Here is a 42,202-nt window from a genome sequence, read left to right as displayed (position 1 = left end):
GACGTTCACACCCGACCATGCGGGCCGAACGCCGGTGATCACTTCAATTCGACGTCGGCGCCGACTTCTTCGAGCTTGGCCTTGGCGGCTTCGGCGTCGTCCTTGCTGACCTTCTCGAGCAGCGGCTTGGGGGCGCCGTCGACGAGGTCCTTGGCGTCCTTGAGGCCAACGCCGAGCAGGTCCTTGACGACCTTGACGACCTGGATCTTCTGGGCGCCAGCGCCGTTGAGGATCACGTCGAACTCGTCTTGCTCTTCAGCGGCACCACCGGCGTCGCCGCCAGCGGGGGCGCCGGCAGCAGCGACGGCCACGGGGGCCGCAGCGGTGACTTCGAACTTCTCTTCGAAGGCGTCGAGGAGCTCCTTGAGCTCGATCACGGTGAGTGCGGAAATCGCGTCGAGGATTTCTTCCTTGGACATGGTGTTCTCTCTTTCGATGTGGTTCGCGCTGGTCATCCAGCAGCATCAGTTCTGTGGCGTCGATCCCCGATCGGGGACCGGGAATCAGGCAGCTTCTTCGCGCTGCTGGATGAGGGCGCTGAGGCCGTATGCGAAGTTGCGGGGCAGCGCTTGGAGCAGACCGGCGGTCTTGACCAGCGGTGCCTGCAACGCGCCAGCGAACTTCGCCAGCAACACTTCGCGGGGTGGCAGATCGGCGAGGACCTTGAGATCGTCGGCCGACATGACGGTGGTTCCCATCATGCCGCCCTTGACCACGAGGGCCGGGGTGACCTTCGCCTGCTCGGTGAGCGCCTTGGCCGCGGCCGCGATGTCGCCGCTCACGAACGTGAGGGCGGTCGGGCCGGTCAGGTGCTCGTGGAGGCCGTCCATGTCGGCGGCGGTTGCCGCCAACTTGACCAGCGTGTTCTTGTACACCTTGTGCTCGGCGCCGGCGGCCCGCAACGGCTTGCGCAGATCAGCGAGCTGACCGACGGTGAGACCACGGTATTCCGACACGAACACGGCGGACGCTTCCTTCAGCTTTGCGGTGACTTCGTCGACCACGGCCACCTTGTCGGGGCGTGGTGTCTTGGTTTCTTCTGACATTGTGCATTCCTCCTTTCGCTCTACTCGGGGTGCTCGCATCAGATGCGAACACCAGCGAGGAGCGCAGGCCCGCACGATGGCGAGACTGGATCGTCGAAGGCATGCACCTCGGTTGGCGAGGCAGGCGCCTCATTACCCGCGCCGACCGGTGAGGGTCGGAGCGGACCAACGGTCTCAGGCGAGAACCGAATCGGTTGTTGGACGTGCCCAGGCTAGGACCGCTCCGACGGGATCGCACCATTCGATCACACCATTCGATCACACCATTCGATCACACCATTCGATCACACCACCTGATCGCGTCGTGTGATCACGTCACCTGGCGAAATCCCGTCGGCGTGTGCGTCATTCGGCTCCCGAGAACGCCGCGTTGACGTCCATCGTGATGTGCGTCGCCTCATGGGCATAGACGCAGAGCGAGCCGTCGTCGGAGAGTGTGACGACTGCTGAGTTGCCGACTGCGAAGTCCCGCGCACCGAAGTTCAACGATGAGGCGAGGGGCCGGGCCTCGTCACAGGAGAACAGGGTGACGAACCCGTTTCCCTCGGGCCGCACCGCCGTGACATTCACGGCGGCAGCCTTGGCATCGCTCGGCACATCACTGCGACCTGCGACCTGCACCTTGCGCACGTCACCCGCCTCGAACTTCCCGTCGCCGGCGGACTCCCCGTCCACGGTCTGGAGTCCCGCCCGCGTGTCAAGCAGGCGTGCCGGCAGGAACGCATCGAAGTCCTCGTCCTCGCTGAACGACGTCGTGACATCGAGAACGATGTCGGTGTCTTCGTCGCTGATCACACAGAGCGTGCCCTCGTCGCTCAACCCGACGATGCCTGAGTTTCCGGTCGTCTGGCCAGCGTTGTAGTTGAGCGAGGAGGTCACGGGTGCAGCACCGTCACAGGGATACAGCGTGATGAACCCGACGTCGTCTGGAGACACGACCGTCGCGTTGACGGCGACGGCAACGGTGTCGGTGGGGACCCCACCACGACCGGTGACTTGTACCTCGAGTTCCTCACCCGCTTCGAGTCGCCCTTCGGCTTCGTCGACCCCATCTGCGGTCTCCCCGGACTCGCGGGAATCGACGAGACGCGAGGGTTCGAGCGGTCTGACTGCTTCGGTGTCGCCGACGTAGGAGGTCACGTCCAACACGAGTCCGACGCTGGTCGAGTTGTAGACGCAGATCTCGCCCCCCGTTCCGACCTGAACGATCGCGGTGTTCCCGACAGCGCCGCCTGGCGCGAAGTTCAACGAGGAGGTCTGCGGCCGATTCGAACCCTTGGCAAACAGCGTGATGAAGCCGACGGATGCAGCTTGGATCGCCGTCGCATTGACGATGACCGCGCTGGCGTTCGCCGGCACACCAGCCCGGCCGGTCACCTTGAAGCAGGTGGTCGATCCTGCCGGGAGCGGACCATTGCCCTTGCCGTCGCCATCGACGGTCTCTTCATCCGGACGGGTGTCGAAGACCCGCGCCGGGTCGACGGGTTCGACCTTGTCGGTGGCCTCCGAGCCGAACACTCGAAGCCAGGCGTATGCCTTCACCGAGCGACTCTTGCTGCAGTTGATTCCGGAATCGGCCTCGCAGACCCGACCACCGACACGCACCTGGAGAAAGGTTTCGCCGGGGAGCGCGTCCGGAGTCGGGAGATCGATCGTGATGTCGCAGTTCGCCGTTTTCGGGCCGCGTTCGCGCCACACGAAGTCGGTCCGCTGGTCACCACCGAAGACGTAGAGCGTGTCGTATTGGCCTGAACACCTCAGTTGCGTCACCACACCGGAGAAGCTCGTTGCGGTGCCGCTCTCGTAGGTGAACTCGTCGCCGACGTTCTCGGGCGGGTCCTTGTACAGGTCCTCGTAGCTTCCGCAGTCCTGTGGATCGGTCGCGTCGCCGTCGATGTAGGTGCAGCCGCTGATGGTCGGGCGATCCACGGAGAAGTAGCAGTTGGTGGTGGCGGTGAAGAGGTCGCATGCCGGATACAGGAACGAGGTGCGAATCGTGATGGTTCCAGGGCCACCGAACGAGCCCAGGACGATGGCCTGCACGTCGGTGGTGTCGGAGTTGGGAAGACACTGCGGATCGGTGTCGTCGTCATCATCTCCCAAGCAGTCCGGAAACGAGCCGGTGTTGGGCGCGGCGACGGCTGCAGGTGCTTCGGTCGGTGGCGCCACCGTGACGGCGGCGGCGAGCAGTCCGATGATCACGATCAGCATCGAACAGCGAAACAGGTTGTGACGTCGAGTGGGCCGATGAAGCTGTTGCATCCCTCGAGTGTCCCAAACGCCCGGTAACAGTTGACCAACAGATCGCCCCACCGTATGTGACGCTCCGGCCGGAGGAGTCCGGCGGGAGGAGTCGGACCGGACGAGGCGGACCGGACGAGACCGCCGGGATCGGTACCGCCCGTCTACGTCACCAACCCCGGCAGGTCTGTCACCGTGTCGACGGGGACATCGGCATCGCGATCGCGATCACCGGCCCACGTCGACCGATTGCAGTCTGCCAGACACCGACGACGTTGTCACCTCGACCGACAACATCCGCCCGTCCGAGCCGATGCGACAGAGTGGGTCAGACCCACTCTGTCGCTCAGGATGCTCGCACGCAGGTTCCGATGGGGCCGTCGTCGGGCGGGAGGCCGTCGGGGCAGATCGAGTCGTCCCACACGTCGATCTCGGTGAAGTCGACCTCGGGACCGACCTGCGTCAGGTCGACGCCGCTGAACGAGGCGCCGTCGAGCACCGCCCCGGTCAGGTCGGTCACGACGAGCAACTCGTCCGCCGAGAAGTCGACGTCGATCGACACGTCCGTGAGGTCCACGCCCGCCAGCGAGATCTCGAAGGGCACCCCCGCGACGGGGATGAAGCGGAGTCGAGCCTGCTCGAGATCGAGTCCCGCGGGATTCTGAAGGGTCGTGAGGCCCAACCACGCTCGACGCAGGTCGGCACCGGCCAGATTCGCGTCGGTCACGTCGTCGATGGTGGCCCCGGCCAGCGACGCGCCCTCGAAGTTCGCACCGAGCGCCGAGCCGAGCTCCGCGTTGCCGAGCTGCGAGAGCCGGAGGTCGGCATTCGAGAAGTCTGCGCCAGACGACGACGCCTCCCACATCCGAGCCCCGACGAGCGTCGACCCGGAAAAGTCGGCCTCGCCGAGGTCGGCGAACGACAGGTCGATGCCCGACAGGTCGCGAACGGTGAAGTCGGGGTAGCCGTCGACGGTCGACAGGTCGCCGAAGCGACACGAACCATTCGCCGAGATGTCGCACGCGAACGGCTCGCCCTCGGGGACCTCGACCGATCGCCACACGTTGAGCGTCTCGCGGCGATCGGTCGCGAAGGTGACGTCGGCGAACGGCGCGTCGTTGGTTGCTCCCGCCACGAGGAGCGTCCCGTCGATCCATGTGGCGGCCTGCAGATCTCGCGCCACGAGCGGCCGATCCGAACGCACGAGCTCGAGCGGAGCGTTCTCGCCGGGAAGCAGTAGCCGGGTCCACTCAAGCAGCTGGCTCTCGGATTCTGTCTCGAAGAGACCCGGCTGGCCGTCGACGTCGAGGAGCGGTTCGCCCGCTCCGGGGACGTCGACCGGCACCCCGTCCACTTCGATCAGTTCCCACTCGCCGTCGACGAGTTGCGCGAGTCGGCGCGAACCGAGGACGCTCAGGTCGGCGTCGTCGTCGAGCTCCTCCGTGCTGAAGAGCGTCATCTCCAGCACGACGATCTCGTCGCCGACCAGCGCGGCCCGCGCCGTCGGATACAGGTCGGTGTTCGAGAGGTCGAACCCGCTGACGATCGCGCAGTCGGCCAAGGGACTCGGCGGTCGGGCCAGCGGATGACGGTCGGGTGTCGCCAGTTCGAGATCGGCGATCCTCGTCCCGATGTACAACCGGACGTGGTCGACCCACGCGGTGCCGAGGATCCATCCGGGCGTGTTGTCGTTCGGCGACGAGCACGGGTGTTCCGACGCCGCGAGCAGCAAATTCTCGCCGTCGAACACGAGGTCCTCGGCGCTCAGGAAACTGCCCGGTGCTCGCACCTCCCGGTCGAGCGACCAGTTCTCGCCATCGGGCGACGACCAGAGACGAACGTGCCAATCCGGGCCCTTGACCGTGCCGGCTGCCAGGAAGCCGTCGGCCGTCGACACCACGTCGACGAGATCGATCGTCACGTCGCCGGGCGGCGCCATCGCCGGCGGATCGGAGCGACGCCAGGTGGCACCGTCGTCGTCGGACACGAAGACGACCGGACGGCGACGCCGGCAGATCGATGTTTCGAAGAACCCGTCACCCACATCGATCGACGCACTGCACCGGGAGCTGGCGCTCGCGTGGATGACGAGACGACCGCTGGCGCCGCGCGTGATTCCGACCGGCCCGATCGCTCCGCTGCTCGGCGGCGGGACGACGGCGATTTCGGTCCACGTGATTCCGGCGTCGTCGGATCGTCCGACGTACATGCCGTTCCAGCGCTGGGCGAGCAGCCAGACCGAACCGTCGATCACCTCGAGGGACTGCACTCGCGGCAGCGCCGAACTGGTCACGAGCCCGATGGGTTCACTCCAACGGACCCCGGCCGGAAGCATCGCTGGCGGCACCGTGGTGCTCGTGATGCTCGATGGAGCACTGCTCGACGTGGCGCTCGGTGTTGTCGTTGCCGCCCCGTCGTCGTTCGACGCGTCGTCGGTTCCCGCCGAGACCGATGTCGGCGACGGATCCGACGCCGGACCGGACGACGGATCGCCACCGCTGCACGCGGCCAGGGCCGCGACGAGCAGCGCGCGGCGAAGCCAACCGGATCCGCCGCTGCGAGCGACAGAGTGGGTCTGACCCACTCTGTCGCTCAGGCCCACGCCGCATTCACGTCGATCACCAGATCGGTCGCCGCCCTCGTGAACACGCACACGGTGCCATCGTCTCCGAGCTTCACGACCCCGGAGTTACCGACCGCACCACCACCGGCGTAGTTCAGCGACGACGTCGTGGGCTGGTCCTCATCGCACGGGAACAACGTCACGAACCCCGGACCATCGGGGCGGATCGCCGTCACGTTCAACGCCACCGCAGACGCATCTGCCGCGACGCCGTCGCGCCCTGCGATCTGGATCGGCGTCACCGACATCGCATCGAGACGACCGACCCCCTGCGACCGACCATCGACGGTCACCTCACCTGAACGGGTCTCGAAGAACCTCGCCGGCACGAACGGATCGAAACGCTCGTCGTCCGCGAGCCACGCGTTGACGTCGATCACCACATCCGTCTCGGCCCGAGTGAAGACACACAGCGTGCCCTCTGCCGAAAGGCTCACGACCGCCGAGTTCCCGACGGCGCCCCCTCCCGCATAGTTCAAACTGGACGTCGTCGGACGATCCTCGTCACACGGATACAACGTCACGAAGCCGACGCCCGCCGGTCGGATCGCCGTCACGTTCAACGCCACCGCATCGGCATCGGCATCCACACCGCCACGACCAGCGATCTGCACCTCGGTCACCGAACCCGCTGCGAGACGACCCAACTCCTGCTCCTCACCGTCGACGGTCACCTCACCCGGACGGGTCTCCACCAGACGAGCGGGCGTCAGCGACGAGAACGACGGCGCTTGCGCGAGCCAGGCGTTCACATCGACCACCAAATCGGTGTCCGCGAAGGTGAACACACACAACTCGCCGTCATCGTTCAGCTTGACGATCCCGGAGTTGCCGGCAACACCACCGGCACGGTGGTTCAGGCTCGACGTCACCGGTTGCTCTTCATCGCACGGAAACAGCGTCACGAAGCCCACCGCACCCGGACGGATCGCCGTCACGTTCACCGCGACCGCAGCAGCGTCAGGACTGACACCACCACGACCACCCATCTGCATCCGCGTCACCGAACCTGCCGCGAGGCGACCAACGCCCTCGAACCGGCCATCGACCGTCACCTCGTCCGCACGGGTCTCGAACACTCGCGCCGGCACCAACGGATGCAGCGCCCCAGCGGCACCCGGTGACACGACGACCACGACTGCGCCGACCGCGTGGTTCTCGGTCAACGGCCGATCGAACGTCAGCGGGGAGGTGTCGACGACGACACGCAGTTCCGCTGACGTGGTCCCGGCGCCGACCAGCACGGTGTCACCGACGTCGAAGCCCGCCGGATCCGCCAACTCGATCGCGCGGACGCCCGTCGGTGTCACATTCGCCTGCCCGACGGCGTCCGACGGTGGGGTTCTCCCGAAGATCGAGCCGATCAGTCGGAAGATCGTGCTCGCCGACCGAAAGACCACGTCGATCGGTGGCCCTTCACCGAAACACTGTTCCTGCAGCGGCGACTCTTTCACCGAGCCGTTCTCGAGGACCTCGAAGAGGCCACCGTCACCCCCGAACACCGAGACCGCACCCTCGGCTGTGTCGGATTCGACGACACGACACCGGCCCACGTTCGGATCGCTGTCGAGCGACGCCTCGAGCACGAACGCCTTCGTCGCGTCTGCGATGACCAACGCCGGGACGGTGACCTGGAACGGCCGGGCCGTGCCGGTCAACAGCGAACGGCCCATCTCGACGTACCCGCCGTCCCAGTGCAGGTTGAAGTCACGCGCGTCCGCCCAGCGGCTCTTGTCCTTGTTGAATCGCACGACTCGCGCACCTTCGGTGTCGGGCATGATCTGCAGCGCCGGTTCGTTCGGCTTGAACTGGCTCTCGATGATGTCGACGCCGCCGAGGCCCGAACCGGGCGGGTCGAACGTCGCGGTCTCGCCGTGCTGGCCCTGCAGCAGGGGGTCGGCGTTGATCTCGTCGAGGAGATCGGCGTGCTCGCGAGCGGTGAGCGGGGAGCCGTCTGCCTTCGTGAATGCGATCGCGTCGATGTCACCCGTCACGGGACGAAAGAAGCCCTGGTCGTCCATCAATCGCACGACGTACGTCTCCGGCTCGCCGGGAACCTGCTGCAGGTCGAAGCCGAGGTACTTCGTCTCCGCCACACGCACGTCGGACGGAATCTGGTTGCCCTCGTAGTTGTAGGTGACCTCGAGTCCCTCCCGATCTGCCTTCTTGTACTGCGACTCGAACTTGCGCCACTCCTTCATCCGCAAGTACGTGCGGTCCAACGCCTTCTGGTACTCCGCAGAGTCGGGGGTGAAGCCCTTCGACTCCACGAACTGCCGAACCATGCCACCGATGTCCCCGGCCTCCCCGGCATCGAATCTGATCAACGGTTCGGGCTTCTTGAACACGAGCGCTCCGAGCGGCTGTCGGCCCTCGATCAGCGCTGAGTCGTACCCGAGGCGGATGTCGAGGTCGTTGACCGACTTGATCTTGAGCGCCTCCGGCTTGACCATCGCCTTCAGTTCGTCGATCCACTTCGCGGATGACACGTGCCGCGACCTCACGGTGATGAGGTACTTCTTGGCGTTGGCGATGCGCTGGAAGGCGGCGAGCTCGTCGGGCGTGATCCCATACAGTCGGAAGGCATCGTCGGGCGTGAGGATCAAACCGCTCTTCAGCAGCGTCAGGTTTCGGTAGAGACTCCTGACGAGTCGCGTGTCGCGCGCGGCTTGGAGGATCGGGATCGCAGCCTGCTGGATCGCCGCTTGCGCCCGCTGGGCGGCGGCGACTGCCTGCGGCGCCTTCGCCAGCTTGGCGAGTGCGATCGGGATGAGGATCGAACCGATGAGTTCTCCGGTGTAGCGGCTGTAGGTCTGCGTCGCTCCGACGTAGTCACCGACTTCCCACTTGTTCGCCATTTCCGTGAAGGCGTTGGTCAGCATCTCGTCGAGTTGTGGCTTGACCTCGTCGTAGGTCTGCTTCGCCAACTCGGCGCTGCGCAGCATGAATTGATACGTGGCGAAGAGGACGCTCTCCTTGAAGGCCTCGTGCTCCTCCGGCGTGAACGAGCCCCAGACCTTCTCGATGAACTCGTAGATCCCGCGCATCGTGCTGTAGATCGCGTACGGCGTGTCGATGATGCCGGTGACGACGCCGACCGCTGCGTGTCCGAGCCCCTGGGTGGTACCGACGAACACCCCGGATGCGAAGTCGAGCGCATCGAATTCGGGGATCTCGATCGAGTCGTCGATGGAGACGACGTGGTGGAGTTCGTCGTCGTCGGTGAACATCCGCTCGGTCTCGAAGTAGATGTAGGGAGTCGGCTGACCGGGCTCCGGCGTCGCGTCAGGATCGGGATAGCGGCCCCACGGCGTGAAGTCGATCGTCGCCCGCGTTCCCCCCGACGGCTGCGTTCCGAACGTTCGCGGGTCGCTCCATTGCGTCGTGATCCGCACGCGGAAGTCGACGCTCTCGTCGGGCTGCAGCACACGCAGCCCGGGAGCCGTCGCCGCCTGCGGAGGCGGGCCATCGCCCGTCGGGTTCCAGACGACGCTCATCGCTCCGGCGTTGCCCGACACCGTCGGCGGCGGCGGCCCGACCTCGATCGCGAAGTCGGCCTTGTTGGTGATCGTTCCGTCGATCTGGATCGCCTGACCCGCTGGGAGCAGCTGCCCGGTGATCGGGCGGACGACGCGCGACGAGAACTCGAGCAGGAGTCCACCGAGACGAATGTCCGACGTTGCGAGCGAGTTGAACTGCTCACCGTCCTGCGTGGCGGTCACGAGTTGCTGCAGCTCCGCGTGCGCGCGACCCGTCGCTTGGAGCTCGTACTCGTAGGTCTTCGCGTTGGCGGCGCCCGGCTCGATCGTTCCGAGTTCGAAGACCTGCCCCGTCCCGAATGCCGCCTCGACCGCCGCCGGATCGACGAACTCGAGGTTCACGTCCGGGAGGATCTCATCGGGATGGAGTGGGCTCCAATCGAGCCACCCCTGCAAGGTGACGTTGTCGACGTCGGTCGTCGAGATGTTCTCCACCCTGACGGTCACGTTGACCGGCTCGGGCAGGTCCTCCGTCGTGAGGTTCTTCTCGTTCGGGTCCGCCGTGATGGTGACCTTCAGCACCTCGATCTTGCTGTCACCGGACACGTCCACGGGAGTGATCGGATTGCCGAGCACGTCGAGCCCGGTGATCGTGCCGTCGACGGTGAACGCTCCCGCATCGACCGCTTCGACGCGCCAGGTGTACTCACGGAACTGCATGGGTGCGAACTCGTCGATTCGTCCGTCTGCGGGAATCGGCGCCTCGACGACGTCGACTTGGTCCACGCTCCCGAACAGTTCGTCGCCGCCGGGGATGTCGAGCTCGAGTCCGTCGTCGCCGTCGCCGACTTCGACTCGGAGCGTCACGAGGAACTCCTCGCCGAACGCGAACGTGTCGGAGATGTCCTCGGGATCGACGTGCTCGAACGTGATCTCCGCGGTCACCTCTGGCGCTGGCGACCCGCCGCCGAAACCGATGACGAACGTCGGGGCCAGCACGCGGGCGAACGAGTCCGCTGGCGCACCGATGCCGGAATCGCGTTCCGATCCGCCCCAACAGGCGATCTCTCCGGTGCGGGTGCGGGCACACATCCCCGTCGCTGCGGTGTCGATCTCGGCGGCGAGCTTCCCGGTGTCCGGGCCGAACGCACCGAGGGTTGCGGACCGAGCGGTGAATGCATCCGAGCCGTCGCCGATCGCGAAGCTGCCTTGGCAGTACACCGTCCCGTCCACGAAGACCGCGCACGCAGAATTGGCACCGACGGCGACGTCGACAGCGCCAGCGAATGCGTCGATCTCGGTCGGCGCGAACACCGTCGACGTCGCCGCAGACGTGTCGAAACGCCCACCCGAGTTCTGACCCCAGCACGAGACCTCGCCGCCGGCGCGCCGCGCACAATGATCGTCGACCGCGATGGCATCGTCGATCCCCGGAACTCGAACCGGGTTGAGGCTATGGCGGACATCGCGGCACGTTCCCTGCGCGCACGGCCACGAGTCCTGTCCGGCCGAGACGTCGCCGAGACTGCCCTGGTAGTTGCCGCCCCAGCACCAGACCTCACCGGCACTGGTGACGGCACAACCGTGCCACGCGTAGTTCATCGACCAGTCGATGTCGACGACGTCGCTGAGCCCGCTCACCGTCGTCGCAGTCGGTGCACTCGTCGGCGGTACCGCGAATCCCGACGACGGCCAACTCGGCGAGCCGTTGCCCAGGAATCCGAACGTGTTCCAGCCGTAGCACTGCACCGTGCCGTTCACGAGGCGAGCGCAGCGACCTTCGACCTGCTCAGCGGCACCGAATCCGTACGACGTCGGGACGTTGGTGCCCCATGGAGGATCGGAGAACCGACTGCCGGACCCGTCTTCGATCACGCCGTCGGACCCCCAGCACCGTACGTTGCCGCCGGTGGTGATCGCACACGATCCGGACGCGGAGAGCGCACTGCTCACGGTGGCCTGAACCGGCACGGTGGCCGGGGGCGACTCCCAAGCCAGGCCACCGCCGGTTCCGTTCGCGAGAAAACCGTCCCAGCTCTCTCCCCAACACCACATCTCACCGAGGTCGGTGACCGCGCAGTTGCCGTAGTCGCCGCCGAAGGAGACAGCGGACTTCTGGCTGACCGCTTCGACGGTGGGGGCGTCGTCGAGCAGGGACACCGCAGTCGTCACGACGACGCCGCAGACCATGCCCCAGGCGAGCAGCAGTGAGATCCCGAAGAGTGAGCGACGCCGCATCCCGGCGAAGCTACGAAACCCCGGGTAACAGGCCGACAACAACGACAGAGTGGGTCTGACCCACTCTGTCGCTCACGGTCGCTTCGGGGTCAGGCGGCGTCGGGGGCGGTGGGCTTGAGACGCTGGATGTCGATGCGCACGCCGGGACCCATGGTGGCCGAGGTCGTGATCTTCTGGATGTAGCGACCCTTTGCGGAGGCCGGCTTCGCTCGGTTCAGTTCTTCGATGACGGCGAAGAAGTTGTCGGCGAGCTTCTCGACATCGAAGCTGGCCTTGCCGATCGGGACCTGCACGTTGCCGTAGCGATCGGTGCGGTACTCGACCTTGCCGCCCTTGAACTCTTCGACGGCTCGGCCGACGTCCGGCGTGACCGTGCCGGTCTTGGGGTTCGGCATGAGGCCACGGGGGCCGAGCTGTCGGCCGAGGCGACCGACGAGCGGCATCATGTCGGGTGATGCGATGACGAGATCGAAGTCCATCATGCCGCCTTCGATCTGCTCGAGCAGGTCGTCGGAACCGACGATGTCGGCGCCCGCGGCGCGAGCCGAATCGGCGGCTTCACCCGCGGCGAACACGGCGACACGGATGTCCTTTCCGGTGCCGGCGGGGAGTGCGACGGTGCCGCGCACCATCTGGTCGGCCTTACGGGGGTCGACGCCGAGGCGCACGACGAGGTCGATCGACTCGTCGAACTTCGCCGTGGCGGTGTTCTTGGCGTGCTTGACGGCTTCGACGGGGGTGTAGAAGTGATCCCGATCGAACGTCTTCAGTGCATCAGCGTGCTTCTTGCCGGACATTGGTTGTCTCCCTCAGTGTGAGTCCGCCGGCCGAGGTGAGTCCGGTCGAGACTGTGTGTATGTAGATGGTGCGTACGTACTTCGACGTTCAGCGATCCACCCCACGCCTCGAGTCGAGGGGGCGGTGAACCCGTGGTGCGTCAGCGGAGCTGACGCTTCGGCCGGAGGCCGAAGAAAGGATCGGAGCGGCGCAGCCGCTCGAGGCGACGAAGTCGCCCCGTCGGCTGATTCGCCCGGCGAATCAGCCGCGGCGATCCCCATGGAACGAGCGGTGCCACGGATCTGCAGCATGGCACCTTCGATGTCGTTGGCGTTGAGGTCGGGCATCTTGAGTTCCGCGATCTCGCGAACCTGTGCCTCGGTGATCGAGCCAGCGGTTTCGGATCCGGGGTTGTGGGCCGCCTTGTCGAGACCGGCCGCTGCGCGGATCAGCGTCGATGCGGGTGGGGTCTTCAAGATGAAGTCGAACGAGCGGTCGTCGTAGATCGTGATCTCGGTCGGGATGATCGTGCCGGCCTTGTCTTCGGTCTTGGCGTTGTACGCCTTGACGAAGTCCATGATGGCGATGCCGTGCGGGCCGAGCGCAGTACCGACGGGGGGCGCCGGGCTGGCCTTGCCTGCCTCGATCTGGATCTTGACGATCGCTGCGACTTTCTTCTTGGCCATGGTGGTTCTCTCTTCGTGTTCTCGTCAGGGATTGGTGGATGCAGTTGCCAGCAGGGTTCGAGTCGGGTGACTCAGAGCTTGGCGACCTGGCTGAAGTCCATCTCCACCAGGGTCTCGCGGCCGAAGATGTTGACGAGCACCTTCAGCTTCATGTGGTCTGCATTGATCTCGGCGATCTCGCCGGTGAAGTCCGCGAACGGACCTTCCTTGACGCGAACGCTCTCGCCTTCTTCGTAGTCGAGCTTGGCCTTGCGGCGCGGTGCGGCGTCGACGCCCTCGGTCTTGGGCGACAGGAACGTCTTGACCTCGCGGCGTGACAGCGGGGTCGGCTTCTGGCCCTTCGCGGCCTGACCGACGAACCCTGTGATGCCCGGCGTGTTGCGGACGCAGTACCAGGACTCGTCGTCCATCTCGCAGCGAACGAGCAGGTAGCCCGGAAAGACCTTCTTCATGACGGTCTGCTTCTTGCCGTTCTTGTACTCGTCGACCTCTTCCATGGGGATCACGATCTCGTAGATCTTGTCTTCCATGTTCATGGACTGGATGCGAGCGTTCAGGTTGGCCGTGACCTTCTTCTCGTAGCCGCTCTGGGTATGTACGACGAACCATTTGCCGGGACGCTTGTTCGGATCGTCGTAGGGCGCCGGCTCGGCGGTATCGCCAGCCTCATCGTCGGAGGCCTCAACGTCGGAGGCCTCGACGTCGGAGGAGCCATCGGAGGCGCCGTCGGGCGTGTCGGTCCCCGGTTCGTCGCCGGCGTCGTCGGAGACCACGCCAGCCCCGGTCGGGAGGAGATCGGCCGCTGCGCTACTCGTGCGGGCCACGTCGTCGGCGGAGACCGCGAGGTCGTCGGCGTCGGTGCTGAAATCGGCGTCACCGGTCGGCAGCAACTGATCCACGGCCGAGGCGGTCGTGACCTCGTCGGCAGCATCGACGGTCAGGTCCTGCTCGTCGGGAACGGCGGCGAACTCATCGGCAGCAGCATCCATCACCGCGGTCGTCTCGTCGACGGCGCTCGAGGCGGCGGCAAGTTGGGCGTCGAGGTCGGCGAGGTCGGCGGTACCGGTCGTACCGGTGTCGTCGCGTTCGGTGTCGTCGTGTTCGGTGTCGTTGCTGTCACTCATGTCGAATCAGGAATCCTGTGCGTAGAACCATTCGGACAGGATGCCGAACAGATAGTCGAGGCCGCCGACGAGTGCGGTGTAGATGATCACGGTGATGATCACGATGATCGAGTAGCGGGTGACCTCGGGACGCTTCGGCCACGCCACCTTGCGCATCTCGTCGCGCACCTCTTTGAGGTACTGGCGGACGCCCACGCGATCTTTCTTGCGTGGTTGCTGGCGAGGGGCGCGCTGAACCTTGCCATCGTCGGTCAGCGCACCCATCTTCTTGAGTTGGCGCTTCTGTTCGCGGTTCAGGTCGTCCAGTGACACGGTGTTGTTGATGATTTCTCGATCGTCGGCCCACGTCGACACTCGAGGTGCCGGGAGGTGGTTGGAATCTGGCAGGGCAGGAGGGACTCGAACCCCCGACCGTCGGTTTTGGAGACCGATGCTCTAGCCAACTGAGCTACTGCCCTCTGTGAGGAGACGCCAGGGTACCAGCGCCTCCCTCGACGAAGACGCCGGCACGGTCACCCGTGCCGATCTCCGTCCGGCGAGGAACCGGTTAGCGCGTCTCCTTGTGCAGGGTGTGCTTGCGCTCGTTGCTGCAGTACTTCTGCATCTCGAGACGCTCGCGGTTGTTCACCTTGGACTTCATGGTGATGTAGTTGCGCCGCTTGCAGTCGGTGCACTCCAGGGTCACTTTGACCCGCTTGTCACTCTTGGCCATGACGGCCTCACTTTCTTGCTGTACTCGATGCGCACCCGATCGGGTGAGCGACAGACAACGGCCGGCCCGGGGCGAGCCCGAGCCGGCCGTGTCTGGCTTCGATTGATTACTTCAGGATCTTGGTGACGCGGCCAGCACCAACCGTGCGGCCACCCTCACGAATCGCGAAACGCAAACCCTCATCCATCGCGATCGGCTTCCCCAACTCCACCGTCATCTCCACATTGTCACCAGGCATCACCATCTCCGTACCCGACGGCAACTCGATCGTCCCCGTCACATCCGTCGTACGGAAAAAGAACTGCGGACGATAATTGTTGAAGAACGGCTTGTGACGACCACCCTCCTCCTTCGTCAAAATGTACACCTGACCCTCGAAATTCGTATGCGGCGTAATCGAACCAGGCTTACACAACACCTGACCACGCTCCACATCCTCCTTCCCAGTACCACGCAACAACGCACCAATATTGTCCCCAGCCTGCCCCTCATCCAGCAACTTCCGGAACATCTCCACACCAGTACACGTCGTCTTCTGCGTATCACGCAACCCAACGATCTCAATCTCATCACCCGTATGAATGATGCCCTGCTCCACCTTGCCCGTCACGACCGTCCCACGACCCGTAATCGTGAACACATCCTCGATCGGCATCAAGAACGGCTTATCCAGATCACGCTCCGGCTCCGGAATCGCCTCATCACACGCAGCCATCAACTCCATGATCTTCTCCTGAGCAGCCTCATCACCCTCAAGAGCCTTCAACGCCGACACATGCACCACCGGCGCATCATCACCAGGGAACTCATACTCCGTCAACAACTCACGAACCTCGAGCTCCACCAGCTCCAACAGCTCCTCATCATCAACCATGTCCGACTTGTTCAACGCACACACGATGTACGGAACACCCACCTGACGAGCCAACAACACATGCTCACGCGTCTGCGGCATCGGACCATCCGTCGCAGCCACCACCAAAATCGCGCCATCAACCTGCGCAGCACCCGTAATCATGTTCTTGATGTAGTCAGCATGACCCGGCATATCAATATGCGCATAATGACGATTCTCCGTCTCATACTCAATATGAGAAATCGAAATCGTAATACCACGCGCCTTCTCCTCCGGCGCCTTGTCAATCCCATCAAAATCCGTGAAATCCGCCAACCCACGCATCGACAACGTCTTCGAAATCGCAGCCGTCAGGGTCGTCTTCCCATGATCGATATGACCCATGGTACCGATGTTCACGTGCGGCTTGTTCCGCTCGAACTTTGCTTTGCCCATTGTGCTTCCTCTTCCTCCGAGGTGGTTTCCGTGTGGATCTTGCTGGATCTTGCTGATTGGTAGCGGCGGTCGGACTTGAACCGACGACCTTCCGATTATGAGCCGGATGCTCTGACCAACTGAGCTACGCCGCCAAACTTGCATGTTCGGTGTTGAACTCGCGGACGGGTCTCCCCGACCACTTGGTCGAGCCCTCTGTGAGAATCGAACTCACGACACCAGCCTTACCATGGCTGTGCTCTACCGACTGAGCTAAGAGGGCGTCACGACCGAGACTCGAGAGTCACGATCCTGCCGTTGCTGACTATGTCGATTCCGAACGGTGGAGCACTGTAGACCCGGTGAACCGGGGCGGTAGCGGGGCACCCTTCGGGACCGCATCAGCGTTGCGGCCAGCCCGAGAGTGTATAGGCGGGGATGCGAACACCACCACCGAGTTCGCGCAGTTCGACCTCCGTTCGCCACTAGCTTTTCGTCGATGGCCGAGACCGAATCGCCCCGCTGTGGACCGCTCGCCGCCGACCGGGCGAGCCGCGAGCCAGCGCCCGACCAGACAGGCGAGACGGCCGAGACGGCCGAGACGCCGGCTCGCCACGCCGTGTCGATTCGACTGGCGGTCATCGACGACGCCGAGGCGATGGCGGCGATCTACAACCACGAGGTCGAGAACCATACGACGACCCTCGATCTGGTACCGCGAGAGCTGGAGGCGCAGCGAGCGTGGATCGCGGCTCGCTCGGGCGCCTTCTCGGCCGTCGTGGCCGAGCTCACAGGGGGCGACGGTGATCGCCCTCAGGTCGTCGGCTTCGCGTCGTTGTCGCCGTACAAGGAACGTGCGGCGTACAGCACCACGGTGGAGAACTCCGTCTACGTCTCGCGCGATCACGCCGGATTCGGCATCGGGCGCACGTTGATGGACCACCTGGTCACCGTCGCCCGCAACTCGGGGTTCCACTCGATGATCGCCCGTATCGAAGCCTCCGGCGAGGCGTCGCTGGCGCTGCACCGAGCCTGCGGATTCGAGCTCGTCGGCGTCGAACGCCAGGTCGGCCGCAAGTTTCGCCGCTGGCTCGACGTCGCCGTCATGCAGTTGATGCTCTGATCAGCCTGCCCCGACACCCTTGTTGTTCGCCTGTTGTCGGCAGATACCTACCGTGGCGGCCATGTTCCGCCGACTCACTGCGCTCATGGCTGCGCCGTGGCGGTCCCGCACGCAACGAGAGGAAGACTCCATGAAACGTCATCGACTCATGGCGGCAACGCTGGCAACGGCCCTCGGTCTCGGCGCCCTCGGGACCGGACACAGCGCCTCCGCACGCACCGAGCGCGTCGACGACGTGCGCGTCGTCGAGGTCGGCGAGGGCGGCAGTCAGTTCGACGCCACGATGGCCCACAACCACGAGAAGGACGAGTTCCTGGTCGTCTACCGCAACGCCTTCGGCACCCAGAACATCTCGGGCGTGCTCCTCGACCGAAACGGTGAGACGATCGCCGGACCGAACGTGCTGGTGACACACGCCAGCGACGACAACATCGACAATGCGCCGCCCGCCGTCGCATACAACCCGACGACCAATCAATTCGTCGTCGCGTTCGTCCGCAGCGACGTCGCCTTCGCCGGAGGCACCGAGGGCCAGGCCGGACACGTGTTCGGTCGCCTCGTGAGCGACACCGGCGTGGTCGCCGGGCCGGAAGTCCAGATCAGCCCCGACTTCTCCCCCAATTTCTTCTGTGTCGCCTCCTATCCCGACGTTGCGTTCGATCCCATTTCGGAGGGATTCGTCTTCGCCTACTACCAGAGCGGCTATTCCGCCGATGACCCCGACTACTGCCCGGGGGTCCCCGTCGGGGCAATCCACAACGCCCTCCTCCATCCGACGAGCGCCGGACTCGACCCGGGCGCGATCGTGCGGGTCCCGCGACCGACGACCGAGGGCCAATTCCCCCAACTCGACGTCGAAACCGACCCCACGAACGGCAACGTGATGGTCGCAACGGTCATCGACTTCGAGGAAGGTGCCGCCTTCCTCTACCGCCCCGACAAGACACTGATCTCCGACATCCCGCTCGTGCAGACCGATCCGGCCAAATTCTTCACGCTTCCGAAGGTCGCCAACGATCCGGGTACCGGCAACTGGCTCGTCACCTGGCGCCAGACCCGAATGATCGAAACTGCTGGCCTCGTGGTGGATGCGGCCGGCAACACCGTGGCACCCATCAGCGTGATCGCTCCCGGCCTCTTCATCGTGGGTCTCGCGGCGACCGGTGACGGCCGCTTCGTTGGCGTGAGTGAGAAGGGGTCGCTGCTGCACCTCGGTGTCGACGGCCAGCTGTTGTCGGCCGATCCCGTCGACGGACTCCGCCCGATGGGCACGCGGGATCCGAGAGCTGGCATCCGCGTCTCCGCGTCTTCGCCGCCCCGTCTCGTGGCTGCCGGTGCCGACTCCTCGACCAACGACCTCGCAGTGATCGCGGCCGACGTGCTCCCACCCGGATCACTCCCCCTCGCTCCTGCGCGCTTGCTCGAGACGCGCGACGGCCCCGGCTTGACGACGATCGACGGCCGGTTCGAGGGCGGCGGAACCAGGACGGCCGGTACCGAACTGACCCTGCAGGTCGCTGGGCGCGGCGGCGTACCCGACGACGCGGCGGCCGCCCATCTCAACATCGCGGCCGCCGGGGCCACACGCAACGGCTTCGTCACCGCGTATCCCTGTGACGCGCCGGAAGTTCCCACGACCTCGAACCTCAACTTCACCGCGGGCGCCGCGGCATCGGCGGCTGCGTTCGTCAAGCTGTCGAGCACGGGAACGGTCTGCCTGTTCGTGTCGACCGACATCCACCTCGTCGTCGACAGCAACGGCTTCGTACCCGACGGAGGCTCGGTCACCCCGATTGTGCCAGCGCGCCTGCTCGAGACCCGTGACGTCCCCGGCTCCACCACCACCGACGGTCAGTTCGAAGGGATCGGCCGGGTCGGTGCGAACTCGACGACCCCGTTGACCGTCGCCGGTCGAGGGGGTGTCGAGGCGAACGCCGAAGCCGTGCTCGTCAACATCACCGCGGTCGCCCCGTCGGCGCAGAATTTCGTCACCGTCTACCCGTGCGGCGAACCGCAGCCGGTCTCGGCCAACGTCAACGCCGCCGCCGGTGGTCTCGCAAACAACCTCGCGCTCGCGAAGATCGGTGACGGTGGAGCGATCTGTCTCTTCTCGAACTCGGCGACAGATCTCGTGGTCGACGTGTCCGCGTTCGTCCCCGAGCGTGGGGGCCTGATCTCCACGGTGCCGGCGCGTTTCGTCGACACCCGATCGGGCTCCCAGACCGTCGACGGTCAGGCACAGGCGGTGGGCCCACTGACGGCCGACGCCGAGGACCGGTTCGTGATCCGCGGCCGCGACCAGGTGCCCGATGCGGCAAGCGGGGTGATGTTGAACGTCGCAGCGATCCGGCCTGACACCGGCGGGTTCATCACGCTGTATCCGTGCGGCGACCGACCGCTCGCCGCCAACCTCAACTTCGCCGCCGGAGCGATCGTCTCGAACGCCGTCTTCGTGAAGCTGGCCGACACGGGCCAGGTCTGCGTCTACTCCTCGACCCGCACCGACATCTCCATCGACGTCGTCGGCTACGTGGTCGACGGCTGAGCTCATCCTCGATCGGGGCACGGCACCAGGCTCGCCTCGCCAACTGCTCCGTCCAGCGCCGATCCACCAAGCGGTCCGTGTCCGACGTGTGCGTTCTCCGCCCCGATGTCAGCGCCGTGCGCTCCGCGGATCGGGCGTGTTCGAGCGGGCGGGTGGTGAGCCCATAGGGTGGGTGTCGTGCCCGAAGAACTTGCTCCGTACGGTTCGAACGCCAACGCCGACCCGGCGCTCAAGCGTGTGCGGACGCGCCACTTCCAGCGCGCCAAGGAGAACGGGATCAAGATCACCGGCCTCACCAGCTACGAGTGCCTGTCCGCCAGCATCTTCGACGACGCCGGGATCGACTTCCTGCTCGTCGGCGACTCGGCCGGCAACACCGTGTTCGGCTACGACACCACGATTCCGGTCACGGTCGACGAGTTGATCCCGCTCACCGCTGCGGTGGTCCGCGCCGTCAATCGGGCGCTGGTCATCGCCGACATGCCGTTCGGCTCGTACGAGAACGGGCCCGACCAAGCGCTCAGCACCGCGATCCGCTTCATGAAGGAAACGGGGTGCCACGCGGTCAAGTGCGAGGGCGGCGTGCGCAGCGCCAAACAGATCAAGAGGATCGTCCGCGCCGGGATCCCGGTGATGGCGCACATCGGGTTCACGCCGCAGAGCGAGCACGGGCTCGGCGGTCACATCATCCAGGGTCGTGGCGACGACGGGGCAGAGCAGTTGTTGGCCGACGCCCATGCCGTCGAGGAGGCCGGAGCGTTCGCCGTGGTGCTCGAGATGGTGCCGTCCGACATCGCCGGTCGAGTGACGAGAGAACTGACGATCCCGACGATCAGCGTCGGCGCTGGCCCGCAGTGCGACGGTCAACTGATGGTCTGGACCGACTGGGCCGGCTTCACGACGGGCCGCATCCCCCGCTTCGTCAAGCAGTACGCCGACCTCGCCGGCACCCTGCGCTCCGCGGCGGTCGCCTATCGAGAAGAAGTCGAGTCCGGCGTCTACCCGGCGCCGGAGCACGAATACGGCGCCTGATCGCCGAGCCACCGACCCGACGCAGCGAGCCAAGCGGTTCAGGCGGGTCGCAACTCGGTGCGGAAACTGATCTCGCCCGCGAACTCACCGTCGATCTCGACGTGCAGGTCGTACTCACCGGGCGAGGGAAACGCCACAGCGGCCATCGGCACGACGATCGGGAACTGACGCCCTTCGCCCGGTTGCAGCCCGAGTGGTGGCGGCGTCTCGTGCATCGCCACGTTGACGGTGGCCACGAGGGTCGCCGACTCGGCCGCCTTGATCTTGATGACCATCTCGTGCGCATCGGCGGCCTCGTGGGGTGGCGCGTACACCAGCATCGCCACGTGGCACGTGAACTTGGCCGGGAAGGTGGGCGCGGCCAGTCGAGTCAGCCCGCCCGACTGGACGAACAGCAGCCCCTCACGAACCTGTGCGAAATCGCAGAGGACGAGCGCATTGAGTCGAGCGGCCATCCCCGCACCGTATCCACCGGGGACCGTTCGTCGCCGAACGTTCCCATGTGCTGACGGGCGCGCCGTCAGCACATCGTGTCACCGTCGGGGTAGACCACCGTGAGCGTCTGCCCCTCGGAGAGGAATGTCTGTGCAACGCTGCACGGCAGCCACGCCGAGTCGACCGACCCCTCGGAGAAGGTGAACCTCACGGCGTCGCCATCGATCGAGACCTCGGGCGACGGATCGAGTTGGTCGGCGACGATCCCCATCATCGTGTCGAGGCCGACGGACGACAGCACCTCGTCCACCTCGTCGGAGAACTCGATCGACCCGTCCTCGCCGACCTCGATCGGGGCTTCTCCGCCGCTCGCTGTGGCACCAGCGTCTGCATCGCCTGCAGCGTCAGCCGACCCGCTGCTCGACTCGCTGCTCGACTCGCTGCTCGGCTCGGCTTGCGGCGAGGCGTCGCCGTCGCTACCGCCGCAGGCGGCGAGCACGAGGAGCGGGGCGGCCAGCAGCACGCCGACGCGCCGGCGGACACGCGGCAGATCATGAACGGAAAGATCGCGACCGGAAGGATCGTGAGGGGAGGTACCTGAAGTCATCCGCGCATTCTTGCCGAACGCAGGCCGCATACGCTGGGGATTTATCGTCCGAGTCCCGCGACGAGCCGCCGGCGACGGTCAGCTGGCGAACGCTCCCGGCGTCGTCATCCCGCGTCCCTTCATCAGCACGTTCCAGTACATGAAGGGCAACCCGTACTTCTTGAGGAGCCACATGTCGTAGCGCTCCTTTTGCGTGTCGATGAGCGGGACCGTCTTGTGAGGCCGCAACGAGTAGTCGAACTCGGCGAGCAACATCCGATTCTGCGCCGTCACGATCGGGCATGACGCATAGCCGTCATAGTGACGGGTGACCGCGTTGCCGGCCAGCAGGTCGATCACGTTCTGGACGACGACGGGTGCCTGCTTGCGGATCGCGGCGCCCGTTTTGGAGTTCGGGCTGCTCCCAGCGTCACCGAGCGCGAAGACCTCCGGGTAGCGGACGTGCTGGAGCGTGTTCTTGTCGATGTCGATCCATCCCTTCGGCTCTCCGGGCACCGACAGCGGGCTCGACTTGATCCAGTCGGGTGCGCTCTGCGGTGGAACGACGTGGACCATGTCGTAACCGAGCGAACTCGTCGTGTCGTTGGCATGGTCACGGATCACGAGTTCTTTCGTCTCCCCGTTGATCTCGGTGACCTCGGACTGGAAGCGCACGTCGATGCCGTAGCGCGCCACGACCTGGTCGAGTACGTTGGCGAATTCGGGTACGCCGAACATCCCTGGCGTGGGCAACACGAGCACGACCTCGATGTTCTGCAGCACACCCTGCCGCTTCCAGTAGTCCGCCGCGAGGTACGCGATCTTCTGAGGCGCGCCGGCACACTTGATCGGCCCGCTCGGCATGGTGAACACTGCCGTGCCCGACGTCGTCTCACGGATGAAGTCCCACGTCTTGGGGGCCAGTTCGAGTGTGTAGTTGGTCGACACCCCGTGCTTGCCGAGCGACTCCTTCGAGCCGGGAAGTTGGTCGAAGTCGAGTTGGATGCCTGGGCACACGACGAGCGCGTCGTAGCTCACCATGTCACCACCGGCCAGATGGACCAGGCGTTCGTCAGGATCGAAACCAACGGCACCATCCTGAATCCAGCTGACCCCTTTCGGGATCAGTGCTGACTGCTCGCGTGCGGTGCTGGCCGCCTTGGCCCGCCCGCCGCCGACCAAGGTCCACAACGGCTGGTAGTAGTGCTTTGTCGACGGGTCGATGATTGCGATGTCGGCTTCACCATTGATCCGCAGACGTGCCGCGACTGCGATACCGGCGGTACCTCCGCCGACGATCACGATGCGGTGATGTGTGTTCCCCATGGCATTCCCCTCGCTTCATCCGGCCGGCCCGCCAACTCGGTGAGCTCGCTGTTGACCGGTATTTGTACGGATATTAGGTTCTTTGGACATTTCAGTCAACACCGGGCTGGTGACACTGCGACCGGCTGGCCTCGCGATTGCGGGATCGCCAGCGGTACCGCACGCGGGCGAGCGCCGAGTGCGCCATGATCTGACGTGTGAAGGACTCGACATGAATGTGCTCGCTGTGAGGGCGCTCGGTGTGAATGTGCTCGGTGTGAAGGCGCTCGGTGTGAAGGCGCTCGGGATGCGGTCATGACGTGGGCGGAGACCGTCGGAGGTGAACGGTTCACGTTCTCGTCGCTGTCCGAGTTGTTGGGGAAGGCCAGCGAGCCCACTTCGGGAGACGCGCTCGCCGGTATCGCCGCGACGTCGAACCGTGAACGAGTCGCTGCGAAGTTCGCGCTCGCGGACGTGACCGTCGCCGAGATCGTCGACGACCCGCTGATCGACGACGACGTGTCGAGCGCGCTCACCGGAGCTGTCGACCGACCGGCGATGGATCAGGCCATCGGTGCATTCACGATCGGCGAACTCCGCGAGTTCGTCCTGTCACCCGGCTTCGCGGATGCGTGGTCGACTCGCGGGCTGGCGCCGCTGATCCTTCCCGAGGTCGCCGCAGCGGTCACCAAGCTGATGAGCAACCTGGACCTCATCGTCGCGGCAGCGCCACTGCGGGTCACGACACGGTGCCGTAGCACGATCGGCGCGCCGGGCGTCTTCGCCGCGCGCCTGCAACCCAACCATCCCACCGACGACCTCTCGGGGGTCGTCCTGTCGATCATCGACGGCCTCCTCTACGGGGCGGGCGACGCTCTCATCGGCATCAACCCGGCGATCGAATCGGTCGACACGGTGGCGTCACTGTCGACGATGCTCGCCGAGGTCATCGACCGCTGGGAGGTCCCGACCCAAGGCTGCGTGCTCGCACATGTGACCACGCAGATCGCTGCACTCGAGCGCGGCGCACCGATCGACCTGCTGTTCCAGTCCGTGGCCGGCACGGAAGCTGCGAACCGGTCGTTCGGCATCGACCTCGACCTGCTTCGAGCCTCGCGGGACGCGGTGCGTGCGCAACACCACGCCCGCCCGGAGTCGTACCCCGGCGAGCAGTTCATGTACTTCGAAACGGGCCAGGGGTCGGCGTTGTCGGCCGGGGCACACGGTGGCGTCGATCAACTCACGTGCGAAGCGCGAGCCCAAGGCGTCGCCCGCCTGTTCGATCCGTTCCTCGTCAACTCCGTGGTCGGATTCATCGGTCCGGAGTACCTCGCCAACGCCACGCAGATCATGCGGGCCGGCCTGGAAGACCACTTCATGGGCAAGCTGATGGGTCTGCCGATGGGCGTCGACGTCTGCTACACGAACCATGTCGACGCCGACCAGAACAGCAACGACAGCCTCCTCGTGCTGCTGGCCTCCGCTGGCGTCAACTTCGTCATGGGCGTGCCCGCCGGCGACGACATCATGCTGAGCTACCAGTCGACGAGTTTCCATGATGTCGCGACCACGCGCCACCTCCTCGGCATGCAACCGGCGCCCGAGTTCACCGCCTGGATGGAACGACGAGGGCTCTGGAAGCAGGGCCGCCTGCAGCACGGCGCCGGCGGCGGAGCGGAACTCGATCGCCTCCGATCGCTGCTCGAACCGGGACTGGCCGCGCTCGATACTGGCCTCGATTCCGGCCTTGATTCCGGCCTCGATCCCGGCCTCGATCCCGGCCTCGATTCCCGCGTCGATGCAGGACGCGCATGACCCGCGACGACCCGCCCACAGAGGGCTCTGCGGTCTCGCTCGGCCCGGTTGCGTCGCGAGCCGATGCTCGCCACGCAGCGAGCGAGGTGACCGCCGCTCGGCTCTTCCTCGATGGTCCGGGCACGTCGTATTCGACGGCTGACCTGCTGCGCCTGCGCGGGGATCACGCCGCGGCGCAAGACGCCGTCCACGCCGAGTTGACGATCGAGGATCCGGGCGTGCGACGAATCGTCGACCGCCTCGGCTTGTTCGGCGTCTCGACTCGGGCGACGACGCGGGCCGAGTACCTCACCAACCCCGACCTCGGCCGATCCCTCGACGACCACGCGCGCGGCGAGATCGTGAGCTCCTGCGAGCACGACACCGATCTCCAGGTCGCCATGGGCGACGGCCTCTCACCCCGCGCGGTCGCCCGCTACGGGGCCGACGTCCTCGAGGCCCTCCACGAGTCGGCCCTCGACCGCGGCTGGACGATCGGACGTCCCTTTCTGGTGTCGCAGTGCCGAGTCGGCGTCCTCAACGACATCGGCGACCTGTTGCGACCGAGTGTGGTGGTGCTGCTGATCGGCGAACGCCCCGGGCTACAGACAGCGCAGAGCATGTCGGCCTACATGGCCTACCGGCCAGCAGCAGGCCACACCGACGCCGACCGCAACCTCGTGTGCAACATCCACGACCGGGGGACGACCCCGGCGATCGCCGTCACCCGCGTGATGGATCTCGCCGAGCAGATGCGCGCAACCGCGGCCAGCGGCATCAGCCTGAAGGAACAACTCGGCCCGCGGCCGCCTGCCCTCGAAGGCTGAAGGTCCTCGACGACGTCGCCGCGCTCGCGTGCGTCAGAGGTGCTCGGCGCGCGATCGCAACTCGGGGTGCAGCCGGGCGGTGTAGTCGGCACGCATGTCGTCGGGAATCGACAGCGCTCGGCGCGCACCGATGTCGAACAGCACGCTGACCAACTCGAACGATGCGAGCAGGTCGCCACGATCGAGGTCGTACACCCACATCGACATCTGGGTGGTCTTGTCGGCGATCGAGGTGGTCGCACTGAACGACTGGATGCGGGTACCCAGCTCGACGGGGCGCTCGATCACCAGCCGCGTCTCCATCGTGGCCCACCCGATGTCTTCACCGTTCGGGCCGGTGTGGACGAGTTGTTGCTCCTCGCCGTCGACGGGCACGCCTCCCCAGAAGAGCATCGGGGCGATCGCCGACGGCACCGTCTGACCGCCGGCCGTGTCGTCGCGATCGATGGTGCGGGGCGCTCGCATCGCGAGGCCGAGTCCGCGAACCTCGTCAAGGGTCGGCCTCGCCATCCTCGCATCGAGATCGATACTGCGCGGTCGACCGCGTTCGGGCAGCTCGATCGTGTCGATGGTGTCGATCGGCGTCTCGGTGCGCGCTCGGTACACGAACGTGGCCGCGATGTCACCGGTGGCCGCGTTGACCAGTTCGTGATAGAGCCGAGTCGAGTGAGCGTCGACGCCGATGACGCCGCTGTGCACTTCGAGTTCGGCACCGAGGAGTTGCTCGCGAAGGTGGCGGGTGTACATCTCGACGATCTGGCCGCTGCCGACGAGCGCCCTGGTCGCTGCGCGAGCGTTCACCGCGTAGTACCGGACGTTCATGTGGCCGAGATGATCGATCTGGTCGGGGGTGACCGTGCTGGTGTGGGTGACGACGAGTCCGTCCGCGAGCGACATGGCCGACCACGATACGAGCGAGCACCGACGGGTGCGGCATCTGGCCAGACCTGAACCAGGCGAGATCGGATGCTCTCCGCAGCCACGTCGACCGACTGGCCCGAATCGTCAAGTCGACTGGCCGTGCCGCTCACCGGATCGGGACGAACGTGTGTTTGTCCAACTCTGTCACACCCTCCTGTCATGATGAACGCATGGATGCAACCCGAGTGATCGAACGAGTGGAACGAGTCGCTGCGACCCGCCTGCTCGTCGCCGCTGGCGCCGCCGGCACGACCGATCTGGGCGCCGCGCTGGGTGATGTCCGAGAGGTCCGCGCCTGGCTCGACCGCAGCGAAACACTCATCGTCGCCGCATTGACCCCAGCGGTGTCGTTCCCCGAAGCTGCGATCGCCGAACACACCCGCGAATCCCTCGGCGCCGCCACGAAGACCATCGAACGGTCCAACACCCTCGACGACGCACCCCACCTCGCCGACGCCCTCGACACCGCCACCATCACCGCCGGCCACGTCGACGCACTGACACGAGCCACCAAAGGCCTCGCCGACCACCAACGCGATGCACTGATCGACGCTGTCGACGCACTCACCGACATCGCCACCCACGCCACCGTCGAACAATTCCAACGACGCATCGCACTCGAGAAGAAACGCGTGCTCGCCGACGACGGCATCGACCGACTCGAACGACAGCAGCGCGCCACCTCACTGCGAACCTGGGTCGACGACGAAGGCATGTGGAACCTACGAGGCCGCTTCGACCCCGTCACCGGCGTACGACTCGCCGCAGCCATCAACTCGGCTGTCGACACGCTGTTCGCCGAGACCGTCCCCGAACACTGCCCCACCGATCGGCTCGCGAAGCAAGACTTCCTGCGCGCACACGCCGTTGCGCGATTGATCGACGGAAAGGCTCGTACTGGCCGACGGTGGGGACGACCCGAGTTCGTCGTCGTCATCGATGCCGACACGCCGGCCGGATCCGGGGTGTCCGCCGACTGGAACATCCCCGTCGAGATACCCACCCAAGTACTCGCCGACCTCGCCAACGACGCCGACATCCACGCCGTCGTCGTACGCAACGGCGTCATCCTCCACGCACCCGGCCACCTCGACGCAGGACGAACCACACGACTCGCCAACCAAGCACAACGACGAGCACTCCGAGCGCTCTACCGCACCTGCGCCATCCCCGGATGCGCCGTGCACTACGACCGCTGCAAACTCCACCACATCATCTGGTGGGAACACGCAGGCCCCACCGACCTCGCCAACCTCCTCCCACTCTGCAGCCACCACCACACCCGAGTTCACCACCACGACTGGAAGATCACACTCGGCCCCCACCGAGAACTCAACGTCGACTTCCCCGACGGAACCCGACGAAGTACCGGACCACCCCGAAGGTCGGCCGCAGCATGAGCAGCGACCGACTCGAAGCGTCGCGAAACGGGCATCGGCACCGAGCATGCGAACGAAGTCCGATAGTTGGTGGGCAATAGCTGATCGAAGCCGGCCGGGATTGACCCCGAAAAAGCCGACAGCCCACCAGCTTTCGCTGACGGGCTCTCAGAACGGGGCGTTTCGCGAACCGGACACCGCCGCTTCACGATCACCCCGGAGTGGGCCGGGTAGGATTTGAACCTACGAAGGCATACGCCGGCAGAGTTACAATCTGCTTCCTTTGGCCGCTCGGACACCGACCCCACTATTGGTCCCCGCCCGCCGAACCTGAGTGGAGCGACCACTCGCCAGAGTTCGCCGAACAGGGCGCCGTGAGCGTATCGGGGCCGACATCGGACTCCCACCGGAAAATCTTCACGCCCAGGATCGGGGCCACGTGGCAGCCGGTCACCGTCGGCTCGGGCCGGGCACCAGCGGCGCAGTGCCGCGTTACTCTGATCCGCATGGCAAGTTTTGATGTCGTGTCCGAAGTCGACCGCCAAGAGGTGAAGAACGCCGTGGATCAGGCGCAGCGTGAGATCGCCAATCGCTTCGACTTCAAGAACACCAACTCCTCGATCGAGCAGAACGAGCTCGTCATCACATTGCACACAGCCAGTGAGGATCGACTCAACGCGCTCCGGATCGTGATGGAGGAAAAGCTCGTCAAACGTGGCGTGTCGCTGCGTGGTGTCGACTACGGCGACGTGCAGGAGGCCAGCCAGAACACCGTCCGCCAGGTGATGACGATCGCTGTCGGCATCTCGTCGGACAAGGCCAAGGTGATCAACAAGCTGATCAAGGAGAAGGCGCCGAAGGGCATCTCCAGTCAGACGCAGGGTGATTCGATACGCGTCAACGGCAAGAAGCGTGATGACCTCCAGGCGACGATGGCGATGCTCAAGGCGAGCGACGACATCGGGATTCCCCTGCAGTTCGAGAACTTCCGAGACTGACGAGCGACCGCGATCCGTTCGCCGCCGTTCGCGATCAGCCGTCGACGTCGCCGCTGCTGCTGCCGCTGCCGCTGCCGCCGACGATCGCCTCGGCCAGGATCGGTTCGGCAGCCACTCGGGCGATTCGGGCCATCTCGGTCGCCGTGACCGTCGGGTCGAGTGCGACTACCTGCATGGCCGAACCCGACTGGGACAGACGTCCGAGGGCCTCGGCGACGGCCGCTTGGTCACCACCGCTGACGGTCACCGCCGACGCCACGGCGAGATCGGCTGCCTGCCACGAGATCAAGTCGCGGGCGATACCGAAACGGGACGTCGGCGTGAATGTTTCGCCCGGATCGCAGGTGCGCAGCTCGACGGTGGTCTGGCTCACGGGTCCGGTGGTCGCCCCGAGTGCGGGCGACGCTGCGGTCACCCAGCCTGCGAGATCACCGGCGAGGAGCGGGAGCACGTCGATCGACGCGGCCTCGAACGTGGCAGCGAAACACGACCGTGCGCCGTCCGAGAACTCGGTCAGGGACGCCGCGGCGAGGTTGGCCGCCATACGCCGAGCGACAGCGGGCTCGTGGTAGGTGGCGAACACCAGATACCAGAACTCGCGGTCCATGGTCCGGGGGCTTGCGACGGCCGACTCTCCGGCCAGCGGCACCGCTTCGCGAGCAGCGGCCAGCGGCGCGCTGACCAGTGGACCGGGCCCGCCGGCGTCGATGTCGTCGAGCGGATTCGTCGCGAGGTCGTCGAACCCCGCCAACAACTCTGCGAAGACCGTCGGCGCGGTGAGTTGATAGTCGAGCACGGGAGGAAGGAACGCGAGCGGCGAGTCGTCAGGCGGACGGATCACGGCGGGGGCTGCTGACTGCGATTGGATGACGTTGGCCTGCTGCAACACGTGCGCCTCGGTCAACGCCGCCTCGAGCATCGTGCGCCGGGCCATACGAGAAGAGAAGCGGAACTCCTGGTCGATGGCGGCGATCGCCATTTCGCGGGTCAGCAATGCGTCGAGTTCGGCGGGACGCACCGCGGCGTCGTGGTACACCTGCCCGTCGGCGCGTGAGTAGCGGGCAGGCGAACGAGCTTCGATGAGCGAATCGAGCACCTGGCGGTCGGTGCCGCCAGCCGCGAGGCCGAACGAACGCCACATCGGCAGGGACTGTTCCCAGGTACCGAGCAGTTCATCGCCGACACGGGCCCGATAGTCCGCCGTCGGCTCCGACACGATCAGCAGCGGTTCGACGAAGTCGACGCCGCGGATCGCCTCGATGTCGTCGGCATACGCCCTCGCGGATTCGTCCCACTCCTCGGGGAACAGGTACTCACGTCCGAAGACGAGGCCGCCTGCGATGAGTCCCGCGAGCACGATGAGCGCCAGGACGAGACCGAAGCCACTTCCGCCCGACGACCGCTTCTGCGGGCGCGTGGTCGTTGGCATGGAGCCGTAAGCGTGCGGATTCGTCAGGTGCGTGGCCGCTAGCAGGGTGCTGAAATTCGGGGTCTGAGGGCGGGACGCCCGGATCGAGGGCGGCCCGCCTCGTTGTCATTGCGCTGGCTTGGTCTTCGATGTCAGTTTTCGGGGATCTCCGTTGTCGGTTTCGGGTGATCGCTCACTGATCCCCGACTCCGGAGGCGGCCGGTGGCGACCTTGCCGAGGTGATCTTCATCCGGTTGCGGCGTCGAGGGCCGTGATCCGGATCAGGTTGTAGACGGCGGCTTCCATCTTGAACCAGGCCCGGTTCCGGTCGTTGCCGATGTAGCGGACCTTGCGGCCCTGGCCGACTGTCTTGATCCAGCCGAACGGTTCCTCCACCCGCTTTCGGATCCGCTGCGACACGGTGTAGCCGGCGTGGCGGGTCGTTCTGGCGTCGATCGCCGATCTTCGGTTGGTGTTGTTCTGCGCGACGTGCGGCGTGAACCCGGCGGCGCGAACGTCTTTCACGAAGTTCTTCGTGTCGTAGTTCTTGTCGCCCGCCACCGTTCTTCGCCGACCACTCTTCGGCAGTCGTTTCAACATGTCGATCGCGCAGTCACGTTCTGCGAACCCGGTCGCCGCTGTCACCTCGGCATCGGCGATCAACGCCGAGCGGTGCTCGATCAAGAGGTGACCGGCGTAGCAGAGCTGGGCGGCGGTGTTGTTCGACTTGCGATACAAGCGTGCGTCCGGATCGGTCGTCGACGCGTGCGTGTCGTTCGAGCGTTTCTGGCCGTGCCACTGCACCTCGGAGTTGCGGCCCTTTGGGCCCTCGTTGTTGTCGCTGCCCGAGTCGTCTTTGGGCTTGAACGACTTGTGCGACGCCCACGCCTGCAACAAGGTGCCGTCGACGGAGAAATGATCCGACGACATGTACCGGCGCAGCTTCGCCTGGCGGACCACGGCGGCGAAGAACTCGTCGGCGATGTCAGCGTCGAGGAGGCGTTGGCGGTTCTTGGAGAACGTCGAAGCGTCGAACGAAGCTGCATCGATCGGGAGGTCGAGGAACCACTTGAACAACATGTCGTAGTTGAGGCGTTCGCAGAACGCCCGCTCGGAACGCATCGAGTACATCGCCATCAACACCGACGCCTTCAACAACTGCTCCGGCGGCACCGACGGACGTCCCGACGTCGCATACATCGCCTCGAACGAAGTGTCCATCGAGGCAAGCACGGTGTCGACCACCACACGGATCCTCCGGATCGGGTGCTCGGCCGGGATCAGGTCCTCGGTGCTCAACGACGACAACAGAGCAAGCTGACGATCAGGCGTTCCACGCATGACCCCATTCTTTTCCATCCAGACACAGAACGCGAGCACCAATCCGGGTTTTTCAGCACCCTGCTAGCTGCGCCGGTAGTGACATGGCAGGCGACGGCGCCGCCGGAGCCGCTGGCACCGACGGGACCGCCGGGGCCGGCACTCCGGTAGCCGGCATTGCGGTCGCCGAAACTGCGGTGGCGGGCATCTCGCCGGTGGTCATGGCGTCGGACGAGAGGCCACCCGACTGGACAGCAGTCAGCTCCCCGGAATGCGTGCTCGCGGCCGGGGCGGCATCGTTCGCAAGCGGGGCGACCGGGGTCGCTTCGACGATCGTCGGAAGCTCACCCTGCGGCGAGGTCGACGGCGGCATCATTCGTGGCACGTCGATCTTGACCGGAGAGAAAGCCGACGTAGGTGGCGCGGTCTGCACCGGTGGCGCGGCGGTCACGTCGGGCGGCTGAGCAGGGGGCGCTGCGGGCGGAGACGACGACACGTTCGGCGCCGGCGACAGCAAGGGTGCCGAGAGCGGCGGCGCCGCAGGCGGCGCCGGAGCGGGCTCACTCGATCGGTCGAACGTCGAAGCGGGAATCGACGACACGCCGGGACTCGACGCGGGAGCGTGGCCGACGTCGAGGCCGAGGGGTGGGGGCCCCGCCGACAACACCGACGGAGGCGTGACGTCGAGCCTCACGCGTTCGACGTCCGGCTCACCGAACGGCATCGACCCCGACGAATCGGTGCCTTCCGTTCGGTCGGCGACGGGGTCGCCGGGTGCCGGATCCGGGCGCTCGGCGACGGTCGAATCGAGGTCCGACTCGGGCGCAGCGTCGCGGTCCGGCGAGTCGTGCCCCGACTGTTGTTCGGACGCTTCCGGCACGACGGAATTCCACGCCATGCTGGGAAGCGGCGCTTTCGATTCTCCGTCGAGCACACTCATGCGGTGCTCATCGGCGCGACCGTGAAGGTTCTTGAGACTTTCCTGACGACTTTCGGCCGGATTTTCTGCCGGATTCCCGTCGTCGCTCAGTCGTCGTTCGACGCTGCGGCTTTGGCCTGCAGTTCGTCGACGATCGAGGCGTCGGCGAGGGTCGTCGTGTCACCGATGTTGCGGCCTTCGGCGACGTCACGGAGCAGGCGACGCATGATCTTTCCCGACCTCGTCTTGGGCAGGTCGGGGGTGATGAAGATCGCCTTCGGTTTGGCGATGGCTCCGATCTCCTTGGCCACATGGTCGCGGAGATCGGCGACCGTGACGTCTGCTCCGCCGCGCAGGATCACGTACGCCATCACCGCCTGACCGGTCGTGGCGTCGTTCGCACCCACGACGGCGGCTTCGGCGACCGCTGGATGCGACACGAGTGCGGACTCGACCTCGGTGGTGGAGATGCGGTGGCCCGACACGTTCATCACGTCGTCGACACGACCGAGCAACCACAGGTACCCGTCGCTGTCGAGCTTGGCGCCGTCGCCCGCGAAGTAGCGATCGGGGAAGCGTGACCAATACGTCTCCTGATACCGCTCGGGGTCGCCCCAGATCCCGCGCAGCATGCCGGGCCACGGGCGGGTGAGGGTCAGGTAGCCGCCGCCGACCTCGACCGGGTTGGCCTCGTCGTCGACGAGCTTGGCAGTCACCCCTGGAATCGGGAACGTGGCCGAGCCCGGCTTCGTGGTGGTGGCGCCGGGAAGCGGACTGATCATGATCCCGCCGGTCTCGGTCTGCCACCAGGTGTCGACGATCGGACAGCGGCCGCCGCCGATGTGTTCCTGGTACCACATCCAGGCTTCGGGGTTGATCGGCTCACCGACGGTGCCGAGGACGCGCAACGACGACAGGTCGTGCTTGGCCGGCTCGTCGGCTCCCCACTTCATGAACGTACGGATCGCAGTAGGCGCCGTGTAGAAGATCGTCACGCCGTACTTCTCGACGATGCTCCAGAAGCGGTCGTTGCCGGGATGGTTCGGCACGCCCTCGTACATCACCTGGGTGCACCCGTTGGAGAGCGGGCCGTAGACGATGTAGCTGTGGCCGGTGATCCAGCCGACGTCGGCGGTGCACCAGTAGATGTCGTCGTCGGGCCGGAGGTCGAACACGTACTTGTGCGTGAAGGTGGTGTGCGTGAGGTAGCCACCCGTCGTGTGCATGATGCCCTTCGGCTTGCCGGTCGTACCCGAGGTGTACAGCAGGAAGAGCAGATCTTCGGCGTCCATCGACTCGGGTGGGCAGTCGGTCGATGCGCCCTCCATCAGGTCGTGATACCAGTGGTCCCGGCCGTCGACCCACTCGACGTCGTTGCCGCCCCGCTTCACGACGACCACGTGCTCGATCGACGACGCGTTGGCACACGCCTCGTCGGCCGCGGGCTTGAGCGGGAACACCTCGCCACGCCGGTAGCCACCGTCGGCGGTGATCAGCACCTTCGCCTCCGCGTCGTTGATCCGATCGGCGAGCGACTGGCTCGAGAAGCCGCCGAACACGACGCTGTGCGGAGCACCGATGCGGGCACAGGCAAGCATCGCGACCGCCGCCTCGGGAATCATCGGCAGGTAGATGTTGACCCGGTCGCCCTTGCGGACACCGAGCCCCTTGAGCACGTTCGCGAACCGCGAGACCTCATCGAGGAGGTCTGCATACGTGATCGTACGGGTGTCGCCGGGTTCACCTTCCCAGTGGAACGCGACCTTGTCGCCCCGACCGGCCTCGACGTGGCGGTCGATGCAGTTGTACGACACATTGAGCTTGCCGCCCTCGAACCACTTCGCGTACGGCAGTTGCCAGTCGAGGATGGTGCTCCACTCCTGATCCCACGAGACGAGTTCGGCGGCCTGCCGAGCCCAGAACGCCTCGTCGTCCTGCGCGGCCTCGTCGTACATCTCGGTGCCCACGACGAGCGCTGACTTCTTGAACTCCTCCGATGGCGGGAACTTCCGCTGCTCGTCAGCCAGTGCTTCGATTCCCGATTGCTGCTCCTGCTCGGCCATGTCAGCGATGGTAGATCACGACAGAGTGGGTCAGACCCACTCTGTCGCAAGCGGGCATACCGGTCGCAATGTCGGAGCCACAGGCGACTCGAGACGTCCGAGAACGACAGAGTGGGTCTGACCCACTCTGTCGCTCTTGCCGTCCGGTTCACGTCGGGATGACGCTCGCGTCCGATACTGGATGTCACCCGTCGCGTCATCTGCCGCATCACTGTCTCGAGAGAACGGACCCATGCACCAACAGTTCGCACCCCGCCGCAACGTGCTCGTCGCCTTCGTGCTCGTCGTCACCGCCGTCGTGGCGACGTTGACGGTGGCGACGTCGAGCCCTGCCTCCGCGTCGACGGCGGGCGCCGTCGACGTGAGCTTCCGATACACGTGTGCCGTGATGGCAGACACGACGGTGCAGTGTTGGGGTCTCGACGTCAGCGGGAAGCTCGGAACGAGTCCGAGCACCGGCGAGGCACGACCGACGCCGACGACGGTGCCCGGCGTGATCGATGCTCGCAGCCTCGCGCTCGGTGAGGAACACGCGTGCGCGCTCCTCGGGAACGGAACCGTGACCTGCTGGGGCGCGAACGACTACGCACAACTCGGACGTGGCACCACCGGTGGCACCGAGTTCGCCCCGGGGATCGTGCCAGGGCTGGCGAACGTCGTGCAGATCACCAGCGGCGGCTACCACACCTGTGCCGTCATCAACGACGGCACGATCTCCTGCTGGGGTGACAACAACGAGGGCAAGGTCGGGATCGACCCGGCGAGTTCGTCGGTCGTCTCCTCGCCGACCGCCGTTGCGGGGGTCGTCGACGTCGTCGAGGCCAGCACGTCGCTCGGCAACACCTGCGCGCTCGACGGTGGCGGGGATGCGTACTGCTGGGGTGACGGAGACGAGGGTGCGCTCGGCAACGGCACGAACGACTCCTCGTTCGTACCGCTTCTGGTTCCGTTCTCCGGCCCGGTCGCCGACGTCGCAGCGGGAGACCTCTACCTCTGCGCGGCGCTGCAAAGCGGCACGGTCGAGTGCGTCGGCGACGGCAGCGACGGCCAACTCGGCGACGGCAACGCGACGCAGAGCTATACGATCGTCGAAGTCGTCGACATCGACACCGCTGTGCAACTCGCCCTCGGCTACTCCACCGCCTGCGCCCGACTCGCCGACGGCTCGATCCAGTGCTGGGGCGAAGGCCAGCGAGGTCGGCTCGGCAACGGCGTCGATTCCGGCGACAACGTCGAGCAGCCGACGCCGGTCGATGTCGAGGGCATCGACGACGCCGTCGAGATCGTCGGGCACGCCGACCATCACTGTGTGCTTCGTGCGACCGGCGCCGTGAGCTGTTGGGGAGATGCCTCCGGCGGTCAACTCGCGACCGACACCCCCGAGTTCGCGACCCGGGCTCGACTCGTTCCCGGCACCGCCGGCCAGCCGATCGCCGAGGTCAGCGTCGGCTTCGGCTTCACCTGCTTTCGTACCGTGGGGGGAGGTGTCGGGTGCGTCGGCGACAACAGCCGGCTCCAACTCGCCACCCCCGGGGTCTCGTCGGCAGACACCGCGACGCCGATCCCCGGCCTGACAACCGCCGCACAGATCGAGTCCGGAGGTGAACACACCTGCGTGCGTCTGTCCGATTCGACCATCCAGTGTTGGGGTGAAGGAGCGTTCGGCCGCCTCGGCAACGGAACGTCGACCGACTTCGACGTACCCACGACCGTGCGGGACGACACCGACTCCGGTCCGCTCACCGACATCGATCAGGTCAGCGGCGGAGAGGACCACAGCTGTGCCGTGACCGGTGCTGGCCTCGCCTGGTGCTGGGGTCGAGGAAGCGACGGGCGGCTCGGCCACGGCCTCAGCCCGACGTCGCAGACGCTGCCGGTGGCGGTCACGGGACTGACCGACGCATCGGCCATCGCCGCCGGTGGCCGGCACTCGTGCGCCGTCGACACCGCAGGCGACGTCCAGTGCTGGGGTGACAACGGCCAACGCCAGTTGGGCACCGGGGGCGTCATCGACGCGACCACACCGGTGGACGTCATCAGCGTCACGGACGTCACGCAGCTGTCGGCTGGCGACAGCCACACCTGCGGTGCGACGACGGCCGGCGCGGTGTGGTGCTGGGGCGCCGACGGTTCCGGAGCACTCGGCGATGGCGCCCTGACCGCGACCGAACCCGTGATGATGACCGGCGTGACGACCGCCAGCCACGTCACAGCCGGGCGTGACGTCACGTGCGTCCTGCTCGACGACGAGACGGTCCGCTGTGCCGGATCGAACGGCCGTGGTGAACTCGGTGACGGCACCACCGAGTCTCGCGACGTCGCGGTCTCGGTGATCGACGAATCCGGTGCTGCGCTCAGCGGCATCGGAGCGATCGCCGCCGACCGGCACGTCTGCACCGTCCGCAAGCCGATCGCCGGGGGCGGGGTGTACTGCTGGGGAGAGAACCGCGACGGCCAGCTCGGCTTCTTCCCGTGGAGCTCGACGCCGGTGACCGCTCCGCTCTCGATGTCGGTCGGCGCCACGACCACCACCACGACGACCACGAGCCCCACGACGACCATCACCACCACGACCACCACCACCACGACGGTGCCGGTCGCGCCGCCGACGACGGCCGACTTGTTCACTGCTGTTGCACCGGCGCGGCTCGTCGAGTCCCGGATCGGCGACACACTGCAGACGATCGACGGCGAGCAGGAGGGCATCGGACGACTCGATGGCGGTGACGAGATCACGGTCGAGGTCGCAGGGCGAGCGGGCGTCGACGACGACGCGGTCGCCGCCATCGTCAACGTCACCGCCATCCGCCCGGGAGGACCCGGCTTCGTCACGACACACCCGTGTCTCGACGACCGGCCCACGACATCGAGCCTCAACTACTCGGCTGGTGTCAGCCTCGGCAACGAGGTGATCGTCGAACTCGACGCGAGTGGCAACGCGTGCCTGTTCACCTCGAACGCGACCGACGTCGCCGTCGACATCGTCGGCTTCTTGCCGGCCGGCAGCCCGTACGTGGCGGTCGGGCCAGCTCGACTCGCCGACACGCGCACCGTGTCGGCGGCCGAAACCGTCGACGGTCAGTTCCTGGGCGACGGCACGGTTCCCGCCGGTGGCACCTATCGAGTCCAGATCACCGAGCGGGCTGGCATCCCCGATGGGGCGGACGCAGCCGTGGTCAACGTCACCGCGATCCGCGCCTCGGGGGTGGGCTTCTTCACCATCCATCCGTGTCTCGCCACTCCCCCGACGGCGGCGAGCCTGAACTACACGGCCACGGCGAACCGGGGCAACGAGATCATCGCTCCGGCGTCGGCGGATGGCGAGATCTGCGTGTTCACGTCGGCATCGACCGACCTGGCGATCGACGTCGTCGGCTACATCGACGCACCGGCGTACCGTCCCATCGCGCCCGCTCGCCTCCTCGAGACGCGGGTCGGACCGGGACTCGACACCGTGGACGGGAACGCCGAAGGCATCGGCAAGCTCGGCGCCGACACCGAGACGAAGTTGCGGGTCGGTGGCCGCAACGGGATCCCCGCCGACGCCAGCACCGTGACCATCAACGTCACCGCCATCCAGGCCGAAGCCGTCGGGTTCATCACCATCCACCCCTGCCTCGGCCAGCCACCCACCGCAGCCAGCCTCAACTACGTGCCCGGCGTCAACGGCGGCAACGAGATCATCGCCCAACTCGACACCAACGGCGACCTCTGCATCTACACCAGCGCCACCACCCACCTCACCATCGACATCGCCGGCCACACCTGAGCGACAGAGTGGGTCAGACCCACTCTGTCGCAAGGCGTATCGGTTTGTGTCAGACACAAACCGATACGCCTCGGCGGACGGTTCCGTTCACGCTCCGCTCACGGGCGACGACTTGAATCGACAGCATGGGTACATCTGAACTGCCGAAGCGCAACGTCGCGATCCGGCTCGCCGTGTCCGTCGCCGCACTCGTGGCGTCGGTCGTCGTGGCGTTCGCCGTGCCGAGCGGTGACTCGACAGCCGCAGCGAGCCCCACATCGGGCATCTCCGCCGGCGTCGACCATACCTGTGCGGTCGACCCTGATCAGACCGTGCGTTGCTGGGGCAGCAACATCAGCGGTCAGCTCGGCGATGGCACCACGACCACCTCGTTCGCGCCCGTCGACGTCGTCGGGCTCACCGACGTCGAGGCCGTGGTGGCCGGAACGTCACATTCGTGCGCGCTCCGCACCGACAGCACCGTCTGGTGCTGGGGAAGGAACTGGGACGGCCAACTCGGCAACGGTGCCACGTTCGTCCTCGCGCAAAGCACGCCGGTCCAGGCGGCCAACCTCGAGATCGGTGGATCCCCGGCGGTGGTGGACATCGCGCTCGCATCAGACTCCACCTGTGCCCTGATGTCCGACGGCACCGTGCGCTGCTTCGGAGCCAACTCCGATGGTTCCGTCGGGGACGGAACGGCATCCGCCCGCCAGCCCACCGCCGTCGACGTCGGGCTCACCGGGATGGACAACCTGACCGGAGGAGGTTCCGGCGGGAACGGAGCGTTCTGCGCCTGGAGCGACGCGGGTGCGGTGCACTGCTGGGGCCGCAACAGTTCGGGGCAATTCGGGTTGGGCGACAGCACGCAACGCAACGTCCCGACGCCGATCCCCTCCCTCGGCGGTGCCACCGACGTAGCGATCGGATCGGCTCACCTGTGCGCCACGACGGCGGGCGGCGGCGTCCGCTGCGCTGGCAACGGGAGCCGGGGGCGCCTCGGCAACGGCGCTCTGTCTGGTACTTCGACGACGCCGGTCGACGTCGTCGGGCTCGACGACGCCGTCGCCGTGCGGGCGGGAAGCTCGCACACCTGCGCGTTGCGCGCCACGGCGACGGTGGTGTGCTGGGGAGGCGGCTCCTCCGGACAGATCGGGAACGGCTCCGACGCCGACCAGGCGACCCCCGTGCCGGTTGCGTTGGCCGACGTCGTCGCGATCAGTGCGTTCGGCGCCCACACCTGCGCGACCACCGCTGCGTTCCAGGCGAGGTGTTGGGGCTCCAACAGCAGCGGTCAACTCGCCGCAGCGCCAGTGATCTCGAAGCCGACGGCCGCGCCGATCTTCGGCAGCCAAACACCACTGGCGGTGACGACCGGTCGAGATCACACCTGCGTGGCCGTGTCGACGTCGACGATCCGGTGCCTCGGCCTCAACAGCAGCGGCCAACTCGGCGACGGGACCACCAACTCCTCGGCGGCACCCGTCACGGTCAGCGGGCTCGCAGGGCCGCTGGTCGGACTCGATGCCGGTGAAAGCCACACGTGCGCGCTTCGCAACGACGGCACCGTCCGATGTTGGGGCAGCGACGGACAGGGCCAGATCGGGCCCAACGGGAACTACGCCATCAGCGGCACCCCTCCGGTGCCCCCGGTGCCGTCGGCCGTCGAGGTCACCGGCATCGACGATGCGAGTGCCCTCGCGCTCGGACAGAGTCACTCCTGCGCGCTACGCACCACGGGTGGCGTGAGCTGTTGGGGTGGCGGGTTCGAAGGGCAACTCGGCACCGGAGTCCCCACGCTGGCGTCGCCCAATCCGCTCGACGTCGCGGGGATCAGCGACGCGGTCGACATCGACTCGGGGCGGCTCCACACCTGCGTGATCACCGGCGGCAACCTCGCCTCGGGCGGCCCGATCGAGTGTTGGGGCGACCAGACCTCCGGACAACTCGGTAACGGCGTGACCGACGGCGGAGCGAACGCCATCGCACCGGTGTCGGTCACCGGCATCACCGACGCGGTCGACGTGTCGACGGGGTTCAACCACACCTGCGCGATCGTGGGAGGCGACCCGACCGGCGGTGCGATCGAGTGCTGGGGTGACAACTTCTGGGGACAGCTCGGCGACGGGACACAGACCGACAGCAACACCCCGGTCGGCGTGACCGGCATCTCGACAGCGGTCGCGCTCGCAGCCGGCAGCGATCACACCTGCGCGTTGCTGGCCGACGCAACCGTGACCTGCTGGGGGAGCCAGACATCGGGCCGGCTCGGCGACGGGATCGTCGGGTTCATCTCGACGACGCCTGTTGCAGTGGCCGGGTTGACCGCTGTCGAATCTCTCAGTGCCTTCGATCACTCGTGCGCGATTCGTAGTGTCGCATCGGGCGGGGGACTGTGGTGTTGGGGCGACAACGACCGCGGACAGCTCGGCGAGTTCCCGTTCGAGTGGTCCCCGATCACCATCGCGACCGTCACCTCGGTGTACGCGACCACGACCACGACGACCACCACGACCACGACGACCACCACCACGACGACCACGACGGCTCCGGGAGGAAGCACGAGTACGACTGCGCCGACCACGGTGCCCGGTGGCTCGACGCCCCCGTCCGACGAGGTGTTCGTGCCGGTCGAGCCGGCTCGTCTCGTCGAGACCCGGAGCGGGCCGGGCCTGATCACTGTCGACGGCGAACAACAAGGGATCGGTCGCCGCGCAGCTGGCAGCGAGCTCACCGTCGACGTCGCCGGTCGCGCCGGCATCCCCGACGACGCAGCCGCCGCTGTCGTCAACATCACCGCCATCCGACCCGCCGGCACCGGCTTCGTCACCGCACATCCGTGCCTGGATGACGTCCCGCTCAGCTCGAGCCTGAACTTCACGGCCAATGTCAGCCTCGGCAACGAAGTCGTCGCCGGCCTCGACGCCGACGGCAACCTCTGCCTGTTCGTCTCCAGCGACACCGACGTCGCCGTCGACGTCGTCGCCTACCTTCCTGCCAGCGCCGCCTACACAGCCGTCGGCCCGGCCCGTCTGCTCGACACTCGGACCGGACCCGGCATCGACACGATCGACGGCGACGACCTCGGCACCGGACCCCGACCGGCCGACAGCGAGACGCCACTGCAGGTGACGCAGCGAGCGGGCATTCCCGACGATGCTCGCGCCGCCGTGCTGAACGTGACCGCCGTGCGCGCCGATCGCACCGGGTTCCTCACCATCCATCCGTGCCTCACCACCCGACCGACGACCGCGAGCCTCAACTACGTGGCGGGCGTCAGCCGAGGCAACGAGATCATCGCACCGCTGTCGTCGGACGGCGAGGTCTGCATCTACACCTCCGCAACCACGGGGCTCACGGTCGACGTGGTCGGCTACCTCACCAGTGACGACTACACCCCGTTCGGCCCGGCCCGCCTCGCCGACACACGACCCGGGCAAACCACCGACGACGGAGCATTCGCCGGCAACGGCAAACTCGCCGCAACCGAAGAACTCCGTCTCGATGTGGCGGGCCGACTCGGCATCCCGGCCGATGCGGCCACGGTCACCATCAACGTCACCGCCATCCAGGCCGAAGCCGTCGGGTTCATCACCATCCACC

Annotated in this window: 28 protein-coding genes, 4 tRNA genes and 1 pseudogene; 10 read left to right on the top strand and 23 right to left on the bottom strand. The window is 66.3% G+C overall.

Annotated features, from left to right (window positions below; translation table 11 throughout):
* Positions 1–38 precede the first annotated feature (38 nt).
* The 4 genes from rplL to ACE37B_RS24580 form a co-directional block, all read right to left on the bottom strand.
* Positions 39–419: a 50S ribosomal protein L7/L12 gene (gene rplL / locus ACE37B_RS24595; protein ID WP_409925999.1), complete on the bottom strand. Its 381-nt coding sequence runs from the start codon at positions 417–419 to the stop codon at positions 39–41.
* Positions 420–503: 84 nt separating this feature from the next.
* A complete protein-coding gene (gene rplJ / locus ACE37B_RS24590; protein ID WP_409925998.1) occupies positions 504–1,046 on the bottom strand; it encodes a 50S ribosomal protein L10 in 543 nt (180 codons plus the stop codon).
* Positions 1,047–1,391: 345 nt separating this feature from the next.
* A complete protein-coding gene (locus tag ACE37B_RS24585; RefSeq protein ID WP_409925997.1) occupies positions 1,392–3,308 on the bottom strand; it encodes a hypothetical protein in 1,917 nt (638 codons plus the stop codon).
* Between the two features lie 325 nt (positions 3,309–3,633).
* The gene (locus ACE37B_RS24580) at positions 3,634–5,556 is read right to left on the bottom strand and encodes a pentapeptide repeat-containing protein (RefSeq protein ID WP_409925996.1); all 1,923 of its coding nucleotides are present in this window, start codon (positions 5,554–5,556) and stop codon (positions 3,634–3,636) included.
* A gap of 31 nt (positions 5,557–5,587) precedes the next feature.
* On the opposite strand from ACE37B_RS24580, the gene ACE37B_RS24575 reads away from it, so the two are divergent.
* Positions 5,588–5,866: a hypothetical protein gene (locus ACE37B_RS24575; RefSeq protein ID WP_409925995.1), complete on the top strand. Its 279-nt coding sequence runs from the start codon at positions 5,588–5,590 to the stop codon at positions 5,864–5,866.
* A 13-nt stretch (positions 5,867–5,879) separates the two neighbouring features.
* On the opposite strand, the gene ACE37B_RS24570 is transcribed toward ACE37B_RS24575, so the two are convergent.
* The 10 genes and pseudogenes from ACE37B_RS24570 to ACE37B_RS24525 form a co-directional block, all read right to left on the bottom strand.
* Positions 5,880–11,627: a hypothetical protein gene (locus ACE37B_RS24570; RefSeq protein ID WP_409925994.1), complete on the bottom strand. Its 5,748-nt coding sequence runs from the start codon at positions 11,625–11,627 to the stop codon at positions 5,880–5,882.
* An 89-nt stretch (positions 11,628–11,716) separates the two neighbouring features.
* Positions 11,717–12,424, bottom strand: coding sequence for a 50S ribosomal protein L1 (rplA, locus tag ACE37B_RS24565; RefSeq protein ID WP_409925993.1), 708 nt, complete (start codon positions 12,422–12,424; stop codon positions 11,717–11,719).
* A 252-nt stretch (positions 12,425–12,676) separates the two neighbouring features.
* Positions 12,677–13,090: pseudogene (rplK, locus tag ACE37B_RS24560) on the bottom strand (50S ribosomal protein L11); the annotation flags it as partial.
* 71 nt (positions 13,091–13,161) lie between these two features.
* A complete protein-coding gene (gene nusG, locus ACE37B_RS24555) occupies positions 13,162–14,214 on the bottom strand; it encodes a transcription termination/antitermination protein NusG (RefSeq protein WP_409925992.1) in 1,053 nt (350 codons plus the stop codon).
* A 6-nt stretch (positions 14,215–14,220) separates the two neighbouring features.
* Positions 14,221–14,526 carry a preprotein translocase subunit SecE gene (gene secE, locus ACE37B_RS24550; RefSeq protein WP_409925991.1) on the bottom strand — a complete coding sequence of 102 codons (306 nt, stop codon included), beginning with the start codon at positions 14,524–14,526 and terminating at the stop codon, positions 14,221–14,223.
* Positions 14,527–14,595: 69 nt separating this feature from the next.
* A tRNA-Trp gene (locus tag ACE37B_RS24545) sits at positions 14,596–14,672 on the bottom strand.
* An 89-nt stretch (positions 14,673–14,761) separates the two neighbouring features.
* The gene (rpmG, locus tag ACE37B_RS24540) at positions 14,762–14,926 is read right to left on the bottom strand and encodes a 50S ribosomal protein L33 (RefSeq protein WP_409925990.1); all 165 of its coding nucleotides are present in this window, start codon (positions 14,924–14,926) and stop codon (positions 14,762–14,764) included.
* A 106-nt stretch (positions 14,927–15,032) separates the two neighbouring features.
* Positions 15,033–16,217: an elongation factor Tu gene (gene tuf, locus ACE37B_RS24535; protein WP_409925989.1), complete on the bottom strand. Its 1,185-nt coding sequence runs from the start codon at positions 16,215–16,217 to the stop codon at positions 15,033–15,035.
* A 57-nt stretch (positions 16,218–16,274) separates the two neighbouring features.
* A tRNA-Met gene (locus ACE37B_RS24530) sits at positions 16,275–16,351 on the bottom strand.
* Positions 16,352–16,406: 55 nt separating this feature from the next.
* Positions 16,407–16,479 (bottom strand) — tRNA-Thr (locus ACE37B_RS24525).
* Positions 16,480–16,695: 216 nt separating this feature from the next.
* Here ACE37B_RS24525 and ACE37B_RS24520 point away from each other — a divergent pair.
* The 3 genes from ACE37B_RS24520 (at position 16,696) to panB (ending at position 20,896) form a co-directional block, all read left to right on the top strand.
* On the top strand, positions 16,696–17,319 hold the full coding sequence (locus tag ACE37B_RS24520) for an N-acetyltransferase family protein (protein ID WP_409925988.1): 624 nt from the start codon (positions 16,696–16,698) through the stop codon (positions 17,317–17,319).
* Positions 17,320–17,449: 130 nt separating this feature from the next.
* A complete protein-coding gene (locus ACE37B_RS24515; RefSeq protein WP_409925987.1) occupies positions 17,450–19,864 on the top strand; it encodes a hypothetical protein in 2,415 nt (804 codons plus the stop codon).
* 177 nt (positions 19,865–20,041) lie between these two features.
* Complete coding sequence (gene panB / locus ACE37B_RS24510; RefSeq protein WP_409925986.1) at positions 20,042–20,896, top strand: 3-methyl-2-oxobutanoate hydroxymethyltransferase; 855 nt, start codon at positions 20,042–20,044, stop codon at positions 20,894–20,896.
* A 38-nt stretch (positions 20,897–20,934) separates the two neighbouring features.
* Here the strand turns inward: panB and ACE37B_RS24505 are convergent, their stop codons facing one another.
* The 3 genes from ACE37B_RS24505 to ACE37B_RS24495 form a co-directional block, all read right to left on the bottom strand.
* Positions 20,935–21,351, bottom strand: a complete 417-nt coding sequence (locus ACE37B_RS24505) for a DUF6941 family protein (RefSeq protein WP_409925985.1) — start codon at positions 21,349–21,351, stop codon at positions 20,935–20,937.
* Positions 21,352–21,416: 65 nt separating this feature from the next.
* The gene (locus ACE37B_RS24500) at positions 21,417–21,938 is read right to left on the bottom strand and encodes a hypothetical protein (RefSeq protein ID WP_409925984.1); all 522 of its coding nucleotides are present in this window, start codon (positions 21,936–21,938) and stop codon (positions 21,417–21,419) included.
* Between the two features lie 78 nt (positions 21,939–22,016).
* Positions 22,017–23,243 carry an FAD-dependent oxidoreductase gene (locus ACE37B_RS24495; RefSeq protein ID WP_409925983.1) on the bottom strand — a complete coding sequence of 409 codons (1,227 nt, stop codon included), beginning with the start codon at positions 23,241–23,243 and terminating at the stop codon, positions 22,017–22,019.
* A 294-nt stretch (positions 23,244–23,537) separates the two neighbouring features.
* Here ACE37B_RS24495 and eutB point away from each other — a divergent pair, with 294 nt between their 5' ends.
* On the top strand, positions 23,538–25,037 hold the full coding sequence (gene eutB / locus ACE37B_RS24490; RefSeq protein WP_409925982.1) for an ethanolamine ammonia-lyase subunit EutB: 1,500 nt from the start codon (positions 23,538–23,540) through the stop codon (positions 25,035–25,037).
* Entirely contained in the window at positions 25,034–25,843 is an 810-nt protein-coding gene (gene eutC, locus ACE37B_RS24485) for an ethanolamine ammonia-lyase subunit EutC (RefSeq protein WP_409925981.1), read from the top strand. Before eutB ends, eutC begins: the two co-directional genes overlap by 4 nt.
* Before the next feature lie 33 nt (positions 25,844–25,876).
* Here the strand turns inward: eutC and ACE37B_RS24480 are convergent, their stop codons facing one another.
* Positions 25,877–26,740, bottom strand: a complete 864-nt coding sequence (locus ACE37B_RS24480; RefSeq protein ID WP_409925980.1) for a thioesterase family protein — start codon at positions 26,738–26,740, stop codon at positions 25,877–25,879.
* Between the two features lie 194 nt (positions 26,741–26,934).
* On the opposite strand from ACE37B_RS24480, the gene ACE37B_RS24475 reads away from it, so the two are divergent.
* Positions 26,935–28,164 (top strand): HNH endonuclease, encoded by a 1,230-nt coding sequence (locus tag ACE37B_RS24475; RefSeq protein WP_409925979.1) that lies wholly within the window; start codon positions 26,935–26,937, stop codon positions 28,162–28,164.
* A 201-nt stretch (positions 28,165–28,365) separates the two neighbouring features.
* Here the strand turns inward: ACE37B_RS24475 and ACE37B_RS24470 are convergent.
* A tRNA-Tyr gene (locus ACE37B_RS24470) sits at positions 28,366–28,448 on the bottom strand.
* A gap of 201 nt (positions 28,449–28,649) precedes the next feature.
* On the opposite strand from ACE37B_RS24470, the gene ACE37B_RS24465 reads away from it, so the two are divergent.
* Complete coding sequence (locus tag ACE37B_RS24465; protein WP_409925978.1) at positions 28,650–29,141, top strand: YajQ family cyclic di-GMP-binding protein; 492 nt, start codon at positions 28,650–28,652, stop codon at positions 29,139–29,141.
* Between the two features lie 34 nt (positions 29,142–29,175).
* Here ACE37B_RS24465 and ACE37B_RS24460 read toward each other — a convergent pair whose 3' ends face one another.
* From ACE37B_RS24460 to acs, 4 genes are all read right to left on the bottom strand, one after another.
* Complete coding sequence (locus ACE37B_RS24460; protein ID WP_409925977.1) at positions 29,176–30,570, bottom strand: hypothetical protein; 1,395 nt, start codon at positions 30,568–30,570, stop codon at positions 29,176–29,178.
* Between the two features lie 225 nt (positions 30,571–30,795).
* Positions 30,796–31,890 carry an IS5 family transposase gene (locus ACE37B_RS24455; RefSeq protein ID WP_409922866.1) on the bottom strand — a complete coding sequence of 365 codons (1,095 nt, stop codon included), beginning with the start codon at positions 31,888–31,890 and terminating at the stop codon, positions 30,796–30,798.
* Between the two features lie 52 nt (positions 31,891–31,942).
* Positions 31,943–32,809, bottom strand: a complete 867-nt coding sequence (locus tag ACE37B_RS24450; protein ID WP_409925976.1) for a hypothetical protein — start codon at positions 32,807–32,809, stop codon at positions 31,943–31,945.
* An 86-nt stretch (positions 32,810–32,895) separates the two neighbouring features.
* Positions 32,896–34,851, bottom strand: a complete 1,956-nt coding sequence (gene acs / locus ACE37B_RS24445; RefSeq protein ID WP_409925975.1) for an acetate--CoA ligase — start codon at positions 34,849–34,851, stop codon at positions 32,896–32,898.
* 232 nt (positions 34,852–35,083) lie between these two features.
* Here acs and ACE37B_RS24440 point away from each other — a divergent pair, with 232 nt between their 5' ends.
* The gene (locus ACE37B_RS24440; protein WP_409925974.1) at positions 35,084–38,620 is read left to right on the top strand and encodes an RCC1 domain-containing protein; all 3,537 of its coding nucleotides are present in this window, start codon (positions 35,084–35,086) and stop codon (positions 38,618–38,620) included.
* A 125-nt stretch (positions 38,621–38,745) separates the two neighbouring features.
* On the top strand, positions 38,746–42,202 hold a 3,457-nt coding region (locus tag ACE37B_RS24435; RefSeq protein WP_409925973.1), incomplete at its 3' end, for a hypothetical protein.

It is taken from the genome of Ilumatobacter sp. (genome assembly GCF_046290335.1).
GTDB lineage: Bacteria > Actinomycetota > Acidimicrobiia > Acidimicrobiales > Ilumatobacteraceae > Ilumatobacter_A.
Note: the sequence above shows the minus strand (reverse complement) of the source record. Positions and strands in the feature narration are given on the sequence as shown.

Coding starts and splice junctions, on each gene's coding strand:
- ACE37B_RS24450 (WP_409925976.1), bottom strand. CDS start 32,809: ATGAGTGTGCTCGACGGAGAATCGAAAGCGCCGCTTCCCAGCATGGCG.
- eutB (WP_409925982.1), top strand. CDS start 23,538: ATGACGTGGGCGGAGACCGTCGGAGGTGAACGGTTCACGTTCTCGTCG.
- ACE37B_RS24440 (WP_409925974.1), top strand. CDS start 35,084: ATGCACCAACAGTTCGCACCCCGCCGCAACGTGCTCGTCGCCTTCGTG.
- ACE37B_RS24515 (WP_409925987.1), top strand. CDS start 17,450: ATGAAACGTCATCGACTCATGGCGGCAACGCTGGCAACGGCCCTCGGT.
- ACE37B_RS24520 (WP_409925988.1), top strand. CDS start 16,696: ATGGCCGAGACCGAATCGCCCCGCTGTGGACCGCTCGCCGCCGACCGG.
- eutC (WP_409925981.1), top strand. CDS start 25,034: ATGACCCGCGACGACCCGCCCACAGAGGGCTCTGCGGTCTCGCTCGGC.
- tuf (WP_409925989.1), bottom strand. CDS start 16,217: ATGGGCAAAGCAAAGTTCGAGCGGAACAAGCCGCACGTGAACATCGGT.
- rplL (WP_409925999.1), bottom strand. CDS start 419: ATGTCCAAGGAAGAAATCCTCGACGCGATTTCCGCACTCACCGTGATC.
- ACE37B_RS24495 (WP_409925983.1), bottom strand. CDS start 23,243: ATGGGGAACACACATCACCGCATCGTGATCGTCGGCGGAGGTACCGCC.
- rplA (WP_409925993.1), bottom strand. CDS start 12,424: ATGTCCGGCAAGAAGCACGCTGATGCACTGAAGACGTTCGATCGGGAT.
- rpmG (WP_409925990.1), bottom strand. CDS start 14,926: ATGGCCAAGAGTGACAAGCGGGTCAAAGTGACCCTGGAGTGCACCGAC.
- ACE37B_RS24570 (WP_409925994.1), bottom strand. CDS start 11,627: ATGCGGCGTCGCTCACTCTTCGGGATCTCACTGCTGCTCGCCTGGGGC.
- ACE37B_RS24465 (WP_409925978.1), top strand. CDS start 28,650: ATGGCAAGTTTTGATGTCGTGTCCGAAGTCGACCGCCAAGAGGTGAAG.
- ACE37B_RS24455 (WP_409922866.1), bottom strand. CDS start 31,890: ATGCGTGGAACGCCTGATCGTCAGCTTGCTCTGTTGTCGTCGTTGAGC.
- rplJ (WP_409925998.1), bottom strand. CDS start 1,046: ATGTCAGAAGAAACCAAGACACCACGCCCCGACAAGGTGGCCGTGGTC.
- nusG (WP_409925992.1), bottom strand. CDS start 14,214: ATGAGTGACAGCAACGACACCGAACACGACGACACCGAACGCGACGAC.
- ACE37B_RS24460 (WP_409925977.1), bottom strand. CDS start 30,570: ATGCCAACGACCACGCGCCCGCAGAAGCGGTCGTCGGGCGGAAGTGGC.
- ACE37B_RS24480 (WP_409925980.1), bottom strand. CDS start 26,740: ATGTCGCTCGCGGACGGACTCGTCGTCACCCACACCAGCACGGTCACC.
- ACE37B_RS24585 (WP_409925997.1), bottom strand. CDS start 3,308: ATGCAACAGCTTCATCGGCCCACTCGACGTCACAACCTGTTTCGCTGT.
- ACE37B_RS24505 (WP_409925985.1), bottom strand. CDS start 21,351: ATGGCCGCTCGACTCAATGCGCTCGTCCTCTGCGATTTCGCACAGGTT.
- ACE37B_RS24575 (WP_409925995.1), top strand. CDS start 5,588: ATGGGTTCACTCCAACGGACCCCGGCCGGAAGCATCGCTGGCGGCACC.
- acs (WP_409925975.1), bottom strand. CDS start 34,851: ATGGCCGAGCAGGAGCAGCAATCGGGAATCGAAGCACTGGCTGACGAG.
- ACE37B_RS24500 (WP_409925984.1), bottom strand. CDS start 21,938: ATGACTTCAGGTACCTCCCCTCACGATCCTTCCGGTCGCGATCTTTCC.
- ACE37B_RS24475 (WP_409925979.1), top strand. CDS start 26,935: ATGGATGCAACCCGAGTGATCGAACGAGTGGAACGAGTCGCTGCGACC.